General features: G+C 49.1%; 42 protein-coding genes, 4 tRNA genes and 1 rRNA gene (1 of these 47 running past the window's edge). 34 read left to right on the forward strand and 13 right to left on the reverse strand.

The features are described from left to right. Positions 1-102 (forward strand): 5S ribosomal RNA (rrf, locus tag MHM89_RS12620); the annotation flags it as partial. 457 nt (positions 103-559) lie between these two features. On the opposite strand, the gene MHM89_RS12625 is transcribed toward rrf, so the two are convergent. Further along, positions 560-1,864 (reverse strand): inosine/guanosine kinase, encoded by a 1,305-nt coding sequence (locus MHM89_RS12625; protein WP_022944734.1) that lies wholly within the window; start codon positions 1,862-1,864, stop codon positions 560-562. Positions 1,865-2,115: 251 nt separating this feature from the next. Here MHM89_RS12625 and tadA point away from each other — a divergent pair, with 251 nt between their 5' ends. Continuing rightward, positions 2,116-2,625: a tRNA adenosine(34) deaminase TadA gene (gene tadA, locus MHM89_RS12630; RefSeq protein WP_239408963.1), complete on the forward strand. Its 510-nt coding sequence runs from the start codon at positions 2,116-2,118 to the stop codon at positions 2,623-2,625. Here tadA and MHM89_RS12635 read toward each other — a convergent pair. Both MHM89_RS12635 and mltF read right to left on the reverse strand, forming a co-directional pair. Then, positions 2,622-2,792, reverse strand: a complete 171-nt coding sequence (locus MHM89_RS12635) for a hypothetical protein (RefSeq protein ID WP_022944732.1) — start codon at positions 2,790-2,792, stop codon at positions 2,622-2,624. The genes tadA and MHM89_RS12635 overlap by 4 nt on opposite strands. 65 nt (positions 2,793-2,857) lie before the next feature. After that, positions 2,858-4,246, reverse strand: coding sequence for a membrane-bound lytic murein transglycosylase MltF (gene mltF / locus MHM89_RS12640; protein ID WP_045980668.1), 1,389 nt, complete (start codon positions 4,244-4,246; stop codon positions 2,858-2,860). Between the two features lie 211 nt (positions 4,247-4,457). Between mltF and purL the strand changes: the two genes are divergently transcribed. From purL to MHM89_RS12660, 4 genes are all read left to right on the forward strand, one after another. Next, entirely contained in the window at positions 4,458-8,342 is a 3,885-nt protein-coding gene (purL, locus tag MHM89_RS12645; protein WP_239408964.1) for a phosphoribosylformylglycinamidine synthase, read from the forward strand. 137 nt (positions 8,343-8,479) lie between these two features. Beyond that, the gene (locus MHM89_RS12650) at positions 8,480-10,927 is read left to right on the forward strand and encodes a YdbH domain-containing protein (RefSeq protein WP_239408965.1); all 2,448 of its coding nucleotides are present in this window, start codon (positions 8,480-8,482) and stop codon (positions 10,925-10,927) included. Positions 10,928-10,931: 4 nt separating this feature from the next. Then, on the forward strand, positions 10,932-11,117 hold the full coding sequence (locus MHM89_RS12655) for a YnbE family lipoprotein (protein WP_022944728.1): 186 nt from the start codon (positions 10,932-10,934) through the stop codon (positions 11,115-11,117). 8 nt (positions 11,118-11,125) lie between these two features. Beyond that, a complete protein-coding gene (locus tag MHM89_RS12660; RefSeq protein WP_022944727.1) occupies positions 11,126-11,446 on the forward strand; it encodes a YdbL family protein in 321 nt (106 codons plus the stop codon). Between the two features lie 102 nt (positions 11,447-11,548). On the opposite strand, the gene MHM89_RS12665 is transcribed toward MHM89_RS12660, so the two are convergent. After that, positions 11,549-12,505, reverse strand: a complete 957-nt coding sequence (locus tag MHM89_RS12665) for a hypothetical protein (RefSeq protein ID WP_239408966.1) — start codon at positions 12,503-12,505, stop codon at positions 11,549-11,551. A 260-nt stretch (positions 12,506-12,765) separates the two neighbouring features. Between MHM89_RS12665 and MHM89_RS12670 the strand changes: the two genes are divergently transcribed. Continuing rightward, on the forward strand, positions 12,766-15,642 hold the full coding sequence (locus tag MHM89_RS12670; protein ID WP_239408967.1) for a M16 family metallopeptidase: 2,877 nt from the start codon (positions 12,766-12,768) through the stop codon (positions 15,640-15,642). A gap of 105 nt (positions 15,643-15,747) precedes the next feature. Then, positions 15,748-17,217, forward strand: a complete 1,470-nt coding sequence (locus MHM89_RS12675; RefSeq protein ID WP_239408968.1) for an alkaline phosphatase D family protein — start codon at positions 15,748-15,750, stop codon at positions 17,215-17,217. A 36-nt stretch (positions 17,218-17,253) separates the two neighbouring features. Here the strand turns inward: MHM89_RS12675 and srmB are convergent, their stop codons facing one another. After that, the gene (gene srmB, locus MHM89_RS12680) at positions 17,254-18,489 is read right to left on the reverse strand and encodes an ATP-dependent RNA helicase SrmB (RefSeq protein WP_045980670.1); all 1,236 of its coding nucleotides are present in this window, start codon (positions 18,487-18,489) and stop codon (positions 17,254-17,256) included. A gap of 68 nt (positions 18,490-18,557) precedes the next feature. On the opposite strand from srmB, the gene MHM89_RS12685 reads away from it, so the two are divergent. Further along, positions 18,558-19,253 carry a methyltransferase gene (locus MHM89_RS12685; protein ID WP_239408969.1) on the forward strand — a complete coding sequence of 232 codons (696 nt, stop codon included), beginning with the start codon at positions 18,558-18,560 and terminating at the stop codon, positions 19,251-19,253. Between the two features lie 119 nt (positions 19,254-19,372). Beyond that, on the forward strand, positions 19,373-21,367 hold the full coding sequence (locus MHM89_RS12690; protein WP_239408970.1) for an alpha-amylase family protein: 1,995 nt from the start codon (positions 19,373-19,375) through the stop codon (positions 21,365-21,367). A 567-nt stretch (positions 21,368-21,934) separates the two neighbouring features. Here MHM89_RS12690 and MHM89_RS12695 read toward each other — a convergent pair. Beyond that, positions 21,935-22,609 (reverse strand): cation transporter, encoded by a 675-nt coding sequence (locus tag MHM89_RS12695; protein ID WP_343224229.1) that lies wholly within the window; start codon positions 22,607-22,609, stop codon positions 21,935-21,937. A gap of 164 nt (positions 22,610-22,773) precedes the next feature. On the opposite strand from MHM89_RS12695, the gene MHM89_RS12700 reads away from it, so the two are divergent. Further along, on the forward strand, positions 22,774-23,652 hold the full coding sequence (locus MHM89_RS12700) for a LysR family transcriptional regulator (protein ID WP_022943334.1): 879 nt from the start codon (positions 22,774-22,776) through the stop codon (positions 23,650-23,652). Between the two features lie 25 nt (positions 23,653-23,677). Here the strand turns inward: MHM89_RS12700 and fldB are convergent, their stop codons facing one another. Further along, the gene (gene fldB / locus MHM89_RS12705) at positions 23,678-24,196 is read right to left on the reverse strand and encodes a flavodoxin FldB (RefSeq protein WP_151172310.1); all 519 of its coding nucleotides are present in this window, start codon (positions 24,194-24,196) and stop codon (positions 23,678-23,680) included. A gap of 117 nt (positions 24,197-24,313) precedes the next feature. On the opposite strand from fldB, the gene xerD reads away from it, so the two are divergent. The 18 genes from xerD to MHM89_RS12795 all read left to right on the forward strand — a co-directional run bounded on the left by xerD (position 24,314) and on the right by MHM89_RS12795 (position 41,406). Beyond that, positions 24,314-25,216 carry a site-specific tyrosine recombinase XerD gene (gene xerD / locus MHM89_RS12710; RefSeq protein ID WP_022943332.1) on the forward strand — a complete coding sequence of 301 codons (903 nt, stop codon included), beginning with the start codon at positions 24,314-24,316 and terminating at the stop codon, positions 25,214-25,216. A gap of 87 nt (positions 25,217-25,303) precedes the next feature. Continuing rightward, entirely contained in the window at positions 25,304-26,053 is a 750-nt protein-coding gene (gene dsbC, locus MHM89_RS12715) for a bifunctional protein-disulfide isomerase/oxidoreductase DsbC (protein ID WP_022943331.1), read from the forward strand. Positions 26,054-26,121: 68 nt separating this feature from the next. After that, the gene (recJ, locus tag MHM89_RS12720; RefSeq protein ID WP_239409091.1) at positions 26,122-27,828 is read left to right on the forward strand and encodes a single-stranded-DNA-specific exonuclease RecJ; all 1,707 of its coding nucleotides are present in this window, start codon (positions 26,122-26,124) and stop codon (positions 27,826-27,828) included. A gap of 197 nt (positions 27,829-28,025) precedes the next feature. Further along, positions 28,026-29,124 (forward strand): peptide chain release factor 2 gene (prfB, locus tag MHM89_RS12725; RefSeq protein WP_100229275.1). Its coding sequence is split into 2 segments (ribosomal slippage): positions 28,026-28,100 and positions 28,102-29,124, totalling 1,098 coding nucleotides; the frame shifts between segments, so codons are not numbered across the junction. A gap of 28 nt (positions 29,125-29,152) precedes the next feature. Next, positions 29,153-30,688, forward strand: coding sequence for a lysine--tRNA ligase (gene lysS / locus MHM89_RS12730; RefSeq protein ID WP_053910653.1), 1,536 nt, complete (start codon positions 29,153-29,155; stop codon positions 30,686-30,688). 261 nt (positions 30,689-30,949) lie between these two features. After that, positions 30,950-31,129, forward strand: a complete 180-nt coding sequence (locus MHM89_RS12735; RefSeq protein WP_022943327.1) for a hypothetical protein — start codon at positions 30,950-30,952, stop codon at positions 31,127-31,129. A gap of 159 nt (positions 31,130-31,288) precedes the next feature. Next, a tRNA-Ser gene (locus MHM89_RS12740) sits at positions 31,289-31,381 on the forward strand. 34 nt (positions 31,382-31,415) lie between these two features. Then, a tRNA-Arg gene (locus tag MHM89_RS12745) sits at positions 31,416-31,492 on the forward strand. 46 nt (positions 31,493-31,538) lie between these two features. Beyond that, positions 31,539-31,615, forward strand: a tRNA-Arg gene (locus tag MHM89_RS12750). 42 nt (positions 31,616-31,657) lie between these two features. Next, positions 31,658-31,734 (forward strand) — tRNA-Arg (locus tag MHM89_RS12755). Positions 31,735-32,687: 953 nt separating this feature from the next. Beyond that, complete coding sequence (locus MHM89_RS12760) at positions 32,688-34,133, forward strand: SH3 domain-containing protein (RefSeq protein ID WP_239408972.1); 1,446 nt, start codon at positions 32,688-32,690, stop codon at positions 34,131-34,133. Continuing rightward, entirely contained in the window at positions 34,130-35,239 is a 1,110-nt protein-coding gene (locus tag MHM89_RS12765) for a dipeptide epimerase (RefSeq protein ID WP_239408973.1), read from the forward strand. Before MHM89_RS12760 ends, MHM89_RS12765 begins: the two co-directional genes overlap by 4 nt. After that, a complete protein-coding gene (locus tag MHM89_RS12770; protein ID WP_239408974.1) occupies positions 35,236-35,991 on the forward strand; it encodes a L,D-transpeptidase family protein in 756 nt (251 codons plus the stop codon). Before MHM89_RS12765 ends, MHM89_RS12770 begins: the two co-directional genes overlap by 4 nt. 12 nt (positions 35,992-36,003) lie before the next feature. Then, positions 36,004-37,575, forward strand: coding sequence for a sodium:solute symporter (locus MHM89_RS12775; RefSeq protein WP_239408975.1), 1,572 nt, complete (start codon positions 36,004-36,006; stop codon positions 37,573-37,575). Beyond that, positions 37,568-38,437: a BadF/BadG/BcrA/BcrD ATPase family protein gene (locus MHM89_RS12780; RefSeq protein WP_239408976.1), complete on the forward strand. Its 870-nt coding sequence runs from the start codon at positions 37,568-37,570 to the stop codon at positions 38,435-38,437. Before MHM89_RS12775 ends, MHM89_RS12780 begins: the two co-directional genes overlap by 8 nt. Positions 38,438-38,441: 4 nt before the next feature. Next, complete coding sequence (gene murQ / locus MHM89_RS12785; RefSeq protein ID WP_130148921.1) at positions 38,442-39,383, forward strand: N-acetylmuramic acid 6-phosphate etherase; 942 nt, start codon at positions 38,442-38,444, stop codon at positions 39,381-39,383. A gap of 37 nt (positions 39,384-39,420) precedes the next feature. Beyond that, entirely contained in the window at positions 39,421-40,545 is a 1,125-nt protein-coding gene (locus MHM89_RS12790; protein ID WP_239409092.1) for a DUF1343 domain-containing protein, read from the forward strand. Between the two features lie 87 nt (positions 40,546-40,632). Continuing rightward, a complete protein-coding gene (locus MHM89_RS12795) occupies positions 40,633-41,406 on the forward strand; it encodes a delta-class carbonic anhydrase (RefSeq protein ID WP_239408977.1) in 774 nt (257 codons plus the stop codon). On the opposite strand, the gene MHM89_RS12800 is transcribed toward MHM89_RS12795, so the two are convergent. Continuing rightward, positions 41,403-42,248 carry an SIS domain-containing protein gene (locus MHM89_RS12800; RefSeq protein ID WP_022946440.1) on the reverse strand — a complete coding sequence of 282 codons (846 nt, stop codon included), beginning with the start codon at positions 42,246-42,248 and terminating at the stop codon, positions 41,403-41,405. The genes MHM89_RS12795 and MHM89_RS12800 overlap by 4 nt on opposite strands. A gap of 319 nt (positions 42,249-42,567) precedes the next feature. On the opposite strand from MHM89_RS12800, the gene pbp4b reads away from it, so the two are divergent. The 3 genes from pbp4b (at position 42,568) to MHM89_RS12815 (ending at position 46,665) form a co-directional block, all read left to right on the forward strand. Next, positions 42,568-45,012: a penicillin binding protein PBP4B gene (gene pbp4b, locus MHM89_RS12805; RefSeq protein WP_239408978.1), complete on the forward strand. Its 2,445-nt coding sequence runs from the start codon at positions 42,568-42,570 to the stop codon at positions 45,010-45,012. A 232-nt stretch (positions 45,013-45,244) separates the two neighbouring features. Next, a complete protein-coding gene (locus MHM89_RS12810; protein WP_239408979.1) occupies positions 45,245-45,688 on the forward strand; it encodes a hypothetical protein in 444 nt (147 codons plus the stop codon). Then, a complete protein-coding gene (locus MHM89_RS12815) occupies positions 45,685-46,665 on the forward strand; it encodes a hypothetical protein (RefSeq protein WP_239408980.1) in 981 nt (326 codons plus the stop codon). The genes MHM89_RS12810 and MHM89_RS12815 overlap by 4 nt, the downstream gene beginning before the upstream one ends. A gap of 44 nt (positions 46,666-46,709) precedes the next feature. Here the strand turns inward: MHM89_RS12815 and MHM89_RS12820 are convergent, their stop codons facing one another. Together MHM89_RS12820 and lysA are read right to left on the reverse strand one after the other, a co-directional pair. Beyond that, complete coding sequence (locus MHM89_RS12820) at positions 46,710-49,733, reverse strand: carboxypeptidase regulatory-like domain-containing protein (protein WP_239408981.1); 3,024 nt, start codon at positions 49,731-49,733, stop codon at positions 46,710-46,712. A gap of 268 nt (positions 49,734-50,001) precedes the next feature. After that, positions 50,002-51,264: a diaminopimelate decarboxylase gene (gene lysA / locus MHM89_RS12825; protein WP_239408982.1), complete on the reverse strand. Its 1,263-nt coding sequence runs from the start codon at positions 51,262-51,264 to the stop codon at positions 50,002-50,004. A gap of 91 nt (positions 51,265-51,355) precedes the next feature. On the opposite strand from lysA, the gene MHM89_RS12830 reads away from it, so the two are divergent. Continuing rightward, complete coding sequence (locus tag MHM89_RS12830) at positions 51,356-52,729, forward strand: Na+/H+ antiporter NhaC family protein (RefSeq protein WP_239408983.1); 1,374 nt, start codon at positions 51,356-51,358, stop codon at positions 52,727-52,729. Positions 52,730-52,839: 110 nt separating this feature from the next. Next, positions 52,840-53,346 (forward strand): DUF3087 domain-containing protein, encoded by a 507-nt coding sequence (locus MHM89_RS12835; protein ID WP_022946447.1) that lies wholly within the window; start codon positions 52,840-52,842, stop codon positions 53,344-53,346. A 6-nt stretch (positions 53,347-53,352) separates the two neighbouring features. On the opposite strand, the gene MHM89_RS12840 is transcribed toward MHM89_RS12835, so the two are convergent. The 3 genes from MHM89_RS12840 to MHM89_RS12850 form a co-directional block, all read right to left on the reverse strand. After that, positions 53,353-54,051 carry a manganese efflux pump gene (locus MHM89_RS12840; protein WP_239408984.1) on the reverse strand — a complete coding sequence of 233 codons (699 nt, stop codon included), beginning with the start codon at positions 54,049-54,051 and terminating at the stop codon, positions 53,353-53,355. Next, positions 54,051-55,754 (reverse strand): hypothetical protein, encoded by a 1,704-nt coding sequence (locus tag MHM89_RS12845; protein ID WP_239409093.1) that lies wholly within the window; start codon positions 55,752-55,754, stop codon positions 54,051-54,053. Before MHM89_RS12845 ends, MHM89_RS12840 begins: the two co-directional genes overlap by 1 nt. Before the next feature lie 66 nt (positions 55,755-55,820). Continuing rightward, on the reverse strand, positions 55,821-57,671 hold the 3' portion of the coding sequence (locus MHM89_RS12850; protein WP_239408985.1) for an alkaline phosphatase PhoX. Its footprint extends 9 nt past the window's final position; the window shows 1,851 of its 1,860 coding nt (coding positions 10-1,860); the start codon falls outside the window, past its right edge; the stop codon is at positions 55,821-55,823.

Raw genomic sequence — 57,671 nt, forward strand, 5'->3', positions numbered from 1 at the left:
GCGTTCTGGACCCACCTGACCCCATGCCGAACTCAGAAGTGAAACGGAACTGCGCCGATGATAGTGTGGGTTCGCCCATGTGAAAGTAGGTCATCACCAGGCTCCTAATTAGAGAGACCCGTTGCAGCAGTGCAACGGGTTTTTTTATGCGTGTAGGCCAGGCTTCAGCCTTGCATCACCTAGTCAGGGTAAACCCCGACCCACAACACAGCTAAACATTCATCACCATACCTGTAGGCAAGGCTTCAGCCTTGCAGCATCTAGTCAGGGTAAACCCTGACCTACAACACGGCGAAACACCCACCACCACACCTGTAGGCAAGGCTTCAGCCTTGCAACACCCCAGTCAGGATAAATCCTGACCTACAACACCGCACCCCAGTCAGGGTAAACCCCGACCCCCAACACATCATCATCGGTCATCACACCTGTAGGCAAGACTTTTAGCCTTGCATCACCCTAGTCAGGGTAAAACCCTGACCTACAATATATAGACATCGATTTACGGGCATAAAAAAACCGCTAAAAAGCGGCTTTCTTGGTTAAAACGATAGGAGGGTTACTGTTCCCAATAGGCTTGCTCTAGGCAATCCTCGCGCTCTGGTAGACCCCGGGTTAAACGCGGTGAATGTTGTACTAGCACTTCATAACTTGCACGGTTCGCATACTTACTGATCTGGGCTAAAGAAGAGTAAGTGATCGCTTGCTGGCCATGCTTGGCTGAGTTTGGCACATTTAACTTGTGGTACTCATTAGCGCTAATATCATGCAGTACAGCAGCTAGCGCGCAATCACCGGCGCCATTGGTGTTCTTAATGCTATCTGGCCCACCCATAAATGGGGCGGTATGGCTATAAGCACGCACAGGCTGTTGGCAATCTTGCTTGCGCATGGCACGTGAAAACTCATAACGGTTAAAGTCAGCGATTGCACCTGGAAGGAGTGGGTACTCAGTGGCGCGTTTATGCTGATCATCAACATAGCCGGCCATAAACATACCTTTTTCACCGGCGGTACAAATCACAAAGTCGACCCATTCTAGGGCTTTGTCTGCCGCTAATAGTGGATCTTCAAAACCGGTAATCGCTAGGCCTTCTTCTTCGTTCATAGCAAGAATATCAACATGATCATTTACGAAGTTGGCCCACCATGTAGGGTCTTGCTCAATAAGAAACTTGGTGCCGAGCGTCAGCACCACTGGTACTCCGGCTTCGTTTGCGTACTTTACCGCTTGCATAGTGGCTTCGGTCATTGTTTCGTTGCCTTGCGTGCGCATAAGGTAGGCACTGATCACCAAAGCAGATGATTCTTGGATCAGGTTCTTATCTATGGACTCAGGGCGTAAGTGATTCATTAACCCTGCGCTAATGGCGAAGGTACGTTCGCCACTTTCATCAATCAGCGTAAAGCAGCGGCCTATGGGGCCATCTACAGGTTGCAGATAATTAAGGTCTACACGGCTTGAGGTGTTACATAAAAAGCGATAAGCATAACTACCAATTTTGATATTTTCGCTCATTACGCCAAGTAGCACCGAACGATCATCAGCCAGCACTGAGTAGTTGTGCATGGTATTGCCTACGGTGCCGCCAGCAAACTCATAATCAACCATGTCGTTGAGCTTGAGCCGATCATAGAGGGCATTGGTAACGTCACTGTCAATAACCTGTGACATGCCACGCTGCAGCCCGAATTCATCTAAGAATGCCTGATCGACCTTGGCTTCAATATCCACCACGATCTGATCTATGCCTACAATGTAGCTGCGCTTCAACCGCGATTCGGGGTTGATTTGATTAGTAAGTGGATCTTTATCTTCCACCGGGAAATAATGTTTATGTCTTCGGCGACCAGGAAACTTCATGACTTACCCGTTTTCGGTGTCCATAGAACAAAAAAAGCGGCGAATTATAGCTTAATTTTGGGTGTGCAGGCTATGGTGTGAGCCATAAAATCCGGCAAATAGTGAGAATGCGTTCTTATAAGACTCAGAAATTCCCTATATTGAGTGTAAAGCATAGCCGGGAATTTGCTGATGTTAGCGAGAGGATTCGCCGCGCACTTGCTGATATTGCTTGGTATAATTGCTGTTCCTAAGTAGTTAAAAGATACCCTATGAACGAGCTAAATGACGAATACTGGATGGCGAAAGCCTTAGCCTGTGCCGATAAGGCCGAGCAACTCGGTGAGATCCCAGTCGGTGCTGTACTAGTCAAAGATGGTGAGCTTATCGCCGAGGGCTGGAATCAATCGATCACCCTTAACGACCCGTCGGCTCATGCTGAAATGATGGCGGTGCGTGCAGCTGGAGTGGCCCTTAATAACTACCGGCTTATTGACTGCACTTTGTACGTTACACTAGAGCCATGCTCAATGTGTGCTGGTTTACTCGTTCATAGTCGCATTGCGCGGCTAGTCTTTGGTGCCAATGACTTAAAAACGGGTTCTGCGGGGTCTATTATGAACCTAGTGCAGGAGCCTCGGCTTAATCATCAAGTTGAAGTCACCAAAGGGGTGCTTGAGCAGCAGTGTGCAACTAAGTTATCAGCGTTTTTTAAGCGACGTCGGCAAGAGCATAAGGCGAGAAAAAAGGCGCGTCAGCAACGCCTGGGGGAAGGGGGTTAGGCCTCCGCCAAGCGTTGCTTTTCTAGTTCTTCCATTTGTTGCATAGCAAACAAGCGGCGACGCCACAAAATCTTATTGTGGGTATTTTTGCGTGTTACTCGACGACGATTAGTCGATGAAAATAGTACATTTCGCTTAAAGCGATGCGTTCTACGGCGTTTTAGCATAGTGTATTCTCCTTGAAAGTGTGAGAGGGGAGAGCTGCCAATGAAAACACGATTAAATGACAGTTTTATGGCGTTCCGGCCGATTCTTCCTTGGCGCTAGCGTTGTTGGCCACCAAAGCATCGTTTTCATCTAACCATACCAGGGTGTCGTAGTAGCGCCGAATATTGTCTACGTAAGTTACCGCTACGTCTCCGCGCGCATAACCGTATTTAGTTGTACGATAATAGCGTTTCTTGATCAACAGCGGTAGGTATTTTTTCACATCGGCCCACTTGTCTTTATCGTCACCGGCACGTTCGGTTAGGATCCGCGCATCATTTACATGGCCCCAGCCGACATTATATGACGCTAAGGCAAACCAAGTACGGTCAGGTTGGGCAATACGATCAGGTATGCGTTCAATAAGATAACGTAAGTACTCGGCACCGCCGCGAATATTCTGTTCTGGTTTGAGTCGACTGGTAACGCCCACCTGTTTTGCCGTTGGTAAAGTCAGCATCATGATACCACGTACCCCAGTGGGTGATTTTGCCAAGGGATCCCACATTGACTCTTGATAACTAAGAGCAGCCAGCAAGCGCCAGTCTAACTCTTGTGCATACTGCTTAAACCAAGGCATATAAGTCGGTAAGGTATCGGCAACGGCTTCAATAAATGCCAAGGTGTTAACATAGTTAAACTGGCGTACGTGGCCAAAGTACTTCTCTTCTAAGGCATAAAGGCGCTTGTTCGCTTTCGCTTCACCGAAAAACTCCACTACCAAGGCATAGAGTGAGTCGTCGTTATCTTGGCGCAGTACCCAGCCAATTGGGTCATTACGGGTCACGGAAAAGCCGATGCTCAGATTCGGGTGGTAACGGCGAAACAGTGCCAAGGCGTGGGAGTCGGCAATGGTGTAGTCGATATCGCCGTCGATAATGGCTTGCAGTAATTCTGCTTCGTCCATTTCATCGGTTTCATTCCAACTCAGTTGGGGGTACTGTTTTTTATACCGATGTAGAGTTTGCGAGTGGCTGCTGCGGGCCAATACCGTTAAGTTGCCCTCTAAGTCATCAAAGTCGCGCGGCCGGACTCGACCTTGTTTGTAAACCAGCTTTTGACTAATGATGCGGTAACTAGGGCCAAAACGGTACAGCTCGGCACGACTTGGAGTGTAGCCAATGCCCGATGCGACCAGGTCCAATGAGCCATTATCAAGGCGCTGAAACATATCGTTAAGGCTAAAGAACGGCACGATATCCAGCTCTACGCCTAGGTAGTTAGCAAAATCTTGGGCAAGTTCGTATTCAAACCCTTGCTCCCCTTGAGGGGCTTGGTAATAATTGCTGGCACCGGCCAGGGTGCCCACGCGCAACGTGTTGCTTTGATGAATACGCTCTAATTGGCTAGGTTTTTGCGGCTCACTGCAGCCTACGAGTACCCAGATACTCACAATTAACCAAACGAATCTCACGGCTTACCCCTTTACCCCGATACCACCACTTATAACAAAACCAAGGCTTGGCGTCACCTCTACTTTAGCCATAGAAAGTGAGGCTTATAAGGATTCCCTGCAATAGCGGACAATCGTCCTTGCCAGCGGCCCTTTAACTCGCATTTTTAACTAAATTAAGTATAATGCGCGGCAACTGTCGTTCAATCCTTAACCCCGGATGATATTACCTATGTTAATCCTGCGTGGTGCGCCAGCACTTTCCGATTTTCGTGTTCAAAAAGTGCTTACTCAATGTAAGCAAGCCAACCTTCCTGTAACTAACGTCTACGCCGAATTTATGCACTTTGCTGATGTCACAGCAGCACTGAATTCTGACGAGCACAGCAAGCTGGAAAAGCTGCTTACTTATGGGCCGCATATTCCTGAACATGAGCCCCAAGGGACACTTATTTTAGTTACCCCGCGTCCAGGCACAATTTCGCCATGGGCGTCTAAGGCCACCGACATTGCTCACAATTGTGGATTAACTCAGGTACATCGTATCGAGCGCGGCATCGCCTATTATGTTGAAGGTGATTTGAGTGTTTGCCAGCTTAACGATGTGGCCGCCTTGCTACACGACCGCATGACCGAAGCAACGCACCGCGATATGGATGATGCCGCGAAACTGTTTCGTACCGATGAGCCGCGAGCTATGTCATCGGTGGACATCCTTGGCGGAGGCCGTGAGGCGCTAGCTAAAGCGAATGTTGAACAAGGCTTTGCCCTTGCAGACGACGAGATTGATTATCTGGTAGAGAACTTCCAGAAACTCGGCCGTAACCCGAACGACATTGAATTGTTTATGTTCGCGCAGGCGAACTCAGAGCATTGCCGTCACAAAATCTTTAACGCTGATTGGACCATTGACGGCACAGAGCAGCCCAAATCGCTGTTCAAAATGATCAAAAACACCTACGAGCAAAATAGCGTCAACGTATTATCTGCATACAAAGACAATGCAGCGGTGATGAAAGGCTCAGTGGCCGGTCGTTTCTTTCCTGATTTTAGTGGTGAATACACGTATCACCAAGAAAACATCGAAATTTTGATGAAGGTTGAAACCCACAACCACCCAACCGCGATTTCGCCATTCTCTGGTGCATCAACGGGCTCGGGCGGTGAAATCCGTGATGAAGGTGCTACAGGCCGAGGCTCTAAGCCAAAAGCTGGTTTGGTAGGCTTTAGCGTATCTAACCTACGCATTCCAGGTTTTGAACAACCATGGGAGAGCGAATACGGTAAACCAGGGCGCATTGTTGAAGCGCTGGATATCATGATTGATGGCCCGCTAGGCGGCGCCGCGTTTAACAATGAGTTTGGTCGTCCAAACCTACTGGGTTACTTCCGTACCTATGAAGAGCGAGTTAATAGCCACAATGGCGAGGAAGTGCGCGGTTATCACAAGCCGATTATGATTGCCGGTGGTTTAGGTAACATTCGTACTGATCATGTACAAAAGGGCGAGATCCCGGTTGGCGCGAAGCTTATTGTTTTGGGCGGTCCGGCAATGAATATTGGCTTAGGTGGCGGAGCTGCTTCGTCCATGGCGTCAGGGCAGTCCAATGAAGACCTCGACTTTGCTTCGGTACAACGTGAAAACCCAGAAATGGAACGCCGCTGTCAAGAAGTCATCGATAAATGCTGGCAGCTAGGCGATGACAACCCCATAGCTTTTATCCACGATGTGGGCGCCGGTGGCTTGTCAAATGCCTTCCCTGAATTAGTGGATGATGGCGGCCGAGGGGGCGATTTTGAATTGCGTAACGTGCCAAACGATGAGCCCGGTATGGCGCCGCATGAGATTTGGTGTAATGAATCACAAGAGCGTTACGTACTGGCGGTAGCAGAAGAAAACTTCGCTCGTTTTGAGCAAATATGTCAACGTGAGCGCGCCGAGTACGCAGTCATCGGTACCGCGACCGAAGATCGTCACTTACGGGTTTCTGATTCGCACTTCAACAATAACCCAGTGGATCTGCCGCTTGATGTGTTATTGGGTAAAGCGCCGAAAATGCACCGTGATGTCAGCACCAAGCAAGCTCAGGGTGAAGCGCTTAATACCAACGCTATTACCGTACAAGACGCAGTGCAACGACTACTGCGCTTGCCAGCGGTTGCTGAAAAAACCTTCTTAATCACCATTGGCGACCGCTCCGTAACCGGTTTGGTTGCCCGTGACCAAATGGTTGGCCCTTGGCAGGTGCCGGTGGCCAACTGTGCCGTGACAGCTGCTGCGTACGACACCTATCATGGTGAGGCCATGTCTATGGGTGAGCGCACACCTGCGGCGCTGCTTAATTATGGTGCTTCAGCGCGTTTAGCGGTCGCCGAGTCTTTGACCAATATTGCCTGTGCTGATATTGGCTCATTGAATAACATTAAGCTATCAGCAAACTGGATGGCGGCAGCCGGGCACCCCGGTGAAGACGCTGGTTTATATGAAGCGGTTAAGGCCGTGGGTGAAGAGCTGTGTCCAGCCCTGGGCTTAACCATCCCGGTAGGCAAAGACTCAATGTCGATGAAGACCACATGGCAAGATAATGGTGAAGATAAAGCCGTGACTGCGCCGCTGTCTTTGGTAATCACTGCGTTTGGTCGTGTTGAAGACATTCGTAAAACGGTCACGCCACAGCTGCGCACCGATAAAGGCGATTCAACGCTCTTGCTTATCGACTTGGGGGCTGGTCAAAACCGCATGGGGGCATCAAGCTTGGCGCAGGTTTACAAGCAGCTGGGTGACAAAACTCCAGATGTTGATAGCCCTGAACTATTAAAAGGCTTCTTCGAGGCGATGCAAGCGCTGGTACGCGAAGAAAAACTACTGGCTTACCATGACCGCTCTGACGGTGGCTTATTCGTAACTGCTGCGGAGATGGCCTTCGCGGGTCACACTGGGGTTACGCTAGAGCTAGACGCGTTAGCGGGGTCTGATTTAGAGGTTCTATTCAACGAAGAGTTGGGTGCCGTTATTCAGGTTCGCAATGATGACCTAGACGCGGTGAAGGCCATCCTTGCCAAGAACGGTCTTGCTGCGCTAAGCCATGAAATTGGTACGTTGAACGATGCTGATCAGCTGGTTATTAACCGTGGTGGTCATGCATTAGTGGATAATAGCCGTACCGAGCTGCGTTTAGCGTGGGCGGAAACCACTTATCAAATGCAGTCTCTGCGTGATAACCCTGCCTGTGCTCGCCAAGAGCATGATGCCAAAGCTGATGCCAATGACCCAGGTCTTAACGTGAAGCTGAGCTTCGACATTAACGAAGATGTCGCCGCGCCTTACATTGCCACTGGTGCTAAGCCACAAATGGCTATCTTGCGTGAGCAAGGCGTTAACTCACACGTTGAGATGGCGGCGGCATTTAACCGTGCAGGCTTTGCCGCCGTTGACGTACACATGAGTGACATTCTAGAGGGGCGCTTAACGCTAGAGCAATTCAAAGGCCTTGTGGCGTGCGGTGGCTTCTCATATGGTGACGTACTCGGGGCCGGTGAAGGCTGGGCGAAGTCCATTCTATTTAATGACATGGCACGCGAGCAGTTCCAAGGCTTCTTCGAGCGTCAAGATACCTTCAGCTTGGGTGTGTGTAATGGCTGTCAGATGCTATCAACATTGCGCGAGCTGATCCCTGGCACGGAGCATTGGCCACGTTTCGTGACCAACCAAAGCGAGCGTTTTGAAGCGCGTGCAACCTTGGTCGAAGTACAAGACAGCCCATCGGTGTTCTTCAGCGGTATGGCGGGTTCACGTATGCCAATTGCGGTGTCACACGGTGAAGGCCGTGCCGAATTTGCAAATGAGGCGGCTATTCAAACAGCAGTGAACTCGGGGACTGTGGCGGTGAAATACGTAGATAACTACGGTAACCCAACCATGCAATATCCGGCGAACCCCAATGGTTCACCAGAGGCAATCTCGGGTATGACCTCTACAGATGGTCGCGCTACGGTGATGATGCCACACCCAGAGCGGGTATTCCGCGCGGTAGCGAACTCATGGCACCCAGATGAGTGGCAAGAAGACAGCCCATGGATGCGCATGTTCCGTAACGCGCGCAAGCACATTGGCTAACTATCTAGTGCTTGTCTAACCTAAAAAGGCTGCCTTGGCAGCCTTTTTTGTTGCTCTTATTGATGTGTTCCAATCAGCTGCGCTTCATGAGAAACTTTTAAAATGATCACCTACTATTTGCCGCTTTAAGGAAAACTATGCTGCGCAAGCTGTTGATTGGATTAGCAGTGATAGGGCTCACTCTAGCTACCGCCTACTTATTTCGCATTGAGCTCACCTTTATGGTAGCGAAACAGTACTTTGATGCCGATGAAGCAGAGTTAACCTGTGCTGATTGGCAATGGGGGAGTGGGCTGACCACAATCACAGTCAATAAGTTATGTGTAGGTTATCGCCAGCATCGGCTTGTTATTGAGCAGGCGCGAATCACACCGCAGCACATCGATATTGAAAAAGCAGCTTTAACTCTGACTAAGCAACAAACTCAATCATCCAGTGATACTGGTGAACCTCAGGCGCTTAATTTGCCGCTGACAGACAGTCGTCCGTTGGTAACTGTTGAATCCCTTTTCGTGTACACGCCTTATGCCGCTGCGCCTGTGCGTATGACGATAAGTGAGCCGCAACTCAATCAGTGGGTGTTAAATGGTGATATAGCCGGTGATATCGCCATAACCTCGCAGCATATCGATTATGAACTGCATGCCAATCAAGCCTTAAGAGCCCAGCTTATGGCTGTGGCCGAGCCATCACTCATGCGCTTTAATATCTCTCAGTGGGCATTGCCGGAGCTACAAGTACAAGGGCGCTATTACGGAAACCGCATCGATAACCAGATCACTATTGCCAGCCAAGCTACTTGGCAACATACGCCTTGCCCGGTGCAGGTGAGTAGCCAGGGTCGCATCGAGGTGCGCTCCAAGAATATGCGTCGCTTTAGCTTAGACACCAGTGCACTGACAACGCAATTGCGAGCGCAGGCTCAATGTGACTATCAAGCCAGCCTAAAACCCTACTTCCCAGAGCTGCTCAAGGGGTCATGGCAGCTAACGTTGGCCGAACCAAGGGTGAGTATAGATAAAAGCGAGGTGGAGCTAACGCAAGTGCTGCTTACGCATAACAGCGAACAGACTAAAGTGGGTGTCCGCTTAGAGGCGCCGCGTGCCAATTGGCGCACAGCACAGGTGGCTGCCGAGTATGCTTTACAGCTAGAAACCCAGTCGTTAGGGCGGCTTAGTGTTTCGGGACAGGCAACTGAGCAGCGCATTAGCGGCGCCTTTAAAGGCCAGGTAGCTGCGCCGGTGGGTGAAAACGTGCATGTTGCCCCCGTAAGCGCCACTGGCGAGTTCGACCATAACTTTGCTGGGGCTACTGCGCTGCATGGGCAACTGAAAACCGCACAGTTAACAATGGCGCCTTATTCTGGCGAACAGGTAGCGGTTACTGTTGATGCCACTATCAGCGCAGATAACTCGATTTCAGCGCGCTTAGAGACCGTTGCTGCTGTTGCGGCGAGTGCTGATATTAAACTCCTTGATGTCGAGCAAAATTATCAGGTACAGGCTGATTTAGGGGCAGGGCGGCGCAGCGCTCAGGTTGAGGTGCAAAGCCGTATTGGGCAACTAGATTCTGCGCAGCTGAGGTTAAGTGAGCTCAGTGTCGATAGTAGAGTTGATATTGCTCGCAGCATTGATGGTGAGCACCTTATCTCATGGCAGCAGGCGCAAGCTTTGGTTAAGCACAGCTGGCAAGAAACGGCTTTTCCTATCACCGTGGTATTGCCGCCGACGCCTTTACCTTCATTGCAAGCCATTGCCAGCCAATTGGCCCCTGAGTTGTCACTGACCGCCGGCACACTTAGCGCTCAACTGCACGGTGATGCGCGCCTTAAGCGTATGCAATGGCAGCTAGAGGTGGACGACGCCAGCGTGCTTTATCAGAGTTACTTAGCTGAAAATATCGATACGTCGCCGCAAGGACAGTGGAATTCAGGGCAACTTCAGCTCGATGATACTAGCTTTACTATTTCCCAACTACGCGCTGGACCGGTGTTGTCACAGGTGCAAGGGCTCTGGGGTTATGACCAAGATGCCTACCTCAAAGAGGTGCAGGCCGAGGTGTTAGGTGGCACTTTGTCGCTGGATAAACTTTATGTGACTGGGCTAACGAAGCGTCGTGCTCCCACCTTAGTTGAGATAGCACAAATTAATGCCCAAAGCCTACTGGCGCTAGAGCCACAGCAGGGCATTGAGATCACAGGGGTATTGGCAGCAAAACTACCAATACGGTTAGAGGAGCAGGGAGTCAGTGTCGAAAATGGCCGTATTTATTCGCAAGCTCCGGGTAAATTGACGATTAAAGATAACGCCGCCTTCGATGCGGTGAAAGTACAGCAGGAAGAGCTTGGGCCGATGTTGGGCATGTTGGAAAACTTAGATATCAACAGCATCAACGCCGATGTTGATTTAAAAACCGATGGTTGGTTAACCATGGCGATGCAATTAAAAGGGGAAAACCCCGAGCACCAGCAAGCTGTAAATTTTAACTATAATCATCAAGAAAATATCTATACCCTATTTAAGGCGCTGCGCTTAAGTGATGAAATCACTAAGAAAGTGGAGCAAGAGTATCAAGCGAAGGAGTAAGCGAATGAGCAAACTATCGCTGGTGGCGGTGGTCGCTATGTTAACTTTAATGGGATGCACCCATAAGGTTGAGGTAGAGAGTAAAGAGCCAATCACCATCAACCTAAATGTCAAAGTCGATCATGAGATCCGCGTCAAAGTGGATAAAGAACTCGACGAATTATTCAGCGATGACAGCGAGCTTTTCTAGGAGGGGTTATGAAACTAGTTAAATGGAGTATGTTAGTCAGTGCCGCCATGTTGGCCTTCAGTGCCTGGGCGCTAACTTTAGACCAAGCTAAGGCGCAAGGTATCGTCGGCGAAACCAGCAACGGCTATTTAGCCTTAGTACAGAATAACAGTGAGGCGCAAAAGCTAATTGCCGAGATTAACGCTAAGCGTAAAGCCAAGTATTTATCATTGGCGAAGAAAAATGGTATCAGTTTGAGCCAAGTGGAGGCGTTAGCAGGCGCCAAAGCTATCGAAAAAACGACCGCAGGGCATATGGTTAAAGTCGACGGCCAGTGGCGTAAAAAGTAGCACTAGGGTGAGCACAGTGCAGTAGCACGCTGCACTTTTTTCCGCTCAAAATGCCCAGCGCTATCAGTAGGTATAGCACTGGGCGGGCAAAAGAAAGGTAACCTAGGCGATTTGTCGTTCTGCCAAGCTCAGCTCCATGGTGGCTTTAAGCAAACGATACAGGTTGATGGACGCGTCGATTTCCTGCTTGCGGTTCGTCAGTGACTCGATATTCAACCCCAGCGGCACATCCAGATGGGCGCAGCTACGTAAGATCAAGTCTAAGTTTTCGCGGCAGATGCGCACCGACTCACTCAAGGTGTTTTCGGCATCGAGCATGCGCCACTTAGTTGCCTCTGGCACGGAAATCCCCAACCACTGCATAAAATCCAGCGTTTTTTCACCGCCACAGGGAGTAAAGGTCAGAATAATACGCTGTGGCGAGAGCCCCTGCTGGCGGCAGCTGCGGGCATAACTGGTGATTAGATCAATGGTCGCTTGCGCATCATAAACCGCCTGAGAGATAAAAAACTGACACCCTTGCGCCGTTTTGGTCAGCAAGCGCTCATGTTCATTACGCTTATTGGCATGGCGCTCGGCAATGGTCACGCCGCCTAAAAAGAAGTTCTGGTGATGAGCGGCAATCAGGCTGTAGGCATCATTTAAGCTTAGCTTGATATCCCCTTGTGACGACGGACTTCCGACTAAGACTAAGTTATTTAAATCATGGTCATTGGCGGTGCTATCAAGCCACTGGTTAAATTCATCCTGATTGCGCTGAGCCACACTTTTATAGGTGATCACATCGGTGCGTGATAAGCGCCGCAATAACTGGCCATAATCACGTGGGTCAATGGTGTGTTTGAATGGGAAGGGGCGCGGCGTGCTGATGCGACTGCTCTCGTCCTGAATGTCATAAACCACCACACCGTCATATTCAATTTCGTGTAAACGGCCAAGCAGCTTTTCGGCAATTGCGCGCATAGCGACTTCATCAGTATCTGCTTTAGGTGGCGTAGTGCCAATTAAATACACGCCCTGACGGGGGTCCTCTATTTTTTCTCGCAGTGATAAAGCCATGGTTCTCATTCCCAGCAATTGACAATGAAATAACTATAACAGCCATTTAGACGTCTAAACAGCTTTTTATAATGAAACTTACTCAACTCGAGTGAATTTGCTTCAAGTTAAAGCGTTATTCAGCATGATCTGACCGTTATACCCATTATGTCGTGGCTGACATATTTGTTTACAGCAAAGTGACACCCCTAAGGTGCGTTTGCGATGTGATTTATTGCATAATGAGGAAGATAAAAAACAACAAAACATCAAGGTTGAAGATGAAACTTTCTCTATTAGCGACAGGTGTCGCCTTCGCGCTCACTCTTGGCGGTTGCCAAAGCACGCAAACGACGACCAGCACCCCAACGGCTGCTGAGGTCGCGCCACAGTCACAAGCGGTGTTCTCCCAAGACTATGTACTTGAAGAGCTTGATAACGGCCTGCGAGTCATGGTGGTGAAAACAGACTACCCCGATGTCGTGTCATTACAAATCCCGGTGTCCGTAGGCTCACGTAATGAGGTGGAACCAGGAAAAACCGGCTTTGCACACTTCTTTGAACACATGATGTTCAAAGGCTCTGAGAAATTTCCTGCACACGTATATGCAGATATCTTGAAAAACTCCGGGGTCGATAATCGCGCCTACACCACGAATGATTACACCAATTATCACCTTAACTTCTCCAAAGAGCACCTCGATAAGGTGCTAGAAATTGAAGCGGATATCTTCCAAAACTTAAGTTACAATGAAGAGCAATTCCGCACCGAAGCGCTGACCGTCAAAGGTGAATACTTAAAGAACAACGCCAGTCCTATCCGTAAGTTACTAGCGGCGGTGCGTAATGAGGCCTTTGATAAGCATACCTATAAACACACCACCATGGGCTTTTTTGCCGACATTGAAGCCATGCCGGACCAAAGTGAATATGGGCAAACCTTTTTCGAGCGCTTTTATAAGCCGGAATATGTCTCTTTGGTAATTGTCGGTGATGTTGACCCGCAAGCGACCATCGCGATGGTGAAAAAGCACTGGGGCAATTGGCAGCAAGGGGATTATCAAGCCGATATTCCTGTTGAACCGCAACAACAGGCGCCTCGTTATGTGCATGAGCAATACGAAGGGCTACCCGGACACTGGTTATTAGTGTCATACAAAGGTGCAGCATGGCTGCCGCAGAAAAAAGACCGCGCGGCGCTTGATTTGCTCTCACAATTATACTTTTCTGAGAACTCAGATTTGTATCAAGAGCTGGTTGTTGATAAACAAATTGCCAGCCAAATGTTCACCTACAACCCGGAAACCAAAGATCCAGGCTTGATGCATGTGTTTGTGAAGGTAGATGATGAGCAGCATCTCACTACCGTGCGCGATGCTATCAACCGCACTTATGCCAAGGCACGTACAGAGTTGGTCGATGAAAGCCGACTACAAGCCTTGAAATCGCACCAAAAGTATAGCTTTATTAATAGCTTAGATTCATCACAAAGCATCGCCTCAACCCTTGCGCGGTACATGCATTTCGAGCGTGACCCTGAGGTGATCAACAGCTTGTATGCCACTGCCGATAACATTAGTGCCGAAGATATTCGCGCCATGGCGAATAAGTACTTTGTCGATAGTAATCGTACCACGGTGACGATGTCGGCTAGTGAGTCGGTTGCAGGCTTTGCCAACGAGGTGCGCCTTGATGCTTTAGTCGCTGAGCATCAAAATAAGCCCACCGAGCGCCATTTCACCGTGCTCGATAACACGAATAGTTCACCGCTGGTGGATGTTAACTGGTTATTCTACACCGGCGCGGCTGCCGACCCAGAGGGCAAAAAAGGTCTGGCGGCACTGACTGCGGCAATGATTGCCAAAGGCGGCAGTGAGTCACAAAGCTATAAAGATATTCAAAAGGCTTTATATCCCATGGCAGGGAGCTTCAGCTATCAAATTGATAAGGAAATGATGTCGTTTCGTGGCCGTATTCACAAAGACAATGCTGACAAATGGTATGCCTTGGTGAGCGAGCAATTGCTAAACCCAGGGTTTCGCGAAGACGATTTCCAGCGGCTGCAAAAGGAGCTTGTCGATAGCATTAAATCAGGCTTAAAAGCGTCTAATGATGAGGAGCTGGGCAAGGAGGTACTGTATAGCAAGCTGTATCAAGGCCACCCCTATGAAAGTTATAATTACGGCGACTTATCTGATCTGGAGAATATTACCTTAGCGGATGTGCGGGCCTTTTATCAGCAACAGCTGACCCAAAGTAAACTGCACTTGGGTATTACTGGAGCCATGCCAGAAGAGCTGAAAATGCAGCTGTTAACGGACCTACAGGGCTTACCAAAAGGTGAACAACGCCGCCTTAATGTGCCTGATGCTCCAGCGCTTGATGGGCGTTACGCGACTATTGTCGAAAAGTCGGCAAAATCAACGGCAGTGTCGTTTGGCTTCCCTATTGATACCACGCGATCGCATAAAGACTGGACAGCATTATGGTTAGTGCGTTCATACTTAGGTGAGCACCGTAACTCGAACGCCCAGTTATTCCAGCGTATTCGTCAGGTTCGGGGGATGAACTATGGCGACTATGCCTACATCGAGTACTTCCCTCGTGGTATGTTCCAAACTAAACCAGATGCCAACCTAGGGCGTTCTGAGCAAATCTTCCAGGTATGGTTAAGGCCGCTGCGCTCAAATAACGATGCTCACTTTGCTACTCGCACCGCTTTATTCGAGCTCGATAAACTCATTGCCAATGGCATGAGTGAAGCGGACTTTGAAGCAACGCGAAACTTCTTAAGTAACTATGTGCCGCAACTGGTAGCCAGCCAAGACCGACAGCTAGGTTATGCCCTAGATAGTCGCTTTTACGACACCGATAACTTTGTCGACTATGTACGTGAGCAGCTCAGTAGCCTAAGCGTCGAAGATGTAAATCGGGTGATCAGTGAGAATCTACAAAGCGACAATATGCACTATGTGTTTGTTACTGGAGATGGCGCCGATATGCAGCAACGACTAGCCTCGGAGCAGGAATCACCGCTGCAGTACAACACTGAGAAACCGCAATCGCTGCTTGACGAAGACAAGCAAATTCAAAGCTACCCTTTGCGTATTCCCGCTGAGAATATAGAGGTGTTGGCGGTCGATAGCGTCTTTGAATAAGCATTAATCTGCACGAAAAGCCGCTGTTGATGAGCGGCTTTTTTATTGCTGTGTTTCTGCTATGGTTATGAGCGATAACTCATTTGTATGCCATGGAGGGAGATAATGTCAGCCAAGCTATTATTGGGGCCTATTCTTGGCCTTGAATCAGATACCCTATATACCTTTGTCTTTGTGACCGATAACAATGTGCAGCAATGTCATGTTGCGGTGGAAGGGCAGAACCTAGAGGCGGTTGAAATCGGTTCTCTAAGTGCGGGGAAGGTATGGAAAGCTCGTATCGAACTGGACACCTCAGGTTACCTTGATTACCACATTACTATCAACGGCGAGGACGCCGCAGACCAACAAGGCCAACACCTTTGGACATTTTACGTGCCTGAGCAGGGAGAAAAACCGCGCTTAGCCTATGCCTCATGTAATGGCTTTTCCGATTATAAGATGATGAATGCCACAGAAAAGCCTTACTACTTATGGCGTGAAATGCACGCACAACACCAGCAGGCACCATTTTCGCTGCTGTTAATGGGAGGCGATCAGGTTTACGCCGACTCCATATGGTCTCAAGTCCCCACATTACAGCGTTGGAATGAACTTGATAAAGAGCAGAAAATAACGCGCCAAGTTAGCAAAGAGATGCGCAACCAAGTGACGCGATTTTATAGCCAACTGTATTTAGCTCGCTGGAATAAAGCGCCAATGGCGGCGATGCTGGCTTCAGTGCCATCGTTAATGATGTGGGATGATCACGATATTTTCGATGGCTGGGGGAGTTACCCTGATGATTTGCAGAGTTGCCCCGTGTATCAGTGTATCTATGAGGCGGCGCGTGAGGTGTTCACTTTGTTGCAATTACGCGGCAGCGATAACCACGGTTTACTTGCCGGTGAACAAGGTTGTGACTTTTCATTTGCGCTGAGATTTCGCGATTACCATATTTTGGCCCTAGATAACCGCTCGGAGCGCAGTTTGAGCCAAGTGATGTCGGATACTTGTTGGGCCCATGTGACCGATTACCTCGATAGCCAATGCCAAAAAGGAGATTTGTTGGTGATGACTGCGGTGCCTGTAGTCTATCGTGATTTCTCTTTCGCTGAGCGTGCGGTTGATGCCACCCCTTGGCAAGAAGAGCTGACTGATGATTTAAAAGATCATTGGCGGGCAAAAGAGCATGAAGGGGAGCGCGCTCGTTTAATTATGCGACTCATTGATAATGCCAAGCAACGTCAAGGCAAAACCGTGTTGCTGTCGGGGGATGTGCATGTGGGGGCTCTAGGAGTGATTAGGGCGCCACAATCTCAAGGCGTGGTGAAAATTCACCAAGTGGTGTCCTCGGGGATTGTGCACCCGGCGCCGACCTTTATGCAGTGGCTCGGGATTTGTGCGATCACCAATGACGATTTGGAATACATTGATGAAGGGGAGCAAATTACGGCTTCCATGCTGCGCCCATTTGGCTCAGCAAAGTACATTCGCGCTCGTAATTTTGTGTCCATGTGCCAAGGTGATGACGGCAAACTATGGGTCAACTGGCTCATTGAAGGCAAAGATAAGCCGAGTTATCCCATTAACTAGAGAGTAAAAAGGCCTCTTTAGGGAGGCCTTTTTTAACTACTTTTTGGCTTTGATTTTAGCCTTGGCTTTTTTGCGCTTGGCTTTGATCTTGGCCGGATCTTTTTTCTTTTTCGGTGGCAACTTAGGCTCTTTATGTTGTGGCTCTAAGCCCTTTATTTTGCGCCGTTTCAGTACTTGATCGGTATAACGCTCTATTTTGCCAACCATGGCCACATCATGGGCCTCAACCAAGGAAATAGCGGTGCCTTTTTTACCTGCACGGGCCGTGCGGCCAATGCGGTGCACGTATACATCGGCCGTGCGTGGCATATCAAAGTTGATAACATGGCTGATATCGCTGACATCAATGCCGCGCGCAGCGACATCTGTGGCCACTAAAATATTAGTGCGACCACTGTGAAAGCTAGCCATGGCTGCCATGCGTTTATCCTGTGGCATCTCGCCTCGTAGCCATGTGGTTTTTATATCATTAGTATAAAGCTCGCCCACTAACTTTTCTAAACGCTCGCGGGTTTTCACAAACACCACGGCCTTTTCCACATCACTTTGTTTCAATAGATGGGTCAGTAGTGCCAACTTGTGCTCGTAATCATCGGCCAAGTGAACCCATTGTAAGATCTTGCCGCGCTCGCGACGCGAGGGCGAAGCTTCAAGTTTAGCGGGCTCATTAAGGATTCGCTCGGAGAACTTTTCTACTGCTTCGCCTTCCAAAGTGGCCGAAAATAGCAGACATTGGCGTCGGTTTTTGGCTTCCTCACAGATACGCAGCATTTCTTTGCGAAAGCCCATATCTAGCATGCGATCTGCTTCATCGAGGATCAACATTTCCACATCCTCGGCGTGGAAGTTTTCGGTATCCAAATACTCCATTAACCGTCCAGGAGTGGCAATCAGCACATCATTGTTCTTTTCAAAGATTTCTTTATGACTGCCGTAGTTGATGCCGCCGGTCACCACGCCAATTTTTAAGTGCGTGTGGGCTGCGAGCTTTTCACACTGCTCATGGACTTGGTAAGCAAGTTCGCGCGTTGGTGCCATGATCAGCACGCGAGCGAAACCTGGGTTACGACGCGGGTGGTCGAGTAAGTATTGAATTGCAGGGATCAAGAACGCTGCCGTTTTCCCTGTGCCCGTTGGTGCACCCGCAAGTACGTCGCGACCATCAAGGGCCTCTGGGATGGCGAGCTGTTGGATGCTGGTGGCTTTGCTAAAGCCCATGGCATCAATGGCTTTTAAAAGCGCGGCATCAAGATCAAAATCGGCAAATTGCATAAAGGAGTCAAAATGAAGGACAATTGCGTTAATTATACGTGGCACATACACAAACACAAAGGGCAAAAGTGGCAGGATTTAACTTTAAACGCTTCTCCATCGCACAAGACAACGTCGCCATGAAGGTCTCAACCGATGGCATCTTGCTCGGTGCGTGGGCCGATGTCAGCCAGGCGCGGCGTATATTGGATGTGGGCACGGGCACAGGGCTACTGGCGTTAATGGCTAAGCAGCGGACGCCCGACGCGTGTGTGCACGGCATCGATATTGAACCGGATGCTTGCACTCAAGCGCAGCTTAATGTTGCTGCGAGCCCTTGGCCTGAGGTGGCTATAAGCCGCTGTGATGCTAATACCTTCACGCCCGAGCAAGCGGTTGATTTAGTGATCAGTAATCCACCGTATTTCGATAATGCCCTTAAAGCCGGTAGCGACAAACGCACGTTGGCGCGCCATACCGATAGTTTACCTTTTAGTGAACTACTGGGTGTGTGGCAGCGAGCCAGCCACAGCCAGACTGAATTGGCGGTGATTTTGCCACTATCCGGCGCCGAGCAATTGCACCAATTGGTGCTGCAACAAGGGGGGTATTTACGCCGTTGTTGTCGAGTGAAAACCACCGCCACTAAAGCCGTAACGCGCTGTTTAATGCAGTGGAGCTGGCAGCCAAGTGATTGTCACTATAGCGAGCTGGTGATCCATCAAGGTGATGATTACAGCGCCGAATATCGCGCATTGTGCAAGGATTTTTACCTGCGTTTTTGATTTTTCAGCGCCTTTGTCTCGGTAATGAATACGTATTCAATTGCCACAGTGATGCGCTCAGTCTAGTGTTAAATTTTTGTAAATTAAGCTTCAGACTAATAACGAAAATGAGACACACTATGACAACTAAAACCCTCTTTGCTGCAAGCCTCTCGTTAGGTCTTGCAATCCCGGCGACAAGTTATGCCGGCCCGACCACCTTTGTTCACTTGTTTGAATGGAGTTGGTCGGACATCGCTCAAGAATGTGAGCAGTTCTTAGGCCCCAAAGGTTATGCTGCTGTGCAGGTGTCACCGCCCAATGAGCATATCCAAGGCAGCCAATGGTGGACTCGCTACCAACCGGTCAGTTATGAGCTCACCAGTCGCGGTGGCAATCGCAGCGAGTTCATTGATATGGTCCAGCGTTGTGGCGAGGCCGGCGTGGATATCTATGTTGATACCCTAATTAATCACATGGCGGCGGGCAGTGGTGTTGGCACGGCAGGACACATCTATGGAGATAAATATTTCCCAGGTTACAGCCCACAAGACTTCCATACTAGCTGCGCTATCAACCCTGAAGATTATGGTAATGACCGTTGGCGGGTGCAGCATTGTGAATTGGTGGGCCTCGCGGATCTAGACACCGATGCCGAGTATGTGCAAAACACCTTAGCCAATTACATTAACTCACTGCAAAGCCTAGGGGTGAAAGGGTTTCGTTTTGATGCCGCGAAACATGTTGCAGCAGATGATATTGCCAGCTTAATGAGCAAGGTGGTGGGTAACCCAGTGGTATTCCAAGAGGTGATTGATCAAGGCGGTGAGGCTGTCAGCGCTTCGGAATATCTGGCTACAGGCTTGGTCACCGAATTTAAATACAGCACCGAGCTTGGCAACACCTTTCGCAATGGCAAACTCGCCTGGCTGAGCAATTTTGGTGAAGGATGGGGGTTTATGCCGAGCTCCTCAGCGGTGGTGTTCGTCGATAATCACGACAACCAACGTGGTCACGGCGGGGGCGGTAATGTGATCACCTATGCCGATGGCCGTTTATATGATTTAGCGAACGTGTTTATGCTTGCCTATCCCTATGGTTACCCCAAGGTGATGTCGAGTTATGACTATCACGGGGATACCGATGCCGGTGGGCCCAGTGTGCCGGTGCATAATAACGGCGAGTTAGCGTGCTTTGGCAGCAATTGGCAGTGCGAACACCGGTGGTCTTATATCGCCGGTGGCGTGGATTTTCGCAATAACACCACCGAGCACTGGCAAGTGACGCAGTGGTGGGACAATGGCAATAACCAAATAGCCTTTGGTCGGGCGGATGCCGGGCATGTGGCCATTAATAAGGAAGAGTTCGCGTTGCAGGCGACGATCGCCACTGACATGGCTCCAGGACGCTATTGCAATGTACTTAAAGGTGCGCTGAGTGAAGATGGCAGTCGCTGTAGTTCTGAGGTGATTACCGTACAACCCGATGGCACTATTAACCTTGATGTGGCCCCTTGGGATGCGATGGCTATTCATCATCAAGCCAAATTACCTGCCGTCGATGACGGTGACTGGCAGCGTACGGTAATCTTTATCAACGCACCCACTGCAAGCGGCGAGGATCTATTTCTACGCGGCGGCATTGACCACCACTATGCCAACACCACACAAGGGCGCGATTGCCAAACCAGTAACTACCAATGTGCCATGCCTATTCGTCACAACAACCTACGGAACACCACCACAGCGCCGTGGAAAATCAATGATAACTACCTTGATTGGTATGGTACTGAGGCGGGGCAAAGCAGTGATGCTCCCGGCAGTGCGACCGACTGGACCACCGACCTTTGGCCCAGCGACTGGGGCACTGAGCGCACCGTGAGTGTTGATGGTTATGGAGTGACAGCGCTTAATACGTGGGGGCCGCATTATTGGATGCTGGATGTTGAGATGGATTGCAGCCGCGCGGTAAATGGCTGGTTTGAAATTAAAGCCTTTGTGCGCAATGGCCAAGGCTGGGAGGGAGATATTAACCAGCCGAATAGCCCTTATGCGAGCGCAAATCATTTTGCACAATGTGGCAAAATAAACACCTTTGAATTCAATAGCGATACCGCACTCATACAAAGTTTTTAGCCTTTATTACCCAAGTCAGGAGCTGCTAAATCACCCTGACTTGGGTTAGCCGATAGGTTAAAGCCCATTGTTGACCTTATGTACTAAGGTAAAATTGTAGCCCTAAGGTTTTGGGTTCAATCGGCATGTACAAAAGTTACTCTTTCGATAACTTATATAAGCCAGGGATCAATAATGAAACGCCTAGCGAGAGTAGCAATACTAACGCCACTCTTAACACATCCAAGGTAATGAAATCAGTCAGCGCTCTTTCTAAAGCGAGCATCAAGAGGACTGAAATAGCCGATGTGTATTTTCTTCTTTGAGTAAACTCATGAAGCGACTTGCACTTCACGCACCTGTACTTGGTGGAATGAGAAGATAGCTCAAACCATGCGAGAGATATTTTGTGTCCACAGTTTAGGCATGTTATCGACATTTAGAGCATCCTTCTCAATTTTAAAACCTTGTCTACGGGTTTATGGCCCATTCCTCCATGATAACACCACACTCCTAAAGATGAATCTAGATAGCAAAGGCTTCGTAAGACTTTTATTACCGCAATTTCTTGCCTAGTTAATTGTCCACTTAATCCAACTCACAGCTACAGTAACTATGCTGCACTGGGCAGGTTTGTAATTGCTTAAGCGCTGCAAGCATCATTTTTACAGGCACAACAATAAAGTAGACGGAGGCAACAATCACCATAATGGGGTCGGCGTAGGCCGCATACACACTTAAATCGAAATAAGTGAGCAGGGCTGCGATGAAAAATCCGGCGATAACCGCAGCGCTGATCACCGCATCCATAAACCATTGCTTGGTTTCAGCTATTACCAAAGCAGATGCACTAGCTTGGGCTTTAATCACTGTGTAAGCACCTATACAAGCAAGCAGGTTGATGACACCAAATAACAGTGCGGCCGCAGTATTGATAGTGCGACCACCATCCATCATAGCCAGCAGGGCTGAGATAAAAGACACACTGCACATCAGTGCGATAACAAACCCCTTAAAAGCAATAACAATGGAGGGTAAGCGCTGACTTAGTAAGGCACGTCGCCGAGAGCTTGGCGAATTTATATATGCGGCGGTAAGCAGGGAGATAGCCGTTAATAACACACTGACAAGGGAGTAAGCACCGTCAAATAAAATCACCAAGGAGTCTAACCATAGACCCAAAATGAGGCCTAATAAGGCTAGTAAAAGCGCGCTTATGCAAGAAAACAGCAATAGCTTCTGAGTATTTAAAGCAGACATCATAAACCACCTCACAATGGGGATGTGTTCAATAGCAATTAACAACGTGCTGCTAGTGTAATGTCATAGAGGTCACTTCCAAAGCCGCTGAGCGACGATATTTACGTCGCTGAGAAGGCATAAACTTGCTATGGTAAATAAAACCAGCAAGATATCTGCGGCACGGTATGAAAGTCAGTCAAATTGAAATATTTCTCGCTATTAGCGAATCGGGCTCTATTGCAGAGGCGGCGCGACGAATTGGCAAAAGCCGCACGACGTTAAGCTCGGCACTCACCGCCCTTGAGGATGAACTTGGCGTTGAGCTGCTCACCCGCACCGGTAATCAAGTCTCGTTAACGAATATTGGTGAAGTGATTAAAAATGACTGTGAACGCTTGGCGATGATCGCCAACGACATCACCGGTCGCTGTCATCAGCACTTGCAAGGCGTTGAAGCCTCGCTGCGCATTGCCCGTGACGATGCTCTCCCTGAGGCTTATTGGCGACAACTGATTCATGAAATGAGCAGACAATTTCCTAGTATTAGCGTTTCTGTGTATATGGCGCCGCCGCCGGAGCTCAACGATATGGTGGAGCAAGGGGTCGTCGATATTGCTTATTGTCTGTTACCCCAAAGCCAGCAACTAACAAGTAGCCATCAAGTCAAGCTAGGTGAAATTCGTATGATGACCGTGGCCAGCAAAGGCCATCCGCTCACGACACTCAGCCAAGTAGTTAAAGCCGACCTGTCCAGATATACCGAATTTGCGTTAGCAACTATTGATGAAACGGGTCTGCATGCGGTTACCCCAGTCTCAGGAAATTACATCGCGTTGCCTTTTTATGAGCACCTGCGCAATGCCGTGCTTGATGGCACCGGCTTTGCCAGTGTGCCCTCGGTTTTAATTAATCCCTATTTACGCGACGGCAGTGTTAAAGTTTTGAAGTACGATCAAGCGATGACATCGCAGGCCTATGGCATGATTCAAACCCGCTATAGCCAGCTTGGTCGGCTAAGCCAGTGGCTAGCGCAACAAATTGCTGCCTATCTGAGTGAATCTTAGCGGCTGGTTGAGAAAGCAATTAAGGTTATAACGCGCTGTACTCATTCATGATTTGCTCTATCCAAGTAGCAATGCGTTCATCGCTTTTATCGTACTGACTGTCCTCATCTAGCGCTAAGCCAACAAAGTGAGATTTATCCTCTGTTAATGCTTTAGACGCTTCGAACTCGTAGTCATCGCCATTGGGCCATTGGCCAATAAAGTGCACACCTTGTGGCTTAATTTCGTCGTGGAGCATACCCAGTGCATCTTGGAACCACTGGCCGTAACCTTGCTGATCGCCCATTCCGAAAAGTGCGATCACTTTGCCACTCAAATTGACGCCACTGATATCATCCCAGTGCGACTCCCAATCCTCTTGGATTTCACCAAAGTCCCATGTTGATATCCCGAAGATTAGAAATTCGTAATCTTCAGCTTTTTTCAAAGGCTCATCTTGGATGTTGTATAAGTCCACCACCTCTGCACCAATGATGTCGCGGATTTTTTCCGCTGCTATTTCGGTGTAGCAGGTAGTCGAGCCATAAAATAAACCAATCTTCATAATCGCCGTACAACTGAGTGAGTAATGGTCGCAGTTTAACGTATCGGCTCGCGACTATCTATGGCGTGCTTTATGATATGATGGCAAATAGGTAAATACACACAAAGCGCCTTACTTGTGAACAAGCAACCAATACACAGCGATAATATCGAGCATATAGAAATGTTCTTAGATGCGTTATATCTGGAGCAGGGTAGTAGTGAGAATACGCTGTCTGCTTATCGCACGGATCTTGTTAAGTTCAGCGAGTTTATAGCGCCGCAAGCGCTGCTGGCAATTGATAGCACCGACGTAGAACACTACTTAGCCTATCGTGTAGACAAAGGCCTTAGTCCGCGTAGTACGGCACGTAGTATCAGTGCACTAAAGCGCTTTTATCAATATCAGGTGCAAGAAAAGCGTTTGCCCAGCTCCCCTATGGAAACCATATCTCGGCCTAAACCAAGCCAGTCATTGCCTAAAACGCTAAGCGAAACAGACGTTGAAGCTCTCCTAGCAGCACCAGATTGTGATGAGGCGATGGGCCTTAGAGACCGCGCAATGTTAGAGCTTCTTTATGCTACAGGCCTGCGTGTCAGCGAGCTGATAGGCTTACGCATGGAGCATGTTAATCAGCGTCAGGCTGTGGTGTTTGTAAAGGGTAAGGGCAACAAAGAGCGTCTAGTGCCTATGGGGGAAGAGGCACTGTTGTGGCTAGAGCGTTATTTAAAGTACGCGCGCCCATCATTGGTTAAGCTCGCTACTGACTTTGTATTTGTCTCTAAGCGGGGCATTGGCATGACGCGGCAAACCTTTTGGCATCGCATTAAACACTATGCTATGTTGGCGAACATTAAATCAGATTTGTCCCCGCATACCCTACGTCATGCATTTGCAACACATTTGTTGAATCATGGAGCTGACTTACGGGTTGTACAAATGATGTTAGGGCACAGTGACTTGTCGACCACACAAATTTATACTCATGTGGCGAATGAAAGGTTAAAATCGGTCCATGCTGAACATCACCCCCGTGCCTAGGCAACAGGTTAAATTGCTCAGGTGCTGGAATTTATTTGTATAAGCGCGGTCTAGTTTATTGTGCAAGAAGCAGTTAGAGATTTTATTATGAAAAAATTAGTTGTTGCGCTGGCGTTTGCTGGTGCCAGTGCCGGAGCGTTTGCTCAAGGCGTCAGTGTAGAGCCGCAAGATACCATGCAGCAGCAGGTGAGTGTGATCCAAAGCAAGCTGGCAGAGCTTGGGGTGAATGTAAAGCAAGTGCATCCAAGTCCGGTGCAAGGTTTACAGGAAGTGATCACCGATAAGGGCGTGTTTTATGCCAGTGCTGACGGCCGTTATCTTGTGCAAGGTACGATGATTGACCTTGTTAACCGTGAAAACTTAACAGAAAGTGCACTGAGTCATGTGCGCCTTGAAGGTGTCGCACAGTACCAGAACTCAATGATCACCTATAAAGCAGATAACGAAAAAGGCAAGATCACCGTCTTTACCGATATCACTTGTGGCTACTGCCGTAAGTTACACCGTGAGCTGGATGACTACCTAGATGCCGGCATTACTGTGCAATATTTGGCATTTCCGCGTGGCGGACTGCGTGGCTCTGGGTACACTGACCTGATGAATGTGTGGTGTGCTGATAACAAGCAAGAGGCACTGACGGAAGCAAAAGCAGGTGAAAAACCAGAAAAAATTGAAAACTGTAACGCACCGGTGGCAGAGCACTATCAATTAGGGCAAAGCTTTGGTATCAGCGGTACTCCAGCCATTATTTTATCTGATGGCAGCATGATCCCAGGTTATCAGCCTGCGGCTGCAATCAGCTCAGCGATTGATGAGTTAAATAATAACAAATCTTAATGTAGAATGGGCCGCATCTAACGACGGCCCTTTTTTTGGAGTTTGCCTTGCAGGCGCATACCACCATAATGGCTCGCCCGCGAGTCGATGACAGCCACCTAAGCGATCAGCTTCACCCCGTTATTCGTCAAATCTATGCCTCTCGTGGCGTCAATAGTAATGAGCAAATAGATAACCGTGCCAATACCTTGCACGATTTCCGGCTATTTAAAGACATTGAATTAGCAGCAGAAATACTCAGCGACAGTCTACAGCGCCAAGACAAGGTGCTGATTGTCGGAGACTTTGATGCTGATGGTGCCACCAGTACTGCCACCTTAATGCAAGGCTTGGGTATGTTTGGGTTTAGCCAATTGGATTACCTGGTGCCGGACCGTTTTAACTTTGGCTATGGGCTAAGTGTGGAGTTGGCAGAGCATATTGTTGCCATGGCTCCTGATTTGGTGATCACCGTCGATAGTGGCATTTCGTGCTTAAAAGGTATCGAGCGCGTCAAGGCTGCCGGTATTAAGGTCATTGTCACCGACCACCATTTACAAGGTGAACAATTACCCAACGCTGATGCTATTGTTAACCCCAATCGTCACGATTGTACTTTCCCATCAAAATCGATAGCCGGTGTTGGTGTGGCTTTTTATGTGCTTATTGCATTGCGCCATACGCTGCGTGAGCGTCGTTATTTTAATGAGCAGCGTCCTGAGCCGAATTTAGCCAACCTCCTCGATCTTGTAGCCCTCGGCACGGTTGCCGATGTGGTGGCGCTGGATGCGAATAATCGCACCTTGGTGCATCAAGGGCTGGCGCGCATCCGCAGTGGTAAGACTCGCCCCGGTATCGAAGCGCTGGTTGATGTGGCACGGCGCACGCAAGCGCGTTTAAGCGCCTCAGATTTTGGCTTTGCTCTAGCGCCACGGTTAAATGCGGCAGGTCGATTAGATGATATGAGCTTAGGCATTGCTTGTTTGCTATCACCGGATATTAATCACGCTCGGCGCATTGCCGGTGAACTGGATATGCTTAATGCCGAGCGCAAAGAAATAGAGCAGGGCATGCAACAAGAAGCGCAAGCGGCGCTGGCTAAACTCTCTTTAACAAGTGCGCAAACACCCGATGCGTTATGTCTGTACCAGTCCGATTGGCACCAAGGTGTGATTGGTATTCTCGCCGGGCGTTTAAAAGAGCACTATCATCGCCCCACGGCGATTTTTGCCGCCGGAGATAATGGCCTACTGAAAGGGTCTTGTCGCTCCATTGATGGCGTGCATATGCGTGATGTGTTGGCGCATATCGATGGTCAATACCCAGGGCTGATCGCTAAATTCGGCGGCCACGCAATGGCTGCGGGGTTAAGTATTGAGGAAGCGCGATTCAATGAGTTTCAACAAGCCTTTGCGCAAGAGATAGGTAAAGTGCTTACCGAAGAAGCGAAGGAGTGTATTTTACTTACCGATGGTGAACTGCCCAGTGATTGTTTGAATATGGAGTTTGCTGAGTTGCTGCGTCAAAGTGGGCCTTTTGGTCAGCATTTTCCAGAGCCCATTTTTGAGCATACCTTTGAGTTGCTGCAACAGCGCGTTGTTGGTGATAAACACCTTAAGCTAGTGCTGCGCCATAGCAGCGGCCGAGTGCTTGATGCTATCGCTTTTAATGTCGATGTACGCGCTTGGCCTGATACCCAAGTGCGCTATGTGCACCTAGCTTACCAGCTCGACATTAATGAATTTCGTGGCCAATTTTCTTTGCAGTTGATCGTTCGAGAGCTGCAAAAACAATAGCCACAGCAAGTTGGCTTAAAGCAAATAAAATTAGATAAAATCATGTGAAAGCGCTAATAAATGCAGCAGTTTTTTGCTAAAATCGAGCGCTTTTATTGATGCGCCGAATTCTCAGTATACTTGAAGTGTAAATGCTTACATCAAGATGGCTAAAGAGATAGACCTTGGCGCCACCATCATTTTGCGGAGTGACATGCATGTTTGAAGTGAATCCTGTGATTAATCAAATCAAGGAAATTCGCGAGCGCACAGAGCTTCTTCGGGGGTATCTTTGACTACGCTCTTAAGAAAGAGCGGTTAGAAGAAGTGAATGCTGAACTCGAAGACCCAGCAGTGTGGAATGAACCTGAAAAAGCCCAGGCTTTAGGTAAAGAAAAAGCCAGTCTTGAGGTGATTGTTGAGACTATCGGCAAGCTTGAAGACGGTACTGACGATGTCGAAGGGCTGGTGGAGTTGGCTGTTGAGGCTGAAGATCAAGAGACCTTCGAAGAAGCCCAAGCTGAACTTGAAGAACTCAATGCCCACCTTGAAAAACTCGAGTTCCGTCGTATGTTTAGTGGCGATCAAGACGCTAACGATGCGTACTTAGACTTGCAAGCGGGTTCGGGTGGTACAGAAGCACAAGATTGGTGCAACATGTTATTGCGCATGTACTTGCGTTGGGCCGAGGCGAAAGGCTTTAAGGCAGAAATCGTTGAAGCAACTGACGGCGATGTGGCTGGTATTAAAGGCGCTACAGTAAAAATTAGCGGTGAATATGCCTATGGCTGGCTGCGTACGGAAACAGGCGTGCACCGTTTAGTCCGTAAAAGTCCTTTCGATTCTGGCGGACGCCGCCATACCTCGTTTGCCTCAGCGTTTGTTTACCCAGAGATTGACGACAATATCGAAATCGATATCAATCCAGCCGATTTACGCATTGATGTATATCGGGCTTCGGGGGCTGGGGGTCAGCACGTTAACCGGACAGAGTCAGCGGTGCGAATTACCCACTTGCCAACCAATACCGTGGTACAGTGCCAAAATGACCGCTCGCAGCACAAAAACAAAGACCAAGCGATGAAACAGTTAAAAGCAAAACTGTTTGAGCTGGAGTTGAAAAAGCAAAACGCTGAGAAGCAAGCGCAAGAAGAAGCAAAGTCAGACATAGGTTGGGGCTCGCAAATTCGCTCCTACGTACTCGATGACTCACGCATTAAAGATTTGCGCACTGGTGTTGAGAACCGTAATACCCAAGCGGTACTCGATGGAGACCTTGATAAATTTATTGAAGCAAGCCTTAAATCAGGCCTGTAATGTAACGCCAAACCAATAGAGCTAGAAAATGACAGATCAAATTCAAGACGAAAATAAACTAATTGCTGAGCGTCGTGCCAAGCTCGACGCCATTCGCGAAAACTGCAGTGCTAACGGCCACCCAAATGGTTTCCGTCGAAAACATTACACTGCTGATCTTCAAGCCGAGTTTGGTGACAAGTCGAAAGAAGAATTAGTTGAGCTTGATCATCAGGTGGCCGTTGCTGGGCGTATTCTTGCTAAGCGTGGTCCATTTATGGTGTTGCAAGACATGAAAGGTCGCGTACAAGCCTACGCTTCAAAAGATGTACAAAAAGATCTTAAAGCTAAATATGGGCAACTAGATATCGGCGATATTATTGGCGTTGCTGGACCTTTGCATAAATCAGGCAAGGGTGACCTCTATGTTGATATGCATGAGTACGAGTTACTGACTAAGTCTTTACGTCCGTTGCCAGAGAAATTCCATGGCTTGTCTGATCAGGAAACCAAATATCGCCAGCGTTACGTTGACTTGATCACCAACATGGATACGCGTGAGACTTTCCGCGTTCGCTCGAAGATCATAGAGGGGATCCGTCGCTTCTTGGCTGAGCGTGATTTTATGGAAGTAGAAACCCCTATGCTGCAGGTCATCCCTGGTGGTGCAACAGCGCGTCCGTTTGTGACTCATCACAACGCGTTAGACATCGATATGTATTTGCGTATCGCTCCTGAGCTTTACTTAAAGCGTTTGGTCGTCGGTGGTTTTGACCGGGTATTTGAGATTAACCGCAACTTCCGTAACGAAGGGTTATCAACACGCCATAATCCTGAATTCACCATGATCGAGTTCTATCAGGCCTATGCTGATTACAATGATCTAATGAACTTGACCGAAGATATGCTGCGCACCGTAGCGCAAGACGTATTGGGTACCACCACTATCGTCAATACCACTAAGAATGACGAAGGTGAAGTAATCGACAGTGTAGAATATGACTTTGGTCAGCCATTTACGCGTTTGAGCATGGCCGATGCAATCATCAAGTACAACCCTGATTTTGACGCTCAGGTATTTGCAGACCCTGAAAATCACCTAGAGCAGTTGATTGCCTATGCCAAGCAAGTTCATGTCAAGATCCCTGACAACTGTGTATGGGGCGCGGGCAAGTACATGTGTGAAATCTTTGAAGAAACAGCAGAACACCAGTTGATTCAACCGACTTTCATTACCGAATACCCATGGGAAGTTTCACCATTGGCACGTCGTAACGATGCTAACCCATTCGTTACCGACCGGTTTGAGTTCTTCGTCGGTGGACGTGAGTTAGCCAACGGCTTCTCTGAGCTTAATGATGCTGAAGACCAAGCCGCACGTTTTGCCCGTCAAGTTGAAGAAAAAGATGCCGGTGATGATGAAGCCATGCACTTCGATGATGACTATATTCGTGCACTTGAATATGGTTTGCCACCGACAGCGGGTGAGGGCATTGGTATTGATCGTCTAGTTATGTTGTTTACTGACTCGCCGACGATTAAAGACGTTATTTTGTTCCCGCATATGCGCCCTGAACAAGAGTAACAGCTTAAATTGTTTAAAAAACGCGGCCTTAGAGCCGCGTTTTTTGTACCTCTTGTGTGCGATATGTCTCAAAAAGTCCCTCGTCCCCTCGCAATTGAGTCCCTGTTTTCTGTATTGTTGTTTATTAACCTAATGATATATATAGATTTTTAATTTCAGCTTTAATTAAGCTGTGATTTGCCACGCTATTATTTGTAAGTCCTTAGGCTAATATTTAGGCGTAGTCGATGCGCTAAATAAAATTAAAAGGGAGTGTGGCAAATGGAAAACGACGATTTTTTACCAGAAATTCCAGTGGATAAGAAGCGCCAAGCTTATTACCGCGAGTGTATTCGCGAGTTTGAATTACTCGGATATCGCGACCAGTTTCTACGCGAAATTAGCGAGGATTTAGAAGCCGTCGAGAGAATGCAGAGTGATAAGCCAACAAGCGATCAATAGTGCTTATTTTTAGATGTTTAACGCCCCAAAAATGGCCCTTAAGGGTCATTTTTTATGCCTTTTTAGCGGTTGTGGGCAAAGTCTGAGCAGATGGATTGATTTTGCTATAAAAGTGTTTGACATATTTGCTCAGACCTTTATTATACGCCCCACAAAGACGGAGAGGTGGCCGAGTGGCTGAAGGCGCTCCCCTGCTAAGGGAGTATAGGGTTTGTAGCCCTATCGAGGGTTCGAATCCCTCCTTCTCCGCCATTTATTTTAAATGGCTTTCTTTGTTTATAGATACGGACGCATAGCTCAGCTGGATAGAGTACCTGGCTACGAACCAGGCGGTCGGAGGTTCGAATCCTCCTGCGTCCGCCATCTTCCTTCAAGATGGTCTAATATCTATAAATCACTTTTATGTACCGGACGCATAGCTCAGCTGGATAGAGTACCTGGCTACGAACCAGGCGGTCGGAGGTTCGAATCCTCCTGCGTCCGCCATCATTTAAGTGAAAATTAAGAACGTAAGTTCACACATATAACGGACGCATAGCTCAGCTGGATAGAGTACCTGGCTACGAACCAGGCGGTCGGAGGTTCGAATCCTCCTGCGTCCGCCACTTCCTTTAAAGAGAAGTGATAACAAACCAACGCAAGTTGGTTTTTTTGTGCTTGAAATTTGATGTAAGCATACGGATGCGAACCTCTGAGGTTCGTTGATTACCAATTCTGGCCTGCGCCCGCCACTTCCTTTAAAGAGAAGTGATAATAAACCAGCGAAAGTTGGTTTTTTTATGCCTGAAATATAACCCTCGACTCTTTATTTGATAGTTAAACCGCTCAGCTATTTACCCATCAGTTTATCTCACGTTGTAGATCAGACTTCAGTCTGACTACTTCGTCGTCCTGCAGCCGCCACTTCCTTTAAAGAGAAGTGATAACAAACCAACGCAAGTTGGTTTTTTTATGCCTGAAATATAATCCTCTACTCTCTATTTGATAGTTAAACCGCTCAGCTATTTATCCATCGGTCTATCCCACGTTGTAGGTCAGACTTCAGTCTGACTACTTCGTCGTCCTGCAGCCGCCACTTCCTTTAAAGAGAAGTGATAACAAACCAACGCAAGTTGGCTTTTTTATGCCTGAAATATAATCCTCTACTCTCTATTTGATAGTTAAACCGCTCAGCTATTTACCAATCGATTTATCTTATGTTGTAGGTCAGACTTCAGTCTGACTACTTCGTCGTCCTGCACCTGTTTCTGCTTTTATCTACCTTTTGTCTCACTGCGAAAATAGCGCACTAGCTGGGGTTGTGCTCTTGCTTGTTTGTCTCCTACCTATGCCAATAAACACCAGCTTTGCTCCAAAGTTATTGCCTAGAGCAGGTTACAGCTCGTTAAGGCTAAATTGAAATCATGACCCATGGACGATTTATTGTTAAAAAGGAATAAAGTATTCCTTTTTGTTGTTTGTTTTTATAATATTTTGATAGGATGAATTTAAGCAATTTTTTTAATCTGTGACGGTTGCGCCCAATCGGCGTGCTATCAAGGTGATGCGGAGCATAACAATGACAAAAACCCCGGTATCGATAGTGTGTGCGTTAGTTTTAGGTTGTACCTTAGGTGCAGGGCACAGTGTTGCCCAACCAAGTATTGCCCAACCAAGTATTGCCCAACAAAGCAATTACGCCCCTTTTGTAAGTGATGTGCCTTTAGTTCAGCAACCTATGCTTAATCCTGAATTTTGGTTGCAACGCCAAAGTGATAGTAAGCCGCTGATGTCGCAGTCGCAAATCCAAGCCTTCAATCGCAGCCTCATCAATAATAATCCTTACATTATCGACCCCCTAGCAATGCCTGACACGCTCTCTGCTAAGGCGTTACGCAGTTATATCCGTAACACCAGTAGTACGCCTTCAAGTCCTCGCTTTTATGTTGATGGCAAGCAACTTGAGCGGGCCGATTTTGCGCGTTATCACGCCAATACCAATATTGATTCTGTGACTGATAGTAACCCGGTGCGCTTTGGACTGATTGTTGAGCGCACCTCATTGCGTACCTTCCCAACCGCCGACAGGGTGTTAAACAGTGAAATGGATATCGACTTAGATCGCTTTCAAGAAACCGGGGCGTTTCCGGCGGAGCCTGTCGCTGTATTGCATGAAAGTGCTGATGGTCAGTGGTATTTGGTGGCAGCCTATAACTATACCGCTTGGGTCAAACGCTCCGCAGTGGCGGTAGGTGATAAGAACCGCATCCGTACCTTCACTCAAGCTGATGACTTTATCGTAGTGACCGGTGATAAAATAGAAACCACTTATGTTCCTAATGAGCCGCGTGTTTCCGAGGTACAATTGGATATGGGTGTGCGCTTGCCGCTAGCCCCAAAAGAGCAGGTTAAGCACCTAACTCATGGGCAAAATAGCTTTGCCAGTTATATTGTGACGTTGCCTGTGCGCAATGACGATGGCACCTTGAGCTTTGCTCAAGGCTTGATACCGCGCAGTGCCGATGTGCATTTAGGTTATTTGCCGCTCACTGCGCACCATTTAATAGCTCAAGGGTTTAAGTTTTTAGGTGAACGCTACGGCTGGGGGCATGACTATAATGCCCGTGACTGTACCGGCTTTGTCGGTGAAATTTATAAGGCCTTTGGCGTGTGGATGCCGCGAAATTCATCGTGGCAAGGTAAAACCGATTACGGCCACAACTGGCGCTTTGATAAAGACAGCACAGAGGCACAAAAGCGCGAGGTTATCGCGCAAATGCAGGTGGGCGACCTTATTTACATCCCTGGCCATGTGATGATGTATATTGGTTCATACCAAGGCCAACCTTATGTCATTCATGATGTGAAAGGTCTAGGTTATATTAAGCAAAATGGCGAGTTTTACGATGGCGAGCTCAATGGCGTGTCGGTAACGCCCCTATTACCCTTGCACCTAAATAGCACCACTTCTTACCTTGAGCGCACCTATGCGATTAAGCGCATTGCTCAAGGAGCAGAGCAATGATCATTCAGTCTGTGCGTTTTGCACGCTTATCGGTGCCCTTGCATACGCCATTTAAAACGGCGCTGCGCACGGTGACGCATATTGATGACCTAGTGCTGATTATTGACACTCGATGTGGCCGCCGAGGTTATGGTAGTGCACCCTCAACGCCTGTTATCACCGGCGACACCCATCAGTCGATACTAAGTGTTATCGAGCAGGTCCTTCAACATCAGCTTATTGGCCAGCACATACAAGATATCAATCGCTTATGTGATGACCTAGCGGCGGCAGTGGTGGGTAATTATTCCGCTAAAGCGGCGTGTGAAATCGCCCTCTATGATTTATGGAGCCAAAGCTTAGGTGTGCCGCTTTATCAGGCTCTGGGAGGGCACCAAAGTGAACTGAAAACCGACGTCACCATCAGTGTAGATAGCATAGATAAAATGCTCAGCGACTGTGATAGGGCAATGAGTAATGGTTTTGATGTGCTTAAAATTAAAATTGGCAACGAGCTTGAGCAAGACATTAAGCGGGTGCAGGCCATTGCTGCTCATGTCGATAGCAAAGCGTCTTTACGTTTAGATGTGAATCAAGGCTGGGATGCCAAGCAAAGTGTGCGTGCACTGCAAGCAATTGAAAGCCAAGGTATTGTACTGGAATTGGTCGAGCAGCCCGTGCCAGCTCATGATATTGATGGCCTATGCTACATCAGTGAGCGCGTGCAATCGAAGATTATGGCCGACGAAAGCGCCTTTTCTGCTAAACAAGTGCTTACCCTATTGGCGCGCGGCGCCGTTGATATCATTAATATTAAATTGATGAAAAGTGGCGGTTTAAGCCGTGCAATTCGCATTGGTGAGGTTGCGGCAACTTATGACTGCCCGTGCATGATTGGTTGCATGCTAGAGGGCAGCATTGCGGTGTCGGCAGCGGCTCACCTGGCTGCAGCAAAGATACGGCAAATTAGTCTCATTGATTTAGATGGTCCGGCTCTGGGGCAATATGACCCCATCCAGGGTGGGACGAGGTTTTCGGGCCCTGTGATCAGCCTCAATCAAACAGCCGGGCTTGGTATAGCGGCGATAGACGGCCTTATCGAACTAGCTGATGGAGTATGGCAATGAATAACACATTACTAAGCTTGCTACTGCTAATAAGTACCTTAATGAGCGGTGGCGCCGCATCTAAGCCACAACCCATAACGCTGAACAACCAGCAATTGGTGGTGGTGGTAACTGACTCATGGACCGATATACAAGGCGACATGCTCTTATTTGAGCGCAGCGAACAAAAGCGCTGGCAGAGGGTGGGCGAGTCCAGTGCTGTGGTCATTGGTCGTACTGGATTGGCCTGGGGTCTAGGTCTGCACCCCGCACAACCAGGTCAACAAAAAGTCGAAGGCGATGGCAAAGCACCCGCCGGGATATTTGCTTTAGGTGAGGCCTTTGGTTACTTACCGTCGCTGAAAACCGGGCTTGAATACCAGGCCATGGATGCCGGCGATTACTGTATAGACGTTAAAGGCTCGCCCTATTATAACCAGATGGTCAATACGCGCGAGGTGGGGAGTCAGGCCGTTGAAGGCTCATCTGAAGCCATGCGTCGAGATATACATAGCCAAGATGAGCTATACAAAAAAGGCGTTATCGTCGCGCATAACCCTGACAATATAGATGGGGCCGGCAGTTGTATCTTTATGCATTTATGGCGTGCCGCAGATAAACCCACAGCAGGGTGCACGGCAATGGACGAGGCGGATATGGACCGTTTACTAGCCTGGCTCGATCAACGCAAACATCCGCTGATGATGATTCTACCGCGTGTGGAATATGCTCTCAAACGTACACACTGGCAACTGCCAGCACTGCCACGATAGGCGTATACGGTTATGAATGCGCATTATCAACCTCTGGATTGGCTGGTCTTTGCCGCCTATGCCTTACTTATCGGCGCCACCGCTTGGTGGTTTAACCGCAAAAAAGCCACCACTAGCTCAGAGTATTTTCTCGGTGGCAATGCAATGCCTACGTGGATGGTGGCTGTTTCGGTGTTGGCCACCTCGCAGTCGGCGGCGACCTTTATCGGCGGTCCGGACCAAGGTTATCAGGGGGATTTATCCTATTTAGCGACCAATATTGGCGCCTTTATCGCCGCTGTCATTGTTGCCAAGGTGCTGATCCCGCGCTTTTATCGCTACCGAGTGTATACCGTGTACCAGTTGCTGGAGCAGCAAATTGGCCCCAAAGCCAAACGCAGTGCGGGCTTAATGTATTTATTTGGGCGCGTTTTTGCCAGTGGCGCGCGGCTGTATATGGCGGCCATTGCCGTGGCGATGATTCTTTATGGCAATATTGCCGCTAGCAGCGTGATCATGGCCACCTTAGTGCTGGTTTTGGTGGGCTTGCTGTACACCGTGTTTGGCGGCATCCGTACGGTGATCTACTCAGACGTGATCCAATGTGCCGTTTATACCGGCGCCGCCCTATGCGTCATTGTGAGTTTATGGCTGGCGATCCCGGCCGACTTCAGCACCGTGATTGAAGCGTTGCAAAACCCCGCACCCGGGCAGCCTTCGAAGCTAGCACTGCTAAAGTTTGAACTCGATTTTAGTGCCAGCGGGGTATTTAATATATGGTCCGTGTTTACTGGCTTTGTGCTGCTCAATATTGCCGCCTTTGGTCTCGACCAAGATATGACCCAGAGGGTGCTCACCTGTAAAGACGCTAAATCAGGTAGCCGTGCGATGCTATTATCCATCGCCTTAGTGATCCCGGTGATGTTGCTGTTTATTATTATTGGTTTGCTGTTGTTTGTTTTCTACCAACGCCCAGACATTATGGCGCAAGGGGTGGCTAGCCAAGGCGTGGAGCAGTTCCAAGGTGAGAAAATCACGGTGTTTATGCACTATGTACTTAACGAGATCCCCGCAGGTGTGAGGGGGTTGGTTACCATAGGTATTATTGCGGCGGCCATTTCTACGTTGAACTCTGGGCTAAGCTCAATGGCATCGGTATTAGTGCAAGATTTATATAAACCTTGGCGGCAAAAACGCAAACCAGATCAACACGATAGTCACTATGTGGTGGCCGGACGCTGGGCCATGTTAGTGGTGTCTCTGGCGCTGGGAGGGATGGCGGTTATTTGCTATTTTTGGCAGCAATACTCGCAAATGCCGTTATTAAAATTTGCCCTCAGCGTCATGGTGTTCTCTTATTCCGGATTATTAGGGGTGTACATTAATTCGGTGTTTTTCCATCGCGGCAGCGAGTCATCGGTGTTAGCGGCACTGGTTATTGGCTTTGTCGCCACCTTATTGATGCAGCCTTATGTGCAAGCGGCGCTATTGCCAAACGCTTGGCACTTTAACCTCGGATTTACTTGGCAGTTGTGTTTAGGCACCTTACTTGCCACGTTAGTGTGTGCTTTGGGTCGCCCCAATAGGCGGAGCAGCCATGAATAATTATGTGTTAGCGGTTGATGGCGGCGGCAGTAAAACCGCCCTAGCAGTATTTAATCGCAATGGCGAAGTGATTGCTTCTGAGCAAGGCGCGGGGAGCTCATTGAGTTACGATTTACAGTTGAGCTGTGAGCGTATGATGCAGCAAGTGGCAAGCATTATGAACACTACAGCCATACCGGCGCATCATACCCAGTGTATAATAGGTGTTGCTGGCGCTGGGAATCCGTATAATCGAGCCGCATTGCTGCAGCGTTTAAAGACATTCGCTTTTGCTGATACCCGAGTGACCTCGGATGCCGTGACCGCTGCCCTGGGCGCTAATTTAGGTGCGCCGGTGGCTTGCGTGGCATTAGGGACCGGCTCGGTGGGGGCGCGTTTAGATAGCCATGGCCAGTTACAGCTCGTCGGCGGCTGGGGATTTACACTGGGCGATGGTGGCAGCGGAGCGCGATTAGGGGCCATGGCGGTACAAGCACTGATGCAGGCGGTAGACAGGCAGCAGCCGCTACATGGGCTGATAGCCACTATAGCTAAAGACGTGGGGGAGACCCGGGCCGAAATCAGTGCTTGGGTGCGCCAAGCCACAGCCAAGGAGTTTGCCACACTCAGCGAGCGAGTATGGCCGCACGCTAATCATTGCCCCATTGCTTCGGAGATCCTTGCTCGGCATAAAAGCGCGGTGCTGCAGCTTATTGCTGATACTCGCCAAGATACTGAGCTTCCGGTGATGTTACTGGGTGGACTGGCAAACAAAAGCAAGCAGTTACTAAGCGACAGCGAACAACGAATTATTATGCCAGCACGCGGCAATGCCTTAGATGGCGCCTGGGTGCTGGCAACACAGAATATACAAGTGGAATAACTACATGAGTTTACTGGATGATCAACGATCGAAATTATTACATGAGCTAAATAGCATCGTGTCCGAAGGGCAAAACCCCGAGACCCTCGATATCGATTTATTAGCGACAGACGATATCTTGTATAAGCTCAATGATGAAGACCACAAGGTTGCTCCAGCAGTACGCGCCATTATCCCAGATATTGCTAAAGCCGTGGATGCGATTGTGCATGCCTTTAGCAAAGGGGCGCGGCTGATCTACATTGGTGCGGGCACCAGTGGTCGGTTAGGTATTCTTGATGCATCCGAATGTCCGCCGACATTCAGTGTTGACCCCAGCCAAGTGGTGGGCATTATTGCCGGTGGCGCCAAAGCGATTCAAACCGCTGTCGAGGGAGCCGAGGATAATGCCGAGCAAGCCATCGCCGATCTTAAAGCGCATAACCTGTGCGCCGACGATGTGTTAGTGGGTATTGCCGCCAGTGGCCGCACTCCCTATGTGGTATCGGCACTGAATTATGCCCGGCAATTAGGGTGTGTGACAGCGGGGATCAGCTGCTCGCCCAATGCCCCAGTCCTTGAAGCCGCACAGATCCCATTGGGGGCAATCGTAGGCCCAGAAGCGCTTGCCGGTTCTACTCGATTGAAATCAGGCTCGGCACAAAAGCTTATTCTTAACATGTTAACGACAGCAAGTATGATCCGCAGCGGCAAGGTGTATCGCAACCTAATGGTCGATGTTAATGCCAGTAATGACAAGCTTAAAGCGCGCGCGGTACGCATTGTCATGCAGGCGACAGAGTGCACCGCAGAGCAGGCGGCTGAAGCCTTGATGCGCAGCGAGCACAGCGCCAAACTCGCGATTTTGATGCTGCTCAGCGGCGTTGATGCGCGCCAGGGTAAAAGCATGCTAGCCAAGCAACAAGGCTTTTTACGTGCCGCCGTACAAGGTAAAGATCATGATTAGAGCGTTGGCGCTGATACTGGCCTGCATCGTCGCGCTTATGGGCTGTGCGCAGACACACAAGGAGGACGGCGCAATTCGCGTGGGCGCTGAACAATTCGGCAAATATGCTCCCTTACTTGCAGGCAAGCGTGTTGGCCTGGTGGTTAATCAAACCTCGCGGGTACAAGACAGCCACTTGGTTGACTTTTTGCTGGCGCAGCAGGTAAATGTAACCACTATCTTCGCGCCTGAGCACGGCTTTCGTGGCGATCATGATGCCGGAGCCCATGTTCAATCTGGCATTGATGCGCGCACCGGTATTCCCATTGTTTCCATTTATGGCGCCAATAAGCAGCCTGCTGCGCAAGAGATGGCAGACATCGATGTGGTGGTGTTTGATATTCAAGATGTCGGGGTGCGATTTTACACCTATATCAGCTCCATGCACTATATGATGCAGGCCAGTGCTGATGCGGGGGCTGAGTTTATTGTTTTAGACCGGCCGAATCCGAATATTGCCTATGTTGATGGGCCCATTCTCGACCCTGACTTTCGCTCCTTTGTAGGTATGCATCCCATTCCCATTTTACATGGTATGACTGTGGGCGAGTTGGCACAGATGATTTTAGGAGAGGGCTGGCTGAACAGTGATGCGCAGCTACAGCTTAGTGTGGTGCCGGTGGCGCACTATAATCGCACTATGAAGTATTCGTTGCCCCTCAAGCCGAGTCCTAATTTGCCAAACGACCAAGCCGTTGGCTTGTATCCATCATTGTGTTTTTTCGAGGCGACCCCGGTGAGCATCGGCCGAGGCACTGACTTCCCATTTCAAGTGATGGGCCATGACAGTGTCGCATTAGGCGATTTTGCTTTTCGCCCCCGCAGCATTGTTGGCGCGGCGGCATCACCGAAGTTGCAGGGCAAGCTCGTCAAAGGAGTCGACTTGCGACAAAGCTCTGTGCGTGGTTTGGATTTGACGTGGTTGATTAGCGCTCAGCGGCAATTTGCGCAAGCGCAGCAGGTGCTATTTACCCGCCCTGACTTTATGGACAAACTTGCCGGTACCGATAAGTTGCGTCAGGCCATTACTGAGGGGCACAGTAGCGAACAAATAAAGCAAAGTTGGCAGCAACCTTTGCAGCAGTTTAAACGCCAGCGTGCTCCATACTTACTTTATCCTTGAATTTTTTACATATTCGTTGAGTTCTTGTACCTTTTTTAGGTTGGGCATGATACACAGTTGTTGGCAAACAATAACAAGGGATCAATCATGCCTAAACGCTTTCTATTGTTCATGGCCGCCGTTACCACGGCGCCCGTGTTCGCGGCGCAATGTGATTTGGCTGGGCCGCAGTCACCGCGCGATATTAACCTTAGCGAGGGGAGTAATCCGGTGCATTTTGCATCAGCTCCTAACTATAATGAGCTCAACCTTTGTAATATCCATTTCCATAAAAATGCTGAGCATCGCGCCGCAGCCTTTTCGGTGACTGCTCACTCCAGCCCAACAAACACTGGCTATCAGTGCCAATTGAGTAAAGCGCTTGCTGAGCACGAAAGAAAGCCATTGCTTACGCCGGCCTGTGATAATCTACAAAGTGGCGATACCATTGAGGTGCATTGGGTATATAGTTCGGCGCGGGTTTCCCCAGGGCCAGGCTTGGGTAGTTGCGTCAGTACCGCTAGCGCGAACCCCGATTTGCGCGTTGAAGCCCAAGTATTCACCCTGGTGAATGACACCGGTGCCTTAAACTTTACCGAGATGACGCGCATCGTCCAGCGTCACGGCCGTTACCAGAGCAATGAAATTCCACACGACAGTGGCGAGCCGGTGCGCTACCTCGGGTCCACCACAGGGCCCAGTTACTCGCAACATCAATGCTCGCCTTATCAGGTGAGCTGGTCGGTGCGTCCGGATTGTCTCAAGCTTGATATTCATAGCTTGGCTAAGTGGTGTGAGGAGAACCCCTTTAACGAGCATCAGGCGCACGGGGTGCGCCAGCTAGTGATTGATGCGCAGCAGTTATCAACGATTGATGATTAACTTTCGCGGAACGCTTTAACCACATCGTTAGAGTGTTCCAGCAACTTACGCCCTGGACGTGTGGCTTGCGTCAACGCGATAAAGACAATATCGATAACAAAGTCTTGCGCGGTACGCGCCAAAATCGACGATAAGCGAATAGACTCTTCCTCAGCGACGGAGTAAAGATTAACGGTGGCGCAATCGGCCACTGGGTTGGCGCCAAACTTAGTAACAGCGATCACCGGGCAGCCATTGGCTTTGGCCTGACTGGCTGCTTCTGCCACTTCGCGGGTTTTCCCGGACTCACTGATAGCGACGACTAAATCGTCTTTGCCTAGGGTTGATACGTAGGCCAGCTGTGCATGACCATCGGCATCGGCGATAGCGGCAATGCCAAGCTTTTGCAATTTAAAAGCAAAGTCTTTGGCCACCAATGCCGAGCCACCGAGGCCACATAAAGCCACACGCTTCGCGTTTTTTAACAAGCTGACCGCTTGTTCAACCGCTTCAGCCTCATTGAGGTTTTTAGTTTCACTCAGGACCGCCATTTTACTGCTGAGCAGCTTTTCTGCTATTTGCTCTAAGCTATCATTTAGGGTGATTTTACCGTGCAGCTTAGGTGCGGGTGTCTCGGTGTTTAGGGCATCAATTACCGCGAGCTTAAAGGCCGGAAAGCCTTTATAACCGAGCTTTTGAGCAAACTTCACAACGCTGGACTGACTAACACCAACCACCTTGGCCAGTTCAATAGAGGAGAGATCGCGAATGGCATTAGCAGAATTAAGGGTAAAGTCTGCTAATTTTGCTTCACTGCTAGAAAACGATTTACGCAGTGCTTTGATTTTTACAAATGTCGACATAAGAAGGTACTTTATTGTTAGATTATATTGGTGCAAATGAGCGCTTATGGGCTCATCGAATGCACACTTACAACGACGTTAATTACAGTGTAACCTGATATTCCTACACAAAGGAATAAATAATTTGATATACACTAGTACCTATATCTTTACCTTGGCAACGTTACAAACGGCCATAACCGAACATAATTTTAATGCTTGAATATTATTTTCATCTATTTTTAATTGAGTGAAATAAAATATTATTATACTGTGGTCATTATTTGTATTAACCCAGTGCCTAGGAGCAGGCGGGCTGCAAAACATAATGTAGGCTGATATGAATTTTCCATACTTTGATACGCCAATGCGAACGTACTTACTGCTGCTAATGTGCATGGCTTCCCTTAGTTGCGTTAACCACTACCCCATGAAGCCGTCACACAATTATTCAAAACGCATAAAGTTTTTGGTGATGCATTATACCGCCATTGATTATCAAAAGTCGGAGCGGGTATTGGTTGATGAAGGCGGGCTCAGTGCCCATTATCTGGTGCCACAAAGTGGCGATGCGAGTTATCAGCGCAGCGAGCTTGAGGTGGTGCAATTGGTGGCTGAGCAAGATAGAGCTTGGCATGCCGGTAACAGTTTTTGGCAAGGTCGCAGCGATTTAAACGATCATTCCATTGGTATTGAAGTGGTGAATGTACCGCGCTGTGCTGCGGCTGAGCGCACCGCCAAGGCCGCAGCAGGGCAAGAGCAAAAGCTATGCATGTACCCCGATTACGACCCACAACAGGTGCAGTTATTGATTGCCCTGAGCCAAGATATTCTTGCCCGTAACCCGGATATTGGACCAACACAAGTTGTCGGTCACTCCGATATTGCGCCTGGGCGCAAAAGCGACCCAGGCCCGCGCTTCCCTTGGTATCAATTATATAAAGCCGGCGTCGGCGCTTGGTACAAACAAGCGGATGTCGAGCATTATTGGCAGCACTTCAGTACCGCAGCGCCGACGACCGGCTTGATGCAGCAAGCACTGCGTGATTATGGCTATGGTGTTGACGTTAGCGGCCAGCTAGATAGAAAAACGGTAGCAGTTATCAAAGCCTTCCAGGCTCACTTTTTGCCGTGGCAGGTGCATGGCCAAGCGGATGGCAAAACCGCAGCGGTGTTGTTTGCCTTATTACACCGCTATAAGCCGGATAAAGCCCAAGCACGTTTTCGTGACTATCAGGCCTTGAATACAGCGCAGCCAGCAGCCAGTAAACGTTTGGGTCATGAGCAGCTATTGGCGAGCTATCCCGCAAAGGCGCTGAGCTCGCGAAAAGATGTCAACAACAAGTACCGCTTTAAGGCGTACCAAGGCCGTGGCGAGATCATTATTGATAACGTGAATGCCGTTGCTGCTGAGCTTGTCGTCAATGGCCAAACTCTGAATATCGCAAAGCCGCTAACGGCGGATACCCAATACCGTTATTCGCTTAGTAAGCGCACCCGCACCGGGGTGAATAGTTTGCATATTAAGTCGGTAACACCAGAAGATGCGCAACTGCATATTCGTATTCCTGCGCCGGTGTTAACGCAGCGCTCAACACCTAAACGTTTCGAACAGGTTGATGCGCTGATTAATGCTGAAATTGAGCAAGGGTTTCCCGGAGCCGTGTTGGCGGTCGTGCACCAAGGGGAATTGGTTAAGCTTTCGGCTTACGGTGAGGCGCGTAAATATCATGATGGCGGCGAGTTGATGGCCACGCCGCAGCCCATGCAAACTGATACCTTGTTTGATATTGCCTCGAACACGAAAATGTTTGCCACCAACCTGGCGTTGATGCATTTGGTATCGCAAGGGCGCTTGGATGTCTCATTGCCGGTGAGCTTTTATTTGCCCGAATATCGCGGTCAAGGGCGGGAGTTACGGCTAGTCAGTGATTTACTCGAACACAGCGCTGGCTACCCTGCCGTGGTGGACTTTCACCGTCGTGATAACCAGCTTGGCGAGCAATTCTATTCGATTAGTAGCGATTGGACCAAGCAGCTTATTGTCCAAGGAGTGCCTTTCACGGCGATGCGCAAGCAACGCCACCTGTACAGTGATATTGACTATATCTTGTTAGGGTTGCTGGTGGAACGTATCAGCGGTATGCCCTTAGATGCATATGTTGAAAGCCGGCTCTATGCGCCCCTTGGGATCACCTCAATGATGTTTAACCCGCTGCAAAAAGGGGTGTTAGCACAGCAAATTGCAGCCACCGAAATTCAGGGAAATACGCGGGGTGGGCGGGTGCACTTCGAGGGCGTGCGCGATTACGTATTACAAGGTGAGGTGCATGATGAAAAAGCTTTCTACTCACTTGCTGGGGTCGCAGGCCATGCTGGGCTATTCGCCGATGCCAAAAGCCTAGCGCAATTGTGTCAGCTACTGCTGAATCGCGGCACTTACGGTGAAAAACAACTATTTACTGCGTCGGTGCTGGATCAGTTTACTAAACCGAGTAGGAGCGACGAAAGTTATGGCTTGGGTTGGCGCCGAGCGGGAAATGGCGCGCGTAAATGGCACTTTGGCCCTTATGCCAGTGCGCAAGCGTATGGACACACAGGCTGGACAGGCACAGTTACGGTTATCGACCCAGAGTATGATTTAGCCATAGTGCTGCTGACCAATGCCCGGCATAGCCCGGTGATGGGCACTGAGCAGCAGTATCAATTTGAGGGTAAACAGTTTGAGACCGGCCAATATGGTTCGGTGGTCACTCGCGTTTACGAGGCTATACTTGGATTGTAGTGAACTTCAACGACTAACACAGGATGCCCCTGCCAGGGCACCTGACCCAAATGGCATCGTTTAGGTGCCATTTTCTTTTTCCTATAGCACCGCAGTCATTTGCTAATTCAATGCATTCGTTATTAAATAACTGGCTAATTATTTTACTTACCCAAGGAAGAGACATGCCGATTAGGATTGCATGTAAGTCCAGTCCGCTCGCTATTTATGAGCCGCGTGAGTTGGAGATAGGATGACTAAACTTTCACACTGGCTGTTATTAATGTTGCCGCTGTTCGCGCACGGCGCAGAGCTGCGCCCCTTTACCACTGATGGTTGTAGCTTGTTCCCCGATGGTACCCTAACAAACAGCGTTAAGTGGCAGCATTGTTGTATTAGCCATGACTTGGCCTATTGGCAGGGTGGAACTCAGACACAGCGCGATGCCGCCGATGCTGCATTAGCGCAGTGTGTGCGCGATTTAGATGAGCCTGCAATCGCTACTTTGATGCATATCGGCGTTCAGCTCGGTGGTGGGCCACTTTATCCAACTTGGTATCGCTGGGGCTATGGCTGGCCTTATGCTCGCAGCTATGGAGCATTAACGATTGACGAACAACAGCAGGTGCAAAAGCGATTGGCAGAGTTAGTGCCTGACTCACTGTCTAGTGATCCTTCCGATGAGGAGCGACCATGACCGAGAAACTTGCACGGCATTTGGGGATTGTTCTGGGCGCTCTGTATGGCCTTGGCTTTCGGCTGTTATGGGAAGTAGAAGCGCTACAATCATTGGGGAGTTTGGTGACCCTGTCGTTTATGTTCTTAGTCCCTTTTGTGATCGGGTTTATTCGTATTTATTGTCAATGTAGGGTCACTCCTTCGCTATCTTATGCAAAAATGATTACCCTAGCGTGGCAGCCTATTTTTGTATTTTTATTAGTCAGTGTCGTGACCTTATTGGAAGGCAGTATTTGCGTGGCCATGGCGTTACCCGCGTTTATGTTATGCGCGAGCCTAGGCGGATTGGCGGCAGGGTTATGTGTGCGCTTGATGCATCGTAAAAAGCGTGGCGCCTTATTCAGCATCGTCGTTTTACCTGTGATTGTTGCCCCGCTAGAGTTGCACTTTTTAACTAGTTCAGCCACCTATGTGATTGAAGACAGTATTGATATTAACGCTCCAGCGGCAGCGGTTTGGCGACAACTGGCAACGGTATCAACGATTGAGAGTAATGAGTTACCCACCACCTTCGCATCATTCATTGGCGTACCTAAGCCCATCGCCGCTGATATGTCTGGTCAAGGTGTGGGCGCTGTGCGTACCAGTCACTGGCAAAAGCAGGTGCAATTTAATGAAGTGATCACTTCGTGGATCGAAAATCAGCAAATGACCTATCGTTTTGATATTGACCCAGAGCGTATCCCTGATAACGCCTTGGATAAACATGTAAAACTTGGTGGCGAGTACTTTGCCCCACTTGATGGTGGTTATTTTATAGAAGTACTTGATAGTGAAAGAAGTCGTTTAACGTTACGAACTCGCGTTGAAGACAACACTCATTTTGGCCTGTATTCGCGCCTATGGGGAGAAGTCATTTTTCATGATTTTCATACTTCATTGCTACAGCTTATGAAAACCAGAGCGCAAGCTGATTTTGCTGAACATCAAAGCTAAAAAAAGCGCCGCAGGCGGCGCTTTAAGTGGTTGCTGGGGGGAGCTTAGAACTCGACTTTGACCGACAGTTGAACTCGGCGAGGGCTATAGTATTGGCGCGGCTCAGCGAAGTTTTCGTCATCAAAATAGGGGTTGTTGTTATACCCAGTTTGACGGTCAAAAACATTGAAAATATCGGCGCGAAATTGCATCGCCACATCGTTATACACCGTGAATTCTTGAGTGTAATTGAGGTCTAACTGCCAATGACTGGCGCTACGGCGACTGCCGGCGGGCTCGGCATAGCGGCTGGTATCACTAGCATAGCCGTAGGGGGTGCCATGCCACTTTTCCCAAGGCTTACCGGATTGAAACACAAAGTAGGCACCGACGTTCGCATCCCAAGGGGTGGTGTAATAGCCGTAGACTTTAAATAAGTGTGGCTTATCCCCGGCTAGGGTGCCATAGCGGTAATCCCAAGGGTAACGGCCGCGACCGTCACCATAAAATGACGAACCGACGAAGTTATTGGCATCGTTGGTCGCTGTGGTGTTGTCTTGGTCAAAATTACCGTAGTAATGACTCCACACATAGGAGGCGTTGACATAGGTGTTATCGCCCATGTATTCAGCTTCAAGGCTGGCTTCCCAGTATTTAGTTTCGCCTCCCGGCACTTCGGCGATAACATAAGAAGAGCCACCAATTTCCTCGCGAATGGCATCGAGGTTATCAATGAAGAGTCCTTGCTCGGCGATATCGGCAGGAATACCTGGCACATCAAGGCCACTGTAATCGGTTAATCTGGCGTTATTGGGCATATCTTCCCAAAAGTGCATGCCTCGGCGGTGACGCACATGGGCGCGTACCACCAAGTCACTGCCAATGTATTTGGTTGTGCCCACGGTGAACTCATTAATACGCCGTGGTTTTAAGCCTTTCTCGAACGCTTTACCTGATGAGCCACCGCGTGGCTCGGCATAAATAATATTGCCATTGCTATCGAATTCGATTTCTTGCTCGCCACGGGTATTACGGTCCCACGATGCAGCACGAGCCAGTGAGCTAGTATCGGGGTTATACATGGCAAAGTTGGCAAATACCGAGTCTTCGCCTGCATAATGCCACGTGACGCCGAGGCGGGGTTGCACCATATCGGCCCAGTCGGTCTGGTACATTTGATATTTATTACCCGGGGCTAATTCATACCCAGAAACCGTTCCTGACTTTGCTCTTAACCCTTGGCCATAGTAGGTATCTTGGCTGAACATAACGCCAATGTTGTAGGTCCAATCGCCGATTTCAATGGTATCGTTAATTTCAAAGTTAAGGGTTTCGGTGCTTGAGATAATAGATGGCACCGTATCGCCTTGGTTATCAACTAGGCTCATTTGCTCAACGAAGGCGCGGTAAATCACCGGTGTGCTACTGCCTTGCTCTAAGCTTTCGTCCAAGCCGCCAACGTACTCTATACGGCCCCAACCGTTTGATAAGCGAGTGAGCACTTCCTCACCTTCAGACCATTGGCCACCGAAGTGCAGAGTGTGATAGCTGTCGCCCCAACTAAATTCATGGTCGAGGGCGAGCTCGAAGGAGTCGCGGTAGAAGTCTTGGCTATCATAGCGATAATACGCACCAACACCGCCGCCGCCTTTTTTGACACCATTTTCGCTGTATCCATATTGTTCAATAAGCGTATTCGCGGCACTATTAAAAGCGGCTATTTGCTCTGCGGTGTAGCCTGAGTCAGCATCCAGTGGTGTGGGGACACTAAAGTAACCCATTTGCTCAAGGTTATTGATATCGAGTTGCGCCGATAGCGAAGGCTGCACGCTAAGTTCAGTATCAGGGCGTGAGCCGCTTTCTAGCTCAAATTTACTGTATTGAAACGAGAGAGTGGTGGCCGAGCCGACCAGCCACGAGCCATCGACAGTGAAAATATCTTGGTCGGCTTGCCCGCCCACCGAGACGCTGTCGGCTTCAAACTGACCGATGGAGTCGCCCTCAAGGGTTTTCTCTGACATCCGCTGCGAGATATTAAACAGCAAGTCGTCAGTGGGGGCCCAGGTCAGCTTGCCAAAGTACTCATCGCGCACGCTCTTATAATTTTTGACCTCGCCATAAGCAGTGCCCTTGTTGGTACGCTCTTCCTCCGGGCGGTAGTAAGAAGTGTAGAAATACAGTGTATCTTCAATCAGCGGGCCGCCTAGGCTGGCTGTCAGCCAGCTTTTATCGAGCTCATAACTTTCCTCACCAACAGGGCTTGCTACGAGGCTTTTGGGCTGCACTTTATATTCTACGCCACCGCGAAATTCGTCGGTGCCAGATTTCGACACGGTATTGATAGCAAAGCCCCCGGAGCGGTTAAAATCCACAGCCTTAGCGCCGCCGCGATCCATGGTTACGTACTCAATATCATGCGTCGAGGGCTCGGAGGCGAGGTTGCCGAACATCGGCAATGAGACATTGACGCCGTCGAAACCATAAGAGTTATCGACCCCAGACCCGCCAGCTGAGGGGCCAAGGATGGAGTTTTCAGAAAGCTCGACACCGGGGACCAATTTCAGTAGATCGCGATAATCTTGGCCGATGGGGACGCCTTCAATGGCGCTTTCTCCTAAGGAGTTGGTTAACGATGAATTACCCTGGCGGTATAGCCGGCTGCCAGTAACGGTGATCACTTCGGTGTTGCTGCCGGTCATGCTTAGCGCCACATCCACCTTTGAGGTTTGCTCCAAGAGCACTTGTACCGTCATACGCTGACTGGCACCGTCTTTATTGGTAAAGGTCAGCTCGTAAGTACCCGGTTTGAGTTGCGGGAGGTCATAGCTACCATCTGCTCGGGTTACGGCTCGTCGTGGTTTTGGCATGACGTTACTGGTGGCGATGACTGTGACTCCGGCCATGGATTGGTCGGTTTGCTCGGCAATCACCTTGCCTTTGATGCCACCGGTGAGCGCCGCCAGCGCTGGGGCGCTAACAAAGGCTGCAGCGATTAAAGTGGAGGTGAGTGCCGTTTTTGGTGCCCGCAGCGCCAGGCCAGTAGCCTGTGTTAACGCGCTAAGGCTAAACCCGGATGTGATCTGTTTCATTGTATCCCCGTCCTTATAATAAATTATTTATCGGTTGGACTTTTTACCCTGTGATGTATAAGAGCAACGTCAAATGTTGCTTAACTATTAAACAAGTGTTGCTATCATTAATCAAGAATAAAATTTTCTAACCATTCTTAAAAGTGAAAATAAAATATATAAAAGGAGTCGCGCTTAAGCACCTGAGATGCCCCTGGGCTTCTGTAGGTTATCTATATAAAAGTTATAAGTATGAATTGATTAGAGCCAAGTAGGCTTGGCTCTAAGGCTATAACCAAGAGGGCAGGGAATCCATGGCAATAAGAGTATCGTAATCGATACGCTCGCGAATAATACTGTATTGATCATCCTTTACCAGTACTTCTGGAGCATTAAGGCGGGAATTGTAATGTGAGGCCATCACTGCACCATAGGCGCCTGCGCCCATAATCGCTACCAAATCGCCACTTTGGCACTGGCCAATGGTGCGGCCTTTGGCAAAAGTGTCCCCCGTTTCACACACCGGACCGACAATATCATAAGTGACCTTTTGCGTTTGCTCGGTGACCGTGACAATGTGATGATAGGCATCGTACATACTGGGGCGAATAAGGTCATTCATGGCCGCATCTAAAATTAAAAAGTGACGCTGTTGTCCGGTTTTCACATACTCAACGCGTGACACTAACACCCCGGCATTGCCAAGTATTGAACGCCCCGGCTCGACGATGATTTTGCAACCAAGGTGGCCTAAATGGGCTTTGGCAAAGCTAGCATAGGTGGTGATATCTGGCTCTTGGGATTGCTCTCCATAGTTGATCCCGAGCCCGCCGCCAATATCGATGACCTGAATATCAATACCGTGATGCTGCAAGCTTGTCACCAGGTCAGCAACTTTACTAAAGGCTTGGTCAAACGGGGTCAGCTCGGTTAACTGCGAGCCGATATGCACGTCAACACCACTCACCTCGATGCCCGGCAGATTGGCGGCCCGTTGATACAGTGCAGGGGCTAAGTCGATGGCGATACCGAATTTATTCTCGGCCATTCCCGTGGTGATTTTGGCATGGGTCTTGGCTTCAACATCCGGGTTAACACGAATCGAGACCCGCGCGCGTTTGCCCATGCTTTGCGCTTGTTCGCTGATGCGCATCAGCTCTGGTTCGGACTCTACGTTGAACTGTAAAATGTCCTGTGCCAAAGCGTAGCGTATTTCGGCAACACTTTTGCCTACGCCGGCAAAGACGATTTTATCAGCGCTGATTCCGGCGGCTAGGGCACGCCGTATTTCGCCTTCAGAGACGGTGTCGGCACCGGCGCCTAAACGCGCTAAGGTCGCCAATATTGCCTGATTGGAGTTGGCTTTTACGGCATAACAAATTAAGCTATCCAACCCTGCAAATGCGTCACTGTAGCGCTGGTAATTGCTGGCAATCGCTTTACTGGAATAACAGTAAAAGGGCGTTGGCACCTGCTGAGCAAGCGCTTCTATAGCAAGGCCTTCGACTTGCATTTGCTGACCCACGTAGGGGAAGTAGGGAAGTGGATGCATAACTAAAAAATTACAGTAAATTTAAAATTAATTGAATAATCTATGCTCATTTGCAAGACTATTCAAGCTTTATAAGAACAAGGATAACAACATGTCTTGGTATTCCATTTTGCCGCCATTGATTGCCATTGCAATCGTATTCTGGCGCAAAGAGGTCATAATGGCGCTGTTAGTCGCGGTGGCCTCTTCGGAGTTTTTGCTTGCACTCCAGGGTGACGGTAACACACTTTTCTTCACTTTTATTAATACTATAGAACGTGTGGTGGCAACGGCGTCCTCTGCGGGGAATAGTCGCGTGCTGTTATTCAGTATTCTTATCGGTGCACTGCTTGCCTACATTCGCGAGTCTGGCGGGGTGGCGGCAACAGTAAACCTGTTAATAGGCAAAGGAGTGGCAAAGTCAAAGCGGCAGGTGGGCTTTTTAACGATGTTTTCCGGTATTGCCGTATTTATCGAGTCAAACCTCAGTGTATTAACTGCGGGGATCCTCTCACGCGGCCTATTCGATAAATTTAAAATGAGCCGAGCGCGTCTGGCCTATATTATTGATAGCACCAGTGCTCCAGTGTGTATCTTAATCCTGCTTAATGGCTGGGGCGCTTATGTGCTTGGACTGTTAGAAAACTATGAGCTGGAGCAGTCTGCGGTGTCTATCTTATGGGGCAGCATTGGTTATAACTTTTATGCCATTATCGCCTTATTGATCGTGGCCTACACTATCGCCTTCGATAAAGTACACGGACCAATGAAAGTGGCCGAGCAAAAGCTGGAGCGACTAGAGGTTAACGAAACAGCGGACAAAGGCACTAAAGCACGCTTTATGCTGGTGCCCTTGGCGACATTGATAGTTTCTATGGTTGGTTTTATGTTCTGGACTGGTAACGGTGATATTGCCAGTGGCAGCGGCTCGAAATCGGTGTTGTATGCGACTATTTTAGCCTGTGTTGTTGCTTATTTCTTACTGAGTGCAAACCGCCAATTCAGCCATCACCAATTGGTGGACATGGGCTTTAAAGGCATGGGCGAGCTATTGCCATTGGTGGCGATTGTTTTGCTATCGATGACCTTGGGCGCGAGTTTAAAAGAGCTCGGTACAGGGGTGTTTGTTGCTTCATTGGTAGGCGATTACCTGCCGTTGGTATTGGTGGTGCCAATGCTGTTTGTAACCGGCGCGGTGATCTCCTTTACCACCGGCACCTCGTGGGGCACCTTTGCTATTTTAATACCCATAGGTGTGCCGCTGATCCAAGCGTTAGGATTACCACCTTCACTGGTGATAGCCGCTATTTTAGGGGGTGGCGTGTTCGGCGATCACTGCTCGCCAATTTCTGATACCAGTGCGGTGTCTGCCATTGCTTCGGGCTCCGATCTGCTTACTCACGTAAAAACGCAAATGCCTTATGCTTTATTCGGCGGTGCATTAACTTTTATTGCATACCTATTGGTGAGTTTCATCGTTATTTAACAACTAGGCCCATAGCCGATGACTGTGGGCCAGTGTTTATCCATAAGTGATAGTACTTTGCTCGCAGCGCTTGCTATAATCGCTGCGTTTTTATATCTGTGGTTGCCCTTATGAAGTTACAGCAAATCGATAAAGCGCGTTATAGAAAGCATTTAAACCGAGTTTTAGCTGCCTGTATTGGTGCCTTGGTCTTGGGGAGTCTCGGCATTGCGCGATTACTGATTATCGCTTTTCCCAGTGCATCCGGCAGTCATTTTCACTGGAACTTGCTCGGCGTGATTATCACCTGTGCGGCCATTGCCTTGGTGCTTAAACGTGTGCAACACCACCCGTATTTGCGAGAAGTGCTTTATGTATGGCATTTAAAACAGGCGCTGAATCAGATCACGCGCCGCCTGCGTAAAATTAAGGCGGCGGCGGAGCAAGGCAATGTCGAGGCCATGCATGCCTTGCAGTTCAGTTACTCTGGTTCGCGCCAGCTTTGGCAACTTGACGATAACACCATCACCATGGACGAATTAGCACTGGAGCAGGCCAAACTTGACACCTTAGCCGAACGTTACCAAGTTGAGCCCAGCGCGGAGCGTTATCATAGCAGCACCCTTAAGCAATTTTAAGCTTGGCTAAGCACACTTAGGTGTGCCTGCTTGGCCTACCTTGCGAAGCGCTAATAGCAGTGCGTTAATAATCGCACACAGTGCCCAAATAGCCCACCAAGGGGTATCCCAAGCAAAGGTATAGCGCAGCAAAGCCAGTACCGCGAAATAGCTAATCACCGAATACTGTAACCACAGGCCAAATTGTTGGCTGAAGTGCGTTGGCGCATAAAGCACAGTTTTGCGGCCAAGGTGTAAGCTAGCGACTGCCAAGAGCGCGACCACCAGACCCACTATCACAAATGACAACCACACCATCCACTGCGCCCAGTCGATAACTTGTGCAGATTTAGCCGGCCCCGACCATAGTGCATCCCAACTAACGGTAACGATCAGTGCCGCACTCAGTAATTTGGGGTCTATACTAGGAGCGTGCTCGCTATTGCTGCGATACTCACAGATCAAGTAATAACCTACAAATATGAATGCGATAATTCCGACAATTGGAGTGAGTAAGGGGACTTGCTGCACGCTAAAATAAGCCGCGAGGTAACCAAGCATAGGAAACACCGTATGTGTTAGTGTGACCCCCGCTATCCAAGTGAATACACTACGCCGACTCGTGAGCTGCTTGGCTTGGGTTAGGGTGGCGATGGCGACATCAGCACCAATCCCTAAGCCCATGAGCAGACTTGCTAATACAAAAGCTTCTATGGGTGTGCCCATCACTCACTCTCCTGAACAGTGGACGTGCGGGCTTCATCGCGTCGCTGAGCATGCTCCCAGTCTAGGCGCATATCCCATACGTACCGATGTTGCTCTTCGAGTGGCGCCTGGGATTCATCTACTTGCTGTAATACGTTAGTGGCCTTGGCAATGGTTGCATCACGGCCAAATAAATAGCTCTGCTCAGCGACAATTGTGCGATACGCTTTATTTAGGTCCAGTGCTCGGCGCGGTGAGGGAGTGATCAACTCGTAAATACTGTCGATGGCTGTCACCTTAGCTTTATTCACACTGCCATCTGAGTTGAACCAACGTCGCAGCATTTCTTTGTTCTGTCGGAACTCATCGCCACCTCCCACTCGTTGAAGGTAAGTTAAAAACTCGCCTTGGGTTTCACCAATGTTGGGTGCATCGTGCATACTTGCCAAGTTTATATAGCCCCAACCTTCTCGTCCTGTGACTTTGCGTGGAAAGGAAAAGGTTTGATCAAACGTCGCTCCCACGGTTTTATGGCAGCCGTTGCAAAATGCCATTTCCTGGATATCTTGGTGGCGTAGTTGTCCTTGCTCATCTTCGATATAGCCATTAATGGTCCACCCAAACATATTATTAATGCCTTTATCACCTAATGGTCGAGTGCGTGGCAACTTTTCGAAATGCTTCTCTTTCGCCTCACTGTAATAGAAAGAGGCCAAGCGTGCTTTTGATTTAAAGTTGTGTTTGCGCATGTAGCGTACTTCTTTCATGCGTGGTGCATTATAAATACGCCCTTGTGGGTCCACGCCAATGTAACGCACGGTGTGCAAAAACTCAGTATCTTGAGGGTAGAGCTGGTAAGCCAACTCGATATTTTGGGCATCGCCTAAGTAGTGACTGCGTTTGCTAATAGCGTGTATTTGCTTTTCGAGTCGGTTGTTGCCGTTAAGATCTACACCGATCGCTTGCTCGGAGATAGAAGGCGTACTCAATTGCTCTAAGCCCTTAATGGCCATCTCCACTAAGCTGAGGTTGGCAATGTATACATCTTGATTATATTGCCCGTTAAGTTCACGAAAGGGGGCACCAAGGCGGATCATCACATCACCGGTGGAGCCGTTGGTGGGCCAAAAGGTGCTAGGGAAGGGTTTATAATTAAACGCAACCCAGTGGCTCTTGTCGCGAGCAAAACCAAGCTCATCAAAGGCTTGCTGCGGATAAGCAAGGTTTTGAATATGCGCTATTTCACCTTGCCACTCGCTGTCTGCCAGCAGTTTTTCAATAAATGGCGAATAGTTATCTTCGTTTACCCACTGCTTTATTTCTTCATCGGAAATAGATGCGATCATCTCACTGCGATCAATAAATAAATTACGCCAATGATTCTTCATTCCCAAATCCGAGAACTGGTATTCACCTTGCAGATTACCATCATTCATTTGGTTCGGACGTTTGCTGTCTTGGCGGTCTGTCTGATGACAGGCGTAGCAAGGATTATGTTTACCTTGTGTTTTAGTGTAGCACTGCGGCGGGATCACCGACTCAGGGTTATACACTGCACCATGCTCTAAATAGGCGGTTGCAGGAATTTGCTCTGTGGGTTGGTAGGCAAAGTCTGCGCCCTCACTGGTAGTTGTGGTCGTTAATAATGGTTGCGTACGCTGTTGTTCCGAGCATGCACACAGCAAAACAGCCAGTGCAAGGGCCAGCGCCGAGTTAAGTTTCATCATAATAGCACACCGATGGGAAGTTATAGGTAAATGAGGGGGCAGCCCCCTCATAGAGTGCGAGGATTAGTTGCCCGCTGGGTCGTACAACCAAAGGGTGTTGTTTTCTTGGAATCCATCCTCACCGATGATCACGCGACCATCGCGCATGACGATGGTGTTATCTGGTTGTGATAACTGCTCTACGTCACAACGTGCTGCGCCATCAAGACTGCGGCGATAGGTGGAGCCCATTACCACAGGTTCAATACGGGTGAGGCTGTAGTTGCTATCTATGTGTGCACGATATAAGCCACCACAGTCTTCCACGCGATTGGATAATTGCATGTCTCCTTCATCGTCAATCATGGTGTTATCGATATCAGCGATACCAATATACATAAACGCTTCGGTGACGATTTCATCGGCAATCATATCTTGGCCAGTGATTGCTTCCATGACGCGGTCATGATTGATACTAATGCCTTCGAGCTTACGCCACTCTGCGGTGGCTCCTTTTAAGCGAGCTGCTTGGCGAGACTCTAAAAAGGCCGCACGGTCATCCATAGGCTCACCAGCGGTAACAGGGCTTCCGCCTTGTGCTTCACTTGGGTAATGAGTGGCGCCATCAGCCCAGGCCTGTACGTCAGCCATGCTCATATAGCTGGTTTTACCTGCAACATAATCACTGGTATCAATGCCATCATAATCAGCGATCCAAGCTGCAATTGTGGTGTTATCGCCACTGGCCAGAGCCACCCATTCAACATCAAATCCTGTGACCGCTGGGTCACTAAGGCCTTCATCCTGAGTCAATTTTGCCCCGTATAATGTGCCAGCACTCAAATCTTCCGGGGTATCGGCGACAAATTTAAACAACACCCCACCGGTATCATCTTGTGACGAGTACACGGTTTTTCTATCCGGCATAACCACTGAGTTTTCATGCTCATAGCGGCCAATAGTGTAGTGTTTTACTACTTCTGGATTGGCACTGGTGGGCGCGGTGATTTCAGCAATGTAGCCATAACGGTAGGGGTTAGGGAAATCCGGTGCTGTAAGCATCTCAAGACCATCGGTACTGGTGTCAGCTGGGTCATTCCAACTGGCATCGGTGGTTGAGTCAACGCTTGAGCGCACAATCCACTCTTCTGAAGTTAATGGGGTGCCCCAAGGAGACACTGAACCAAAGCAGTTAGCTGCGGTGCCCCAAACATTATCGAAATCAACCATCATGGCTTCAGCGATTGACCAAGTACCTTGAGTATTTTTGCTTAGCTTTAAGCGGCTAACTCCCCCAGGGTATGACTCCCAGTTAGTGAATAAGTAGCCCTCACTGTCGCCAGTAGGGATAAAACCGTTAAAATCTGGGTTTTCATTCTCAATAATTTTCTCATTGCCGACCATGGAGTAATGCACACCTAACCCACCGGGCAAGCCTTTATCACCTAAATCAGCAAAGGTATCACCGGTCTGGCCTAACACTTGGTATTGGCCTACCGCTGACACTACGGTTTGACGCTCATAATCCGATTCTGGCACTGGTGAGCTAACGATATTTTTAGGCAGTTGGTTGAAGTTTACGCCCGCTAGTACGCCTACGGTACCACGATTAATAGCGCGGCCATTGAACTCATCCATGGCGGCATTGGTGTCATCAGGGTGCTGAACATTGAAAAACAAATCGCCCTGACGAGTTAAGAATGCACCGGTCACTTCAGCTCCAGCAGGTACCGTTGCCAAGCGTGTTAATTTACCACTTGCTTGTGCATTTGCGCTGTCTTCGCCACTTGCTCCATCTTGGCCATCGGCGCCATCCTGTCCAGCTGGGCCTTGTTCGCCAACTGGGCCTTGCGGACCTTGTTCACCGTCGTCGCCATCGCAGGCTGCCAACGCTAAGACCATGGAAGCAGTCAAAAAAGATAATTTTAGCTTAGT

It is taken from the genome of Pseudoalteromonas sp. CNC9-20, assembly GCF_022347875.1.
GTDB lineage: Bacteria > Pseudomonadota > Gammaproteobacteria > Enterobacterales > Alteromonadaceae > Pseudoalteromonas > Pseudoalteromonas ruthenica.

What these genes read in the sequence shown, in the direction of transcription:
- MHM89_RS12625 (WP_022944734.1), bottom strand. Translation starts at nt 1,864, where the DNA reads ATGAAGTTTCCTGGTCGCCGAAGACATAAACATTATTTCCCGGTGGAA.
- tadA (WP_239408963.1), top strand. Translation starts at nt 2,116, where the DNA reads ATGAACGAGCTAAATGACGAATACTGGATGGCGAAAGCCTTAGCCTGT.
- MHM89_RS12635 (WP_022944732.1), bottom strand. Translation starts at nt 2,792, where the DNA reads ATGCTAAAACGCCGTAGAACGCATCGCTTTAAGCGAAATGTACTATTT.
- purL (WP_239408964.1), top strand. Translation starts at nt 4,458, where the DNA reads ATGTTAATCCTGCGTGGTGCGCCAGCACTTTCCGATTTTCGTGTTCAA.
- MHM89_RS12650 (WP_239408965.1), top strand. Translation starts at nt 8,480, where the DNA reads ATGCTGCGCAAGCTGTTGATTGGATTAGCAGTGATAGGGCTCACTCTA.
- MHM89_RS12655 (WP_022944728.1), top strand. Translation starts at nt 10,932, where the DNA reads ATGAGCAAACTATCGCTGGTGGCGGTGGTCGCTATGTTAACTTTAATG.
- MHM89_RS12660 (WP_022944727.1), top strand. Translation starts at nt 11,126, where the DNA reads ATGAAACTAGTTAAATGGAGTATGTTAGTCAGTGCCGCCATGTTGGCC.
- MHM89_RS12665 (WP_239408966.1), bottom strand. Translation starts at nt 12,505, where the DNA reads ATGGCTTTATCACTGCGAGAAAAAATAGAGGACCCCCGTCAGGGCGTG.
- MHM89_RS12670 (WP_239408967.1), top strand. Translation starts at nt 12,766, where the DNA reads ATGAAACTTTCTCTATTAGCGACAGGTGTCGCCTTCGCGCTCACTCTT.
- MHM89_RS12675 (WP_239408968.1), top strand. Translation starts at nt 15,748, where the DNA reads ATGTCAGCCAAGCTATTATTGGGGCCTATTCTTGGCCTTGAATCAGAT.
- srmB (WP_045980670.1), bottom strand. Translation starts at nt 18,489, where the DNA reads ATGCAATTTGCCGATTTTGATCTTGATGCCGCGCTTTTAAAAGCCATT.
- MHM89_RS12690 (WP_239408970.1), top strand. Translation starts at nt 19,373, where the DNA reads ATGACAACTAAAACCCTCTTTGCTGCAAGCCTCTCGTTAGGTCTTGCA.
- MHM89_RS12695 (WP_343224229.1), bottom strand. Translation starts at nt 22,609, where the DNA reads ATGATGTCTGCTTTAAATACTCAGAAGCTATTGCTGTTTTCTTGCATA.
- MHM89_RS12700 (WP_022943334.1), top strand. Translation starts at nt 22,774, where the DNA reads ATGAAAGTCAGTCAAATTGAAATATTTCTCGCTATTAGCGAATCGGGC.
- fldB (WP_151172310.1), bottom strand. Translation starts at nt 24,196, where the DNA reads ATGAAGATTGGTTTATTTTATGGCTCGACTACCTGCTACACCGAAATA.
- dsbC (WP_022943331.1), top strand. Translation starts at nt 25,304, where the DNA reads ATGAAAAAATTAGTTGTTGCGCTGGCGTTTGCTGGTGCCAGTGCCGGA.
- recJ (WP_239409091.1), top strand. Translation starts at nt 26,122, where the DNA reads ATGGCTCGCCCGCGAGTCGATGACAGCCACCTAAGCGATCAGCTTCAC.
- lysS (WP_053910653.1), top strand. Translation starts at nt 29,153, where the DNA reads ATGACAGATCAAATTCAAGACGAAAATAAACTAATTGCTGAGCGTCGT.
- MHM89_RS12735 (WP_022943327.1), top strand. Translation starts at nt 30,950, where the DNA reads ATGGAAAACGACGATTTTTTACCAGAAATTCCAGTGGATAAGAAGCGC.
- MHM89_RS12760 (WP_239408972.1), top strand. Translation starts at nt 32,688, where the DNA reads ATGACAAAAACCCCGGTATCGATAGTGTGTGCGTTAGTTTTAGGTTGT.
- MHM89_RS12765 (WP_239408973.1), top strand. Translation starts at nt 34,130, where the DNA reads ATGATCATTCAGTCTGTGCGTTTTGCACGCTTATCGGTGCCCTTGCAT.
- MHM89_RS12770 (WP_239408974.1), top strand. Translation starts at nt 35,236, where the DNA reads ATGAATAACACATTACTAAGCTTGCTACTGCTAATAAGTACCTTAATG.
- MHM89_RS12775 (WP_239408975.1), top strand. Translation starts at nt 36,004, where the DNA reads ATGAATGCGCATTATCAACCTCTGGATTGGCTGGTCTTTGCCGCCTAT.
- MHM89_RS12780 (WP_239408976.1), top strand. Translation starts at nt 37,568, where the DNA reads ATGAATAATTATGTGTTAGCGGTTGATGGCGGCGGCAGTAAAACCGCC.
- murQ (WP_130148921.1), top strand. Translation starts at nt 38,442, where the DNA reads ATGAGTTTACTGGATGATCAACGATCGAAATTATTACATGAGCTAAAT.
- MHM89_RS12790 (WP_239409092.1), top strand. Translation starts at nt 39,421, where the DNA reads ATGGGCTGTGCGCAGACACACAAGGAGGACGGCGCAATTCGCGTGGGC.
- MHM89_RS12795 (WP_239408977.1), top strand. Translation starts at nt 40,633, where the DNA reads ATGCCTAAACGCTTTCTATTGTTCATGGCCGCCGTTACCACGGCGCCC.
- MHM89_RS12800 (WP_022946440.1), bottom strand. Translation starts at nt 42,248, where the DNA reads ATGTCGACATTTGTAAAAATCAAAGCACTGCGTAAATCGTTTTCTAGC.
- pbp4b (WP_239408978.1), top strand. Translation starts at nt 42,568, where the DNA reads ATGAATTTTCCATACTTTGATACGCCAATGCGAACGTACTTACTGCTG.
- MHM89_RS12810 (WP_239408979.1), top strand. Translation starts at nt 45,245, where the DNA reads ATGACTAAACTTTCACACTGGCTGTTATTAATGTTGCCGCTGTTCGCG.
- MHM89_RS12815 (WP_239408980.1), top strand. Translation starts at nt 45,685, where the DNA reads ATGACCGAGAAACTTGCACGGCATTTGGGGATTGTTCTGGGCGCTCTG.
- MHM89_RS12820 (WP_239408981.1), bottom strand. Translation starts at nt 49,733, where the DNA reads ATGAAACAGATCACATCCGGGTTTAGCCTTAGCGCGTTAACACAGGCT.
- lysA (WP_239408982.1), bottom strand. Translation starts at nt 51,264, where the DNA reads ATGCATCCACTTCCCTACTTCCCCTACGTGGGTCAGCAAATGCAAGTC.
- MHM89_RS12830 (WP_239408983.1), top strand. Translation starts at nt 51,356, where the DNA reads ATGTCTTGGTATTCCATTTTGCCGCCATTGATTGCCATTGCAATCGTA.
- MHM89_RS12835 (WP_022946447.1), top strand. Translation starts at nt 52,840, where the DNA reads ATGAAGTTACAGCAAATCGATAAAGCGCGTTATAGAAAGCATTTAAAC.
- MHM89_RS12840 (WP_239408984.1), bottom strand. Translation starts at nt 54,051, where the DNA reads ATGGGCACACCCATAGAAGCTTTTGTATTAGCAAGTCTGCTCATGGGC.
- MHM89_RS12845 (WP_239409093.1), bottom strand. Translation starts at nt 55,754, where the DNA reads ATGAAACTTAACTCGGCGCTGGCCCTTGCACTGGCTGTTTTGCTGTGT.